Source organism: Psychromonas marina (assembly GCF_030161115.1).
Lineage (GTDB): Bacteria > Pseudomonadota > Gammaproteobacteria > Enterobacterales > Psychromonadaceae > Psychromonas > Psychromonas marina.
In genome coordinates, this window is record NZ_BSPQ01000018.1 from 57,672 (window position 1) to 100,652 (window position 42,981).

The 42,981-nt window shown below is 39.0% G+C and carries 43 protein-coding genes (1 of these 43 cut by a window edge); 15 read left to right on the top strand and 28 right to left on the bottom strand.

Features of this window, described 5'->3' with window-relative positions; all coding sequences use genetic code 11:
- On the bottom strand, window positions 1-56 hold the 5' end (the start) of the coding sequence (locus tag QQK09_RS16090; RefSeq protein ID WP_284205183.1) for an ABC transporter ATP-binding protein. Its footprint begins 1,528 nt before the window's first position; the window shows 56 of its 1,584 coding nt (coding positions 1-56); it begins with the start codon at window positions 54-56; its stop codon lies off the left edge, out of view.
- Window positions 57-175: 119 nt separating this feature from the next.
- The gene (locus QQK09_RS16095) at window positions 176-1,180 is read right to left on the bottom strand and encodes a BMP family lipoprotein (protein ID WP_284205184.1); all 1,005 of its coding nucleotides are present in this window, start codon (window positions 1,178-1,180) and stop codon (window positions 176-178) included.
- A 414-nt stretch (window positions 1,181-1,594) separates the two neighbouring features.
- Here QQK09_RS16095 and QQK09_RS16100 point away from each other — a divergent pair, with 414 nt between their 5' ends.
- The 3 genes from QQK09_RS16100 (at window position 1,595) to QQK09_RS16110 (ending at window position 3,941) form a co-directional block, all read left to right on the top strand.
- On the top strand, window positions 1,595-2,707 hold the full coding sequence (locus tag QQK09_RS16100) for an NADH:flavin oxidoreductase (RefSeq protein WP_284205185.1): 1,113 nt from the start codon (window positions 1,595-1,597) through the stop codon (window positions 2,705-2,707).
- 185 nt (window positions 2,708-2,892) lie between these two features.
- Complete coding sequence (locus QQK09_RS16105) at window positions 2,893-3,387, top strand: hypothetical protein (protein WP_284205186.1); 495 nt, start codon at window positions 2,893-2,895, stop codon at window positions 3,385-3,387.
- Between the two features lie 2 nt (window positions 3,388-3,389).
- Window positions 3,390-3,941, top strand: a complete 552-nt coding sequence (locus QQK09_RS16110) for a VTT domain-containing protein (protein ID WP_284205187.1) — start codon at window positions 3,390-3,392, stop codon at window positions 3,939-3,941.
- Window positions 3,942-3,989: 48 nt separating this feature from the next.
- Here the strand turns inward: QQK09_RS16110 and QQK09_RS16115 are convergent, their stop codons facing one another.
- The 5 genes from QQK09_RS16115 to QQK09_RS16135 all read right to left on the bottom strand — a co-directional run bounded on the left by QQK09_RS16115 (window position 3,990) and on the right by QQK09_RS16135 (window position 7,820).
- Window positions 3,990-4,409, bottom strand: a complete 420-nt coding sequence (locus QQK09_RS16115; RefSeq protein WP_284205188.1) for a BLUF domain-containing protein — start codon at window positions 4,407-4,409, stop codon at window positions 3,990-3,992.
- 60 nt (window positions 4,410-4,469) lie between these two features.
- Window positions 4,470-5,027, bottom strand: a complete 558-nt coding sequence (locus QQK09_RS16120; protein WP_284205189.1) for a prepilin-type N-terminal cleavage/methylation domain-containing protein — start codon at window positions 5,025-5,027, stop codon at window positions 4,470-4,472.
- Between the two features lie 100 nt (window positions 5,028-5,127).
- Window positions 5,128-5,994 (bottom strand): carboxylate/amino acid/amine transporter, encoded by an 867-nt coding sequence (locus QQK09_RS16125; RefSeq protein ID WP_284205190.1) that lies wholly within the window; start codon window positions 5,992-5,994, stop codon window positions 5,128-5,130.
- 98 nt (window positions 5,995-6,092) lie between these two features.
- Window positions 6,093-6,632, bottom strand: a complete 540-nt coding sequence (locus tag QQK09_RS16130) for a DinB family protein (RefSeq protein WP_284205191.1) — start codon at window positions 6,630-6,632, stop codon at window positions 6,093-6,095.
- A gap of 204 nt (window positions 6,633-6,836) precedes the next feature.
- On the bottom strand, window positions 6,837-7,820 hold the full coding sequence (locus tag QQK09_RS16135; protein WP_284205192.1) for an aldo/keto reductase: 984 nt from the start codon (window positions 7,818-7,820) through the stop codon (window positions 6,837-6,839).
- Between the two features lie 175 nt (window positions 7,821-7,995).
- On the opposite strand from QQK09_RS16135, the gene QQK09_RS16140 reads away from it, so the two are divergent.
- Together QQK09_RS16140 and QQK09_RS16145 are read left to right on the top strand one after the other, a co-directional pair.
- Complete coding sequence (locus QQK09_RS16140) at window positions 7,996-8,883, top strand: LysR family transcriptional regulator (RefSeq protein ID WP_284205193.1); 888 nt, start codon at window positions 7,996-7,998, stop codon at window positions 8,881-8,883.
- An 85-nt stretch (window positions 8,884-8,968) separates the two neighbouring features.
- Window positions 8,969-9,436: a pyrimidine dimer DNA glycosylase/endonuclease V gene (locus QQK09_RS16145; RefSeq protein WP_284205194.1), complete on the top strand. Its 468-nt coding sequence runs from the start codon at window positions 8,969-8,971 to the stop codon at window positions 9,434-9,436.
- Here QQK09_RS16145 and QQK09_RS16150 read toward each other — a convergent pair.
- Window positions 9,433-10,215 (bottom strand): HAD family hydrolase, encoded by a 783-nt coding sequence (locus tag QQK09_RS16150; RefSeq protein ID WP_284205195.1) that lies wholly within the window; start codon window positions 10,213-10,215, stop codon window positions 9,433-9,435. The genes QQK09_RS16145 and QQK09_RS16150 overlap by 4 nt on opposite strands.
- Window positions 10,216-10,568: 353 nt before the next feature.
- Between QQK09_RS16150 and QQK09_RS16155 the strand changes: the two genes are divergently transcribed.
- Window positions 10,569-12,047, top strand: a complete 1,479-nt coding sequence (locus QQK09_RS16155) for a peptide MFS transporter (RefSeq protein ID WP_284205196.1) — start codon at window positions 10,569-10,571, stop codon at window positions 12,045-12,047.
- Window positions 12,048-12,107: 60 nt separating this feature from the next.
- Here the strand turns inward: QQK09_RS16155 and QQK09_RS16160 are convergent, their stop codons facing one another.
- A complete protein-coding gene (locus QQK09_RS16160; RefSeq protein WP_284205197.1) occupies window positions 12,108-12,992 on the bottom strand; it encodes a LysR family transcriptional regulator in 885 nt (294 codons plus the stop codon).
- 148 nt (window positions 12,993-13,140) lie between these two features.
- On the opposite strand from QQK09_RS16160, the gene QQK09_RS16165 reads away from it, so the two are divergent.
- Window positions 13,141-13,803 (top strand): cation efflux transmembrane domain-containing protein, encoded by a 663-nt coding sequence (locus tag QQK09_RS16165; RefSeq protein ID WP_284205198.1) that lies wholly within the window; start codon window positions 13,141-13,143, stop codon window positions 13,801-13,803.
- A gap of 166 nt (window positions 13,804-13,969) precedes the next feature.
- Here QQK09_RS16165 and QQK09_RS16170 read toward each other — a convergent pair whose 3' ends face one another.
- The 7 genes from QQK09_RS16170 to QQK09_RS16200 form a co-directional block, all read right to left on the bottom strand.
- Entirely contained in the window at window positions 13,970-14,614 is a 645-nt protein-coding gene (locus QQK09_RS16170; protein ID WP_284205199.1) for a pyrimidine 5'-nucleotidase, read from the bottom strand.
- A 169-nt stretch (window positions 14,615-14,783) separates the two neighbouring features.
- Entirely contained in the window at window positions 14,784-16,262 is a 1,479-nt protein-coding gene (locus QQK09_RS16175; RefSeq protein WP_284205200.1) for an efflux transporter outer membrane subunit, read from the bottom strand.
- Window positions 16,252-19,326 (bottom strand): efflux RND transporter permease subunit, encoded by a 3,075-nt coding sequence (locus QQK09_RS16180; protein WP_284205201.1) that lies wholly within the window; start codon window positions 19,324-19,326, stop codon window positions 16,252-16,254. The genes QQK09_RS16175 and QQK09_RS16180 overlap by 11 nt, the downstream gene beginning before the upstream one ends.
- A 10-nt stretch (window positions 19,327-19,336) precedes the next feature.
- Window positions 19,337-20,410: an efflux RND transporter periplasmic adaptor subunit gene (locus tag QQK09_RS16185; protein WP_284205202.1), complete on the bottom strand. Its 1,074-nt coding sequence runs from the start codon at window positions 20,408-20,410 to the stop codon at window positions 19,337-19,339.
- 114 nt (window positions 20,411-20,524) lie between these two features.
- Window positions 20,525-21,409 (bottom strand): LysR family transcriptional regulator, encoded by an 885-nt coding sequence (locus tag QQK09_RS16190; protein WP_284205203.1) that lies wholly within the window; start codon window positions 21,407-21,409, stop codon window positions 20,525-20,527.
- Window positions 21,410-21,553: 144 nt separating this feature from the next.
- Window positions 21,554-22,780: a sodium/glutamate symporter gene (gltS, locus tag QQK09_RS16195; RefSeq protein ID WP_284205204.1), complete on the bottom strand. Its 1,227-nt coding sequence runs from the start codon at window positions 22,778-22,780 to the stop codon at window positions 21,554-21,556.
- Window positions 22,780-24,156 (bottom strand): patatin-like phospholipase family protein, encoded by a 1,377-nt coding sequence (locus QQK09_RS16200; RefSeq protein WP_284205205.1) that lies wholly within the window; start codon window positions 24,154-24,156, stop codon window positions 22,780-22,782. The genes gltS and QQK09_RS16200 overlap by 1 nt, the downstream gene beginning before the upstream one ends.
- 446 nt (window positions 24,157-24,602) lie before the next feature.
- On the opposite strand from QQK09_RS16200, the gene QQK09_RS16205 reads away from it, so the two are divergent.
- From QQK09_RS16205 to QQK09_RS16215, 3 genes are all read left to right on the top strand, one after another.
- Complete coding sequence (locus tag QQK09_RS16205; protein ID WP_284205206.1) at window positions 24,603-25,427, top strand: hypothetical protein; 825 nt, start codon at window positions 24,603-24,605, stop codon at window positions 25,425-25,427.
- Window positions 25,428-25,477: 50 nt separating this feature from the next.
- A complete protein-coding gene (locus QQK09_RS16210; protein WP_284205207.1) occupies window positions 25,478-26,386 on the top strand; it encodes a LysR family transcriptional regulator in 909 nt (302 codons plus the stop codon).
- A gap of 235 nt (window positions 26,387-26,621) precedes the next feature.
- Window positions 26,622-27,611 (top strand): sensor domain-containing diguanylate cyclase, encoded by a 990-nt coding sequence (locus tag QQK09_RS16215; RefSeq protein ID WP_284205208.1) that lies wholly within the window; start codon window positions 26,622-26,624, stop codon window positions 27,609-27,611.
- Between the two features lie 53 nt (window positions 27,612-27,664).
- On the opposite strand, the gene QQK09_RS16220 is transcribed toward QQK09_RS16215, so the two are convergent.
- Window positions 27,665-28,576, bottom strand: a complete 912-nt coding sequence (locus tag QQK09_RS16220; RefSeq protein ID WP_284205209.1) for a LysR family transcriptional regulator — start codon at window positions 28,574-28,576, stop codon at window positions 27,665-27,667.
- Between the two features lie 181 nt (window positions 28,577-28,757).
- Between QQK09_RS16220 and QQK09_RS16225 the strand changes: the two genes are divergently transcribed.
- On the top strand, window positions 28,758-30,758 hold the full coding sequence (locus QQK09_RS16225; RefSeq protein WP_284205210.1) for an alkyl sulfatase dimerization domain-containing protein: 2,001 nt from the start codon (window positions 28,758-28,760) through the stop codon (window positions 30,756-30,758).
- A gap of 156 nt (window positions 30,759-30,914) precedes the next feature.
- The gene (locus QQK09_RS16230; RefSeq protein WP_284205211.1) at window positions 30,915-31,412 is read left to right on the top strand and encodes a hypothetical protein; all 498 of its coding nucleotides are present in this window, start codon (window positions 30,915-30,917) and stop codon (window positions 31,410-31,412) included.
- A 289-nt stretch (window positions 31,413-31,701) separates the two neighbouring features.
- Here QQK09_RS16230 and QQK09_RS16235 read toward each other — a convergent pair whose 3' ends face one another.
- Entirely contained in the window at window positions 31,702-32,697 is a 996-nt protein-coding gene (locus QQK09_RS16235) for an alpha/beta hydrolase (RefSeq protein ID WP_284205212.1), read from the bottom strand.
- A 273-nt stretch (window positions 32,698-32,970) separates the two neighbouring features.
- Between QQK09_RS16235 and leuE the strand changes: the two genes are divergently transcribed.
- The gene (gene leuE, locus QQK09_RS16240) at window positions 32,971-33,648 is read left to right on the top strand and encodes a leucine efflux protein LeuE (protein WP_284205213.1); all 678 of its coding nucleotides are present in this window, start codon (window positions 32,971-32,973) and stop codon (window positions 33,646-33,648) included.
- Window positions 33,649-33,724: 76 nt separating this feature from the next.
- Here leuE and QQK09_RS16245 read toward each other — a convergent pair whose 3' ends face one another.
- Window positions 33,725-34,252, bottom strand: coding sequence for a prepilin-type N-terminal cleavage/methylation domain-containing protein (locus tag QQK09_RS16245; RefSeq protein WP_284205214.1), 528 nt, complete (start codon window positions 34,250-34,252; stop codon window positions 33,725-33,727).
- 315 nt (window positions 34,253-34,567) lie between these two features.
- Here QQK09_RS16245 and QQK09_RS16250 point away from each other — a divergent pair, with 315 nt between their 5' ends.
- Window positions 34,568-35,323 (top strand): substrate-binding periplasmic protein, encoded by a 756-nt coding sequence (locus tag QQK09_RS16250; RefSeq protein WP_284205215.1) that lies wholly within the window; start codon window positions 34,568-34,570, stop codon window positions 35,321-35,323.
- Window positions 35,324-35,461: 138 nt separating this feature from the next.
- On the opposite strand, the gene QQK09_RS16255 is transcribed toward QQK09_RS16250, so the two are convergent.
- The gene (locus QQK09_RS16255; protein ID WP_284205216.1) at window positions 35,462-35,770 is read right to left on the bottom strand and encodes a hypothetical protein; all 309 of its coding nucleotides are present in this window, start codon (window positions 35,768-35,770) and stop codon (window positions 35,462-35,464) included.
- 646 nt (window positions 35,771-36,416) lie between these two features.
- Between QQK09_RS16255 and QQK09_RS16260 the strand changes: the two genes are divergently transcribed.
- A complete protein-coding gene (locus tag QQK09_RS16260) occupies window positions 36,417-37,754 on the top strand; it encodes a hypothetical protein (protein WP_284205217.1) in 1,338 nt (445 codons plus the stop codon).
- Between the two features lie 193 nt (window positions 37,755-37,947).
- On the opposite strand, the gene QQK09_RS16265 is transcribed toward QQK09_RS16260, so the two are convergent.
- The 8 genes from QQK09_RS16265 to QQK09_RS16300 all read right to left on the bottom strand — a co-directional run bounded on the left by QQK09_RS16265 (window position 37,948) and on the right by QQK09_RS16300 (window position 42,871).
- Window positions 37,948-38,442 (bottom strand): P-loop nucleotide/nucleoside kinase family protein, encoded by a 495-nt coding sequence (locus QQK09_RS16265; protein WP_284205218.1) that lies wholly within the window; start codon window positions 38,440-38,442, stop codon window positions 37,948-37,950.
- A gap of 96 nt (window positions 38,443-38,538) precedes the next feature.
- Window positions 38,539-39,135, bottom strand: coding sequence for a sugar O-acetyltransferase (locus QQK09_RS16270; protein WP_284205219.1), 597 nt, complete (start codon window positions 39,133-39,135; stop codon window positions 38,539-38,541).
- A 76-nt stretch (window positions 39,136-39,211) separates the two neighbouring features.
- Window positions 39,212-39,619 (bottom strand): bleomycin resistance protein, encoded by a 408-nt coding sequence (locus tag QQK09_RS16275; RefSeq protein ID WP_284205220.1) that lies wholly within the window; start codon window positions 39,617-39,619, stop codon window positions 39,212-39,214.
- A gap of 107 nt (window positions 39,620-39,726) precedes the next feature.
- Entirely contained in the window at window positions 39,727-40,578 is an 852-nt protein-coding gene (hchA, locus tag QQK09_RS16280; protein ID WP_284205221.1) for a glyoxalase III HchA, read from the bottom strand.
- Between the two features lie 70 nt (window positions 40,579-40,648).
- Window positions 40,649-41,077 (bottom strand): bifunctional diaminohydroxyphosphoribosylaminopyrimidine deaminase/5-amino-6-(5-phosphoribosylamino)uracil reductase RibD, encoded by a 429-nt coding sequence (locus QQK09_RS16285; RefSeq protein WP_284205222.1) that lies wholly within the window; start codon window positions 41,075-41,077, stop codon window positions 40,649-40,651.
- Window positions 41,078-41,132: 55 nt separating this feature from the next.
- Window positions 41,133-41,648, bottom strand: coding sequence for a hypothetical protein (locus QQK09_RS16290; protein ID WP_284205223.1), 516 nt, complete (start codon window positions 41,646-41,648; stop codon window positions 41,133-41,135).
- A gap of 110 nt (window positions 41,649-41,758) precedes the next feature.
- Window positions 41,759-42,037, bottom strand: a complete 279-nt coding sequence (locus tag QQK09_RS16295) for a hypothetical protein (protein WP_284205224.1) — start codon at window positions 42,035-42,037, stop codon at window positions 41,759-41,761.
- 96 nt (window positions 42,038-42,133) lie between these two features.
- Entirely contained in the window at window positions 42,134-42,871 is a 738-nt protein-coding gene (locus QQK09_RS16300; protein ID WP_284205225.1) for an HNH endonuclease signature motif containing protein, read from the bottom strand.
- Between the last annotated feature and the right edge of the window lie 110 nt (window positions 42,872-42,981).

Sequence of the window (42,981 nt, forward strand, 5' to 3'; positions counted from 1 at the left end):
TTATCGATGCCGCATAGCTCTAAAGCTATCTGTTTTTCATTAGGAAGTCGGGACATAGATTACTGTTCTCTATTGCGCGGTCAGGGTGTTCAAACCTTAGCAATTAAAAAGTCTAACTAAAAAAGCCCCTTTACCGTAAAAGTAAAAGAGCTTTTCTATTATTGGCCGCTATTGATTAGTAGTTACACGTACTATCACTAGTGTAATCATGTACTTTTATCTCGCCAGCAATGATTTGAGCTTGGATGGCCGCAACTTTAGCTTCCATTTCAGGGGTTACTAAAGCACGGTTATTATCATCTAATGCCCAACCAACGGCAGACTCTTTCAAGCCAAGCACTTGAATGCCCGCTGTAAATTGGCCTTGTTCAGCAGCTTTAAAGGTTTCCACCGTTGCAACACCAACGCGCTTAACCATAGAGGTTAACATTGTCCCTGGATGAAGATGGTTTTGATTCGAGTCAACACCAATTGCAAATTTACCTTCATCAAATGCAGCTTGATAAACACCATTACCAGTACCACCAGCAGCAGCAAATACCACATCAGCACCTTTACTAAATTGGCTTTTTGCAAGTTCCGCGCCACGCGCAGGATCAGCCCATGCCGCATTCGTAGAACCGGTCATGTTTTGGTAGACTTCAGCATCTTTATTAATAAACTTAGCGCCTTGCTCATAACCACAAGCAAACTTACGAATCAGTGGAATATCCATACCACCAACAAACCCCACTTTATTAGTTTTAGATTTCATTGCCGCTAAGGCGCCGACTAGGAATGAGCCTTCATGCTCTTTAAAAAGGATAGATTTAACGTTCGGCAGGTCTACCACGCCATCAATAATAACAAATTGGCTATCAGGGTATTGTTTCGCTACTTTTTCTAAGGCACTACCATACATAAATCCAACAACAACGATTGGGCTAAAGCCTTTACGTGCTAAACGGTTTAATGCTTGCTCACGTTGAGCATCACTTGCAGGAACAAGTTCACGAACATCAACATCCGATTGCTCCATAAATTTAAGCGCACCGTTTTCATGCACTGCTTGGCCAAAAGATTTGTCGAATTTACCAGCAGAATCATAAGCAATGGCAGGTTTGAAGTCGGCAGCGTTCGCAACGAGTGAGCAAAGCGCCAATGAAACAGCTGTTGCTGTCATAGTTAATATTTTTTTCATAATCATCCTTAATATGCAATTTTTTATAATTTCGTCATCGTCGTTTTTTGGTTAGTGTTGGTATCATCGATTTTTCATAAAAATTAAAACCTTATTTCTAGCTGCAAAGAGGCACCTTGAAAATGAAATTTATGTCACCAACAGCAAAACCTTAAATTTACATAAACGACAGATTAAACAATCAACAAGCTAACAGATGGTAAGCGCTATTGCAATCCGTTGAATCGCATTACTTACAATTTTAATTACTTGATAGAATGCGAATATTTACTCTGTGTTCCGCAACTATTTTACAGAAAATCTTTTCTCCAATAATATCTATTGTCGTCATTCACTGTACTTTATATATACAAAGTCCAACCAACCTGCTCTATAATGCCGTTCAAAAATAACACTAATGAGATAGGATTGAATTTGAGCACTTTGTTTACACAAACCCGTATTGGCAATATGGTATTAAAAAATAGGTTTATTCGCAGTGCTACCTGGGAAAATATGGCGACAGAAGATGGCCATATGACCGACAAGCTATACGCTATTTACAAAGAACTTGCTCAAGGAGAGATCGGGCTTATTGTTACCGGCTATGCCAATATTGTGCAGGAAGAGAAACCTAATGCAGGCATGATGGGGATGTACAACGATTCCTTTATCGAAGGGTATCAAAAACTCACTAAGTTGGTACATGACAACGGCGCAAAAATAGCAATGCAACTTGCTTATGGTGGAACTAAAACAACTTATAACCTCGGTGAAAGGGTGATATACGCGCCCAGTGAAGTCTGCGAAATAGGCACACAGACATTAGGTAAAGCGATGACACTCGATGAGATAAATTATATCGTCGACGCTTTCGCACAGGCTAGCCTCAGAGCACAAAAATCTGGATTTGACTGCGTTGAAATACACGCTGCGCATAGTTATTTAATCAACCAGTTCTTAAGCCCTTATTATAATCAAAGACAAGACGAATACGGTGGTAGTTTAGAAAACCGCATGCGTTTCTTAATCGAGATATATGCTGCGGTTAGAGCCTTAGTTGGCGATGATTATCCAATACTGGTTAAATTAACTGCCTCTGATTTTTTTGAGGGAGGACTAACGTTTAGTGAAACGCGTATTATCTGTAAGAAATTAGAAGCGATTGGCGTTGATGCGATCATCATCTCTGGCAATATTCATGGTAAAGCCAATAATATGATTAGCGATTCATTTGACGGTCATTGCATTCAACCAGAGGGCTATTTTCGTGAATATGGAAAAGTGATTAGTGATGAACTTGAGCTACCGATCATCACCGTGGGTGGCTTAACGGATATTAACGCCATTGAAGAAATTGCAGATAATACCAATATTCAATATTTCGCTCTATCGAGACCTTTATTATCAGAACCGCATTTAATCAAGCGCTGGAAAGAGGGAGATCGCGCTCCTGCTGAATGTGAAACCTGCTCAAAGTGCCGTACTAAACGTGGTAATTTTTGTATTGTAAATAAACAGCGTAAAAAAATAATCGCCAATTTTTAAGTTGTTGTTTTAATAAAGAGACAGGGCAATGGACGATGCCCTTTCTCTGTTCTGCTATTTGGTTCAAAATACATCTCCGTTCAATAGCAACCTATCCCGCAGTTTTCTCTAAATACCCGCCAATTAATAGCCCTTTTAACCTTAAAGCGATAATATTCCTCAATAAATAATTATGAGGATTGTTAATGCAAATACAACATCGGCTAATGGCAATATGGGCCAACAAATATGTTAAAACCCTAATGAAAGTGATTCTCGCACTGCTTATCTCTCTTTCACTGACTCTCGTTTGTATCCTCTATACCCCTACTATTTTCAAATCCACGCTAAACAGTGGCCTGGATCTATTACCTAAAAACAAGTTCATCGATTATAAAGTACAAAACAAAACCGAGTTTGCCACAGAATGGCTTGAAGCCTCTGACGCCCTGAAAGATGATCAAGCAATGTTTGACCTATTACGAACAACACTGCCGAGTACCAGTAAAAAAGACACTTTTTTTGCGCATATGTTTGTGGTCCATGATTACCCTGCCCCCTGCTTCTTTACCATTTTTGGTAAACACAGAACGATTGATGTTACCTGGACGGTAAAGGGCATCCGCTGTAAAGGATCAAAACAATGTAATAACCCGCAATTCATCAGCCAATGCCCACCCCGTAAAATAAGGCACAAGTGAATATGCGAATACTAAAAATAGTTATTTGGATAACCCTTGTTGCTCTTGCTATTTTGGGGATGCGCTGGCTGACCAGTAACTATAGTGTGAGTGAACTACAAGATGCGATAGAAGCCTATTATTGGTATATTTTATCGGCTTACGCACTACTTATTTCAATAAGAGGATTACTGTTTATCCCGACTATGCCAGTGATTATTATGATGGCGAGCTCTATTGATTATTGGGTTATGTTCAGTGTCACTTTAGTGGCGACCTGTTGTTCTGCTTATTTGGTGTGTCTGGCTGTTGACCACCTCGATATGCACAAAAAAATACAGGCTTTACCGAGTAAAACATTAAAACGCGCACAGGAAAAAATCAACTCGTCGGGGATGGCTGCAATAACTGGCTGGGCTTTTTTCCCGCTCGTCTTTACCGATATTATCGTCTACATTGCACGCTTGTCTGGGATGTCCTACAAACAAATTTTATTAGGTATCGCAATTGGTGAGGGGTTACTAATTTTTATTATTATTGCGTTAACCGAATGGTTGATTGCACTTTTACAATAAAGCATTAAAAACATTAGCGAAGCAATGTTTCAAACACCCTATTGCAGTTTAAAATGAAGTGAAATTTTTCTTAAATTCAAGCAATAACTGATGGGCTCCGATGCCTGATAGTTGGTAAGGATTAAACGGCAATGATGTGGAAAATTTCAAGATCAATGGGTCAGTAAATTGTGAGGTTGGAATATACCCCATACACCAATCATTGAAGTCACGCACATCTATCGGTGTGTATTCAAGCATCACAACATTTGAGTGCCTCTCGTCAGTGAGAATTTTATTGTAAGTTTGGTTAATTGCATCTCGCGAACCTTCTAAGCATTGAATAAAGTATTCATCTTTGAAACAGAGCATGCCCGTAATGCCATTTTTAGTATTGTTTACCCGCCCTACCTTAAGGATATCTTCAAGTGAAGTTGTGCCAAATTTATCGGTGATCGTACTGACATAAATTAATCGCGTTAGAAACATATTACCCTCACTGGTTATAAATAATGTTGCTATTAAATATAATCAATGTTCCTAAAAAAGCTAACAGCCGTCAGTAATTGAGCCAGTGTGGTAAATTTCTTTGGATGCTTCATTTATATAAAATGCATAGCAACCATTGGAATTTAAGGTATAGCCGTTAGGCCAAATGTAGGACACTCTATCTAAACCACCATTTGAACTTAGAGGAAAGTTAGGAACCGTTACATACCCAGGCTTACCAACATACATATTACCTAGAATACAAAATTCAGGCTCATCACAAGCAACGGTTTCCCAGTTGCGCGTCCATGATGAAGGCACATCGATCTCCAACAAGGCGCGAAGGCTTCCAGCACTTGCATCGGGCATGCCAGCAGTTAATGAAATAGTTTGATCTAAGTATTCAACACTGCTCTCTGCGTTATCTATTTCAATGCGGGCGATAGCCAATGTCATCGCACTACTTAATGCCGCTTCAACACCTTGTACGCTAGCTGAAACGGCGCTACTACGAAGGTTTAAAAATTTTGGAGCAGCTATCGCAGCAAGAATACCCAAAATGATAATGACAATTACAAGCTCAATGAGCGTAAAGCCTTGCTGTTTTTTATGTACCATCAAACATTCCCTGTAAACTTATTCTTCAAAAATATTACTGCTGCAACTTATTATTGAGAGTCTTAATAATAAACATTTATTAAGTTGGCAACATCAAAAATCATTTTTTGGCAGCAACATTGCTCGCATTATTGATAAATTGATTCACCAATAATGCAGCGAAAATGATAGCGGCACCAATACCCAATCTGAGTAAATCAGCATCTTGATTCCAGATGATCACATTCACTAAAATACCCGCGGGAATAAGCAAGTTATTCATCACCGCCAACGTACCAACATCAACCAAGGTTGCCCCTTTATTCCAGGCAAAATAACCTATGCCAGATGCAATGGTGCCTAAATAGATCAGCACACCCCATTGGGTAGAGGTGGTAGGCAGTTTATTGCTGTCGCCAAATAAAAAATAACAGATAATAGCAACACAAAGTGCGCCAATAAAGAACCAACCAAAGACCACTTTATGATCCAACTTACTCTGTATCATTAGACGCTTATAGGCAACTTGACCCGTGGCAAAACAGATATTAGCCGCTTGTACTAATAATAAACCGATCACAAAGTCGCTATCAATGCGTTCATAGCGAATAGCCACTGCACCAAATACCGCCAGAATGGCAACAATAAAGAATTTTGAATTAAAACGTCGATCAAGTGCGTCATTAAATAGGGTTATATAAATAGGTGTCATGACGGTAAACAGTAACACTTCAGGGACTGATAGGTGTAAGAAAGAGTGATAATAAAAGCTATACATTAACCCTAGCTGCACAGCACCAATCAACATAAGTTTAACTGCCACTGCACGTGGGGTTTGTTTAAAACTCAAAAAAGGTAAAAACACCATCGTGGCTAACACAATACGTAACAAGACGCTAAACCATGCATCAACCTGACCCGCTAAATAAACACCAATTAAACTAAATGAAAATGCCCAAAGTAAGGTCACCGACAACAAATAAAACATATAAAATCAATCCGTTAATTTTTAAAGTCGATTAGTTTATCCTATAAATTCAGGCATTTCTGCCCTATCAGCGTAATAGCGGTGTTTATTCTGCGTATTTAAGGTTGCACATTTGGCTGTATAAACACTAAATCTGTAATTCCCACATCTAATCCTGACTGGCTCAGCAGCGTGGTTACCTGTCCGCGATGATGTGTCTGATGATTAAACAGGTGCATCAACAAATTAAATAGGGTTTTATTTGCGGCGACACCTTTACTATTTTGGTAGCTAATAGGTTGCAACAGTTGTTCATCGGTTAACAAGGTGGTTAGTTCTAATAGCGTTTCATCTAATAACTGGCGGCGATCTTTTAGATCATTAAAATTATTGGCAATAAACTGTTCCAGTGATGCAGCCATTTCTAGTGCCATGATTGGCGCAAAATCCGGAAAATCTTTTAACACCGGTGAAAAACGTTTTAGCCACAGGGTATCACCGACACAAAGGTGATTTAATGTCGCAAATATTGAACCAAAAAAAGCCCCTTTATCTTCATGTAATTGCTCTGGCGAAAGTGTCCCCACTATTTCATATACTTTTTGATTCATCCACTGGTTATAGTCCGCCATTAAATAGACATGATCTTTTAACTGCATAATGCTCTGCTCCTTATAAATTATTACTGTTATTTGAATGCACACCTTATTGAATTTTTATTATTTTAAAAGTAATAAATGCAAAATAATGGATTTTATCGTTAGCTACGCTTACTTTAGGAGTAAAGGAGATTTAGAAGTAAAGGGGAGTCATTTATTACACTCTGTCCTATTTGGCAAAGTGTAATAACGTTTTTTAAATGGCTATGGCATCTCTTGCCCGCGAGAAGAGGCATATAAATTATACCAATCTTCTCTGCTCAATGTCACTAATGGGGCTTGTGCACAGGCCTTAATTCTGTCGAGGTGCGTGCTGCCAATAACAGGTTGGATTTTCGCAGGGTGGCGCATTAACCATGCTAATACAATCGCTTCGCTGGCAACATTATATTTATACGCTAATTCTCTGACTAACTCTGCTGTTTGTTGAATATGCTGTGGATGATGCGATACATCTCGACCTGAAAATAAACCTTGAGAAAGGCTGCCCCATGACTGTAGTTGAATCCCCTTTTTACGACAGTACTCTAATGACCCTGCAGTAAAGTTAATATCACGCCCATCTGCATTGCCGGTCATTATCCCCTCTTCTAACCAATCTAATTTAGCCAAGCTAATCTCAATCTGATTGACAACAATTGGTGTATCGAGTGCCGACTGTAGGTAGGATATTTGATGCTGGTTCATATTAGACACACCAAAGTGACGCACTTTCCCGCTACTTTTCAGCACCGACAAGGTATCAGCAATCTCATCCAACTCCATCAGCGGATCAGGTCGATGCAGCATAAAAATATCTAGGTATTCAGTCTGTAAGCGTTCCAAGATATTATCAACTGAGCGACTCACCCACTGCGCAGAAAAATCATAACGCTTAGGCCCCTCATTATCAGCAAAACGGATACCACACTTCGATTGAATAATCATTTTCTCACGTAGTTCAGGGCGCTCTGCTAATACGTTTCCAAACGCTTTTTCAGCTTTACCCAAGGTATATATATCAGCATGGTCAAAGAGATTAATGCCCACTTCTAATGCGGTATCAACCACTTGGTGTGCTTGGTTAATATTTTCACGTGTCACTGGGTTATTATCCCACCCACCGCCAAGCCCCATACAACCGTATGCTAAGGTACTCATGTTTGGAAAATATTCATTTAATGGTATGTTGCATTGCTTTGTTTGCATATTTTTACTCAACCTAACTGTTATGTTTCGACGATTAATAATTGTTTAGTTTAATGGCTGAAAGACAAAACAAAAGAGCACAATAATGAATTCATTATTTGCTACAAAAAACAATAGAGCTTTATTTTAGCTATGAAGTACAATAAAGACAGCCATTTATGATCGGATGTCACCTATGCAGCAACATAAAAAAATTGAATGTTTAATGTTATTTGTAGAAATCGCTCAACAACTCAGTTTTACCAAAGCAGCACAAAACCTATCAATATCTAGAGGTTATTTGTCTGAGCAGATAAAAAAATTGGAACAAGAGCTAAAATGTCCGTTGTTAATACGCACGACACGTAGCGTACGTTTGACGCCCGAAGGAGAGAAAATACTCACCCAAGGAAAAAAAATAAAAGCAACAATGCTAGGTTTAGAACGCAATATTCATCAGCAGCATAACGGCCTCTCTGGTAGCTTAAGGATCACTGCGCCTAAAATGTTTACCGAACGATTTCTCTTAACTATCTGTGATGATTTTAGAACACACTATCCGCAAATAGATTTCATCATTGATTCGAGTTATATCAATTACGACTTAAATCAAGACGACTTTGATTTGGCCTTTCGTGCCACCTTAAACCCACCTCAAAATATGGTTGCCAAAGAATTATTTGCCTATCAACACTGTTTATGCGCTTCGCCTGAATATTTAGCACAATATGGTAGCCCTAAAAATATTAAAGCCCTGAATACCCACCATTGCTTATCAGCACAGGAGCCTCCGTGCTGGCCTTTGCAATCCGGTGATGCGACAGTGAACGGATGGTTAACGTTGAATGATCATTACTTACTCAAGCAGCAAGCACTTGCAGGAAAAGGGATCATTCGCGTTGCAGATTATTATGTTGAAAGAGAGCTACAACAGGAAACGCTACAAAAAGTATTAGAAAAGGAATATATTGATGGTCAGAGTATCTACTTGCTTTACCCACAACTGATCTACCCTTCCGAAAAACTAAAAACATTTATTCAATTTGTTCTGGAGAAGCTAAATACCAACAAGAAAAGCGATTAACTGACCACTTAAATTGATCTTATCCAAACTTATCTCGTATTTAATTGATAACTGTGATGACTTAATTAACAAAGGTGAGCAATTAATGAATATTTTTGTACTAGAGAACGAGATTAAACAATGTGCGCAATCTCATTGCGATCAGCATGTCGTTAAAATGATTTTAGAAAGTGTACAATTACTTTGTACAGCCTTGAATAAAAAAGGCTTTACCACCCCCTATAAATCAACCCATATCAATCATCCATCAGTATTGTGGGTTGAACAATCCTATGATAATTTTTTATGGCTTAAAGCGTTAACCATTGAGCTCAACATTGAATATAAGTATCGCTACCAAAAACAATCTGACCATAAATCGATCGCAGTACTTGAACAACTTAATGAATATCAATATCCAGCAATAGGATTAACGCCATTTCCTCAAGCGATGCCGGATCAATATAAAGTCAAAGGTGATCCGGTCAAGGCGTATAGAAACTTCTATCTCGGTGACAAAGCTAAATTTGCAAAATGGACTAAACGCAAACCACCGAGTTGGTTTACGGTTTAACTCATCCTTTGGATTAACTCAGCGACACTGTCATATACCTTTAAAGCAACTGCTTTGGCTTCTGGTCGTGCATTGTTTACCGCATAACCATTAAACCTTTCTAACATCGGGATATCATTAAGATCATCACCAATCACCGCGACAGCTTGTTCATCGATGCCTATATGTTTAACAACAACCTCCACTCCGCTGGCTTTGCTAATACCTTTAGGCACAATATTGATATAATTTAAATTCAAAAACACCTCTACTTGTGTGCCATACTTACTAAGAATCTCCTCCCTTAGCATTACCGCCATTTCAAAGTTATCACTCCAACACCCAATCAATAACACCTCGTTATCAAGTGCCGTTTCGATGCTCTTTGAGTATATCTTTGAATTTCTCTCAAAAATTTCTCGTGCAACATCATTAGTCAGACTAGCGGTTCTATTAGTCTGATTACAGCCATCAAAACCATTAGAGACAATCAATTCATCACCCATCGATAGTTTTAACATATCAACAAGATCCCTCGCTAACTTATCTTCGAACGTTTTTTTAAACAAAACATTATTAGCAGCATCCACAACTAAAGAGCCATTAAGCGCAACAAGATAGTCGTAATCGATATTTCTTACCTTTTTTTCATGCATCATGCTGGCAACATCACGACCAGTACTAATCGCAAACATATTGCCATTTTCTCTCCATGTATCTACCGCATTGAGGTTAATTTGTAAATCTTGCGCATCATGCCTATGGAAGGTTTTGTCGTAATCTGAAGCGATTAATTTCATGGTATTTTACACCTCTATTTTATTTTAAGTTTGATAGGTCAATATAATCTCACAAGCGCATGAATAAAACCATTAAGACAACGCCTAATTTATCGTCATAAATCCATCTTTAGTTAACCATAACAACTCATTAAGCCCATCATGATGAACAAAAATAACAACAAGGTTTTACCCTGCGGCGCACTTTGTAGGACTGAATCCTCACTTGAAGAGTTAGTGATTACAGCAACTCTTGCTAAATTCCACAGTACTTAATAGCAGTTAGCTAAATAGAAATAACTGCTTTTCCATCCCCCGCTACAAGTACAACCTAAGTATATGTAACGAAACATAAATATCGAGAGCTTGAATATATGTGGAACAAACTTAATAAGTCGATGATGCTCTGCCAAATGTTATTTGGCTTATCATTCTATGGTGTGCTGGTTAGCCTTACGCGATTTTTTTTAGAAGATTTAAACTACGGTGAATCCGACACCATGATGGTTGTTGGTGCTTTTGCAGCAATCGGGCCGCTGTTTGCAATAGCGGGTGGTTTTATCGCTGATAAGATACTCGGCGCTTACCGTTCACTCACTATCAGTTATGTTGCATTTGTAGCAGGCTATGCATTGCTCATTGCCGGTGCAACAACGATGCATGTTCCTACCGCAATGGCAGGTCTTGCATTAGCAAGTTATGGACGCGGTTTAATGTCCCCCTCTTATCCTAGCCTATACAAGCGCACATTTTCATCTCAAAAAGAGTTTGAAAAAGGTTACCCAATCAATTATTCCGTAAACAATATTGGCGCTTTTGCAGGACAATATTTTTTCCCGATACTGGTACTGTACATTGGATTTACTGGTGGGTTTATCCTGTCAGCAGTGATGGCTGCAGTGGCGTTATTTTTATTAGTGATACTACAAAAACCTTTTTCAGCACTTGGAAAATCGATCGATCAAAAAACAGTATCAGCAAAAAGTTGGTTTATTTTTGCGATTGTCTCTTTCATCATGGTTGCGCTGGTTTTTTTCATGTTCTCTAATATGGATATCGGTCAAAATATTGTTTATGCCATCGGCTTGCTTGCAATCGGCTACTTTATTTCCTTAATGTTCAAAGTAGATCCAGCTGAAAAGCTGAGAATGGGCACCATTTTAATAATGACATTTTTAACCACCTGCTTTTTTGTTTATTACGGTCAAATGATGACCTCGATGAACATCGTTGCACTCAACACGCTTAAGGGTAGCTTGTTTGGCTTTATCCCTCTGCAACCTGAAGCGGCAATGGCGATGAATCCACTGTGGTGTATGCTTGGAGGACCATTAGTTGCCCTTGCTTTTTCAACTCTCGAGAAAAAAGGGATCCATCTATCAACAGCGATTAAAGTATCAGCGGCTTTTGTACTGACAGCAATCGCATTTGGGATTTTAACCTTTTTCGTTTCTAACGTCGGGGCTGATGTGGCGATAAGACCTGAAGTCTTCCTTGCGGTACACTTTTTCCAAGCGCTTGCTGAAGTCATTGTCGGCTCAATGGTGGTTGCTTTTATATTATCCGTTGCACCTCAGCATATCGAAAACTTTTCAGTGAGTCTGTTTTCTGTGGCAATCGCACTCAGCGGTATTTTGGGTGCCGCATTATCAACACATATCGCCCTTGAAAAAGGACAAGTTTTAACACAACAGATAGCACAACACGTATATGGTGAATACTTCCAAATGTTAACTATCATGGCAGTAGTAATGATCGGCGTAGCACTGATTGCTGCTAAGTTGATCAGTATTATGTTGAATAAAGCTGAACAGTATGACGCGATCAGTAACAATGAACTCAAGGTTTCTTGATAACTGAAATAATGAATTAGCAGCAGGTATGCGCGATTATAATACCTGCTGCTAATAGCCTTATACGCTAACTGATAATAAATATTGCTCAACTTCCGCTGAAATCCACTTAATAATGACACTTTGCGCATTTTCAGTTTTAACCAATTCACCATAGGGTAACCAATGCATTGCACGGTTATACTTCACCACCCCCAATAAACCTGCAAGTAATGGCTCCTTGATTAACAACCAAGGGACATAAGACCAGCCTGCTTTATCAATCACTGCATCACGGATATGTTCGTAAAAGGTTAACGCGATGAAGTTACTTGAGAGTGATGGCGTGCTCGTTAAATTAGCTTTATCGATAAATGCCAAGGTGATCTGAGTATATAATTCAAGATCGGTATTATGTACCTTCTTGAGTTTATTCAATGGGTGCTCTGCATGTGCAACACACATCATTCTAATTTTCCCTAACTCTTGCTGTTGCGTCCTTTTGGCATCGTTGTAAGTGGGCAATAACCCATATGCAACATCAACCGTATTTTGCTCAACCATCGTCTCAAGTTCTGGGGATGGCGCAATATAAATTGATAAGTTAGTACTCGGAAAACGCTGGTTAAGCTTATAGAGTAAAGTTCGCCAAAATTGCTCCGGCAAGGCATCATCGCGAACAATACGAAGCGTCATATCAATATCTTCCAAATGCTGTGCACATTTTGTATGTATATCATTTTTCAATGCAACTAAACGCTGGCAATCATCGGCAATCGCTTCACCAATTGAGGTAGCAGAAATTCGATTACCGCTGCGATCAAACAATTTAACACCCAACTCATCTTCGAGCGCCGATAATGCCGAACTTAAAGTCGTTCGACTTTTACCCATCTGGCGTGCCGCCGCCGCAATAGACCCTGTATTTAGGGTACATAGCAGCATCTCAATTTGATTTATATTCATTACAGCCCCTATTATCGATTGAACACTATTTATGATACTCTAGCCAACACAATCTAGCGACGAATTAATCAACGCTGAGGGACTAGTGAAATAGCGTCATCTTGGTTATTCTATCCCCTCATTCATTTATAGTTAAAGAGTTTTACCAATGGTCACCCAGTCAGTACGCATCAAAAAAGAGCGTCATTTACTTCTATTTTCAAGCTTAATCGCATTACTTTTTGCTCTTACCGGAATAAGCCTAGGCTGGTGGATGGGATCATTAGTGATTTTATTCGACGGCGCTTATTCCTTTTTTAGTTTAGCGCTAACCTTAGTTTCACTGGCTGCTGCGGCTTATATAAATCGTCCAACTAATACAGCAAACCCCGCTTTTGTGGAAAATGCAGTGATTGCATTTAAAGGCGCAGTGATTACGTTAATGTGTCTATTCTCATTATATTCTGCGCTGGTTGCGCTGTTTTCTGGAGGCCAAGAGGTTGATGCTAATATCGCGTTAATATTTGCTGTCGTCAATGTCGTCGGTTGTACCCTGTCATACCTTGTCATGAAACGAGGTGCCGCTAAAATAAACTCACCACTGGTGGATGCAGAATCCAAACAGTGGGTGATGGATGCCATCATCAGCGGTGCTGTGTTGGTTGGCTTTTTATTAGCTAAAGGTTTAACGCTGACGGCGTATAGTGCTTATGCCGTGTATGCCGATCCTATTATGGTGGTCATTGCTTCACTGTATTTCGTGGCTATTCCAGTCAAGATGACCTTTACAGCGCTAAAACAGCTGCAAACGTTGCAGTTAAAAACCGTTTAATAAAATAGTTTTATAGCCATTACATTAAGGAATTTTGTGCAGGAAAAATAGCTTAATTCAAAGCGGAAGTTGACGTAAATTTTTGTTCTCTTTACGAAACTTACAACGCAGAAATAAGCTATTTTAACCAGAGGAATTGATCCGCTGTTTAGCCATATTGGTATCATTACTTTATTAACGATGCAACAAAACTAGGTAGGTCTTCGGTTTTATAACAGGCATCGTGTTTATCAATGTCACTTCGATTTACCAGAACAGTACGCATCCCTAATTTTTTTGCTGTCGCGATATTTGATACTTGATCGTCATAAAACGCAGCATCCGACGCTTCAAAACCAAAGTGTTGGCAAATCGTATTAAAGGCATGCGGATCCGGTTTCATTTTATAGCCGGTCTGCTCGACACTAAAAATACCATCAAAGCAGTCATATAAATCAATGTGTTTTAATACTCTTGTCGCATAAGGCAGTGGCGAGTTGGTAAAGACATAACGTGATTTTTTAAAGGCATGTAATGCGTCTTTCAGCTTGGTTGCTTTTTCAACGTTATCTAGATTAACCTGATGAGAGAACTCAGAAAATTTATTCAGGTCGACACTTGGATAATGCAGTTGAATACCTCTAATGGTACCGCCATAACGTTGATAATAATCGTCACACAGCGTATTAGAGTCTTCAATGGAAATACTTAGTTCATGGCTAATGAAATTACGCATTCTAGGTGCAATTTGCTCTAAGATGGCATTTTTAGGGTGGTATAGCGTATTGTCAAGATCAAATAGATGAACATCACGCGCTAATAATGGAGTCAAAGGAATGCCTCTTAAGTTATCGGTAAATGCGGATACTATCACCCTTTCTTACAAAAGCTCAATAGGGTCGCTTAGCCTACTGAACTCGGAATTTTAATCTAAGAAATAAAAAAGCACCGAACGTTTCACGTCCAGTGCTTTATATTCAATACTGCGTTTACTGCATCAATTACAGCTTCCAATCCCCCCCTAATGCTTTATGAACAGAGACAATCGATTGTGCAGTTTGTAGTTGAGCTGCAATGATGCGCTCCTTGATCATATTATGTTGGCGCTGTGCATCTAATACAGCCAGGTGATTAATTAATCCCGCTTTGTATAGAGAGCGTGCTTTATCCAATGCTTTTTCACTTTCATTGGCAGCTTCAGTCATTTTTTGCTGGTATTGCTGACTGTTGTCATAGGCATAAAGCACCGTTTCAACTTCACTAAATGCACCATTCACCGTATGTTGGTACCCTAGCATCGCATTCTTGGTTTTAGCTTCTTGAATATCCACTAAAGCTTCGCCACGCCCGCCATCAAAAATATTCCAATTCACGCCCACAGCACCTCCCCACGCGAGTGAATCACTGCTAAATAGATCACTCACATCACCCGCCACTAAACCGGGCCCGCCGGTTAAAAACACTTTAGGATAACGATTGGCAACAGCAACCCCTAGTTCTTTATCTAAAGCAGCGATTTCACGTTCAGCAATACGTATATCAGCACGACGTTTCAATAAGTCAGAGGGTAATCCGACCGGAATAAGTTCAGTGAGCTCTGGTATCGGTTGCGATTCACTTAATTGCATTTCCATCTGCTCATTAGACTCCGCTAATAAAATACCTAAACGTTGCTGGTGGATATGAGCAGCAATATTTAGCTGTGGCAATATAGCCTGCATCGAAATAAGCCCCGTACGCGCTTTCGCTAAATCCAATTCTGAGCCATAACCACTGTTAACCATTTTTTCGACTAATGCTAAGGTACGCTTTTGATCCTCTATTGTTTCATTCGCCAACGCATAACGTGCTTTGGCACCACGATATTGAATATAGTTATGGATAACATCTGCGGTGATCAATGTATTCAGTGCTTCCTGATAGATAACTACCTGTTCAACACGAATAGCAGCAGCATCTGATTGATTATCTAAACGACCAAATAAATCGAGTTCCCAAGAAATATTAGCGCCCGCAAAAAATCCATCATTTTGCTGATCCATCACGGTGACACTTTGCCCTAGCATCGGCTGCATACTACTGGGTACTGAAACCGGGGAAACAGCAGCGCCTAATAATGGATCATTCTCACTGATCTGATAATTATAATATCCCGCACCAAGGCTCACCGTGGGCACTTTAAACGACGCGACCATTTGTTGATAGGATTGCGCCATTTGAATTCGTTCCGATGCCATTTTTAACGGAATATTTTGTTGCTGTGCTTTTTCCACTAATGCATTTAAAACAGGATCATTAAAAGCCATCCACCAATTACTAACATCGGCAATAGACGTTTCACTAACGCCCTCGGTTAATGTGTACGCTTGACTTAATGTCATGTCAGGCACTTCGCTTTGTGGGGCTAAACTACAGCCGGTTAAGATCGAGGTCAGCATGATAGCTAAAGGCACCTTTTTAAAATAATGTTTAGCTTTCATGAGTAATCTCCTTAGATAGGTCTGCTGCAGCAAGCGCTTTATTGTCGCTATTTTGATAACTTAATTTGTATAACGCAGGCATCACCAGTAATGAAAGGAATGTCGCTGCAACTAGACCACCAATAATCGTAGCGGCCATCTGATCAAATAAAGGATCTGATAATAATGGAATCATGCCAAGTGCCGTGGTTAATGCCCCCATCGAAATAGCCATGGTGCGGTTTAAGGTTGCTTTTTTAATTGCATCTCCCAAATTCAAGCCTGATTTACGCTCTAGCTCAATTTGATCCATCAATACAATACCGTTTTTTATGATCATGCCCGATAACGCAATCGCACCAATTAATGCCATGTAACCAAAAGGTTTATCAAACAAGACTAAGCTGATACTTGCCCCTGTTGCAGCCAAAGGCACAGTAAACATAATAATCAGAGGTTGTTTAAAACCATTGAACATCGCCACTAAAATGATCGTCATTAAAATGATCGCTTTAGGTAAGTTCGAGAAGGTATCCATTAAAGAGATTCGTTCATCACGGTACTCACCGCCCCACTCAAAACGATATCCATCAGGGATAATAATGGCTTCAATATCATCAGCTAACTCTAAGCGGACTTCAGAAGCTGTGCGTCCAAACGTTGCCGCTTGCGCAGTAATTGCTGGTAAACGATCACGACGCCATAACATGCTATCTTCTTGCGTTAACTCAAATCCATCAATGACTTGCCCTAATGGCACACCATGTAAACCTAACATTGATTTCACCTGAATGTTTTCAAGTGAGCTCATATCTGAATGCTGTCTTTTAAGCGAAATAGGTAACATGCGATCATCTTCGCGCATAATACCAAGCGGTACCCCTTGAGTTGCACGTCGCATCGACATCGCAATATCTGCTCGGTTGACACCCGCTCTTCGGGCTTTGTCTTGATTAATGATAGGCGTTAGTACTTTACTAGTCTGGCGCCAATCGTTACGAGCATATTTCGTATTAGGATGAGCCGCAAAAACCAATTCAGCTTCACGTGATAAACGTTTTAGGACCTCGGGATCAGGTCCCATAAAGCGCGCTTCCAAAGTGAATTTATCTTTGGTTGCTAATTTTAAAGATCTAAATCGAGGCTCAGCCTGTGGAAATTGCATCGCTAACCATTTATCACCGCGCGTCACTAATGCTTCAATGGATTGATGATCTATCGTATTAACGACGATTTGCCCGTAACTTGGATCTAATGGCTCTGGTTCAACGGTAACCGAAAAACGAGGGGCACTCGCACCAATAAAACTGGCAATATTAATCACTTCAGGCTGCTCTAATAACCATGCTTCAATACGTTGCATATCAGCCTCAGTACGCTCTATTTGCGCACCATTTGGCAGCCAATAATCGACAAATACCATCGGTCTGTCTGAGCTAGGCATGAAGTTCACTGCGATTAAGTTTACAAACACAGCGGTGATTAACAGTAATGGCACTAATAAGGCTAATGTACGTTTAGGGAAATCAACCGTCCAATGTATTACATTCGTCAGGTAAGCCATTAATTTATTGGGTTTTGTTTGCTGTGTTTTTTTCGGTTTTATCCATAACCAACACAATAATGGCGTTAATGTCATGGCAACAAACCAAGACAATAATAACGAAGCACACATGATGTAAAATACTGAGATAGCAAATTCAGCAGCATCACTATTAGAAAACAGAATCGGACTCGTCCCTAACACTGCAATGATGGTTGCAAATAACAGCGGTGACACGGTTTCCTGTACGCTACTTCGCGCAGCTTCAAAACGCTCCATGCCTTTATTGATTTTACTGACAAACATATCGGTGATCACAATTGCATTGTCCACCAGCATACCCAACGCTAAAATAAAGGTCCCCAGTGAAACACGCTGTAAATCTATACCCGTTGCATACATGAAAATCAGCGTCAGTAAGATGGTGACAATTAAACTAGAGCCTACTATTGCCGCACTTTTAAGGCCCATGAATAACCACAAAACGAGCACAACAATAAGAATACTTTCAATGATATTGCCGACAAAATTATCAATTGATTTTTGCACTTCATAGGGCTGAAAAGCTACTGTGCCAATTTCTACACCAACGGGTAATTGTGCTTGATACTGTGCAAGGACCTCATTAATAGTGTCGCCTAAAGACACAACGTTAATACCATCTGATGGGCTAACGGCTAAGGTAACCGCGTCTAATCCATTGTAACGACTCATGGTTAATGCTGGTTTTTGATAGTCGACATAGACATCTGCAATGTCACCTAAGCGAATAAGTCCAGTACCTAAATGACTCACGCCACCTTTCAACATGAAGTTTTTAATATCTTCAACTGACTGAAACTCACTACGTTGGTTAATACGAATAGATTCATCTTGCGCACTAATAGTACCCGCATCAAAAATCATATTTTGCGTATTTAATTGGTTGATCACCTGAAGTGTGGATAATTGATAGTTGGCTAAGTGTTCGTCATTTAAGTCAATATTGACGGCTTGCTCGCGCACACCGTGAAGTTCAATTATTTTAATGCCTTTCACTGTTTTTAAACGGCGCTGTAACTCTTTCGCATATTCACGTAGTTTAATAGGGGCAACATCTTTCCCATAAACCGAAAAAAGCATCCCATATACTTCAGAGAATTCATCTTGAATAATACTAATTTGAGCAGAAGCCGGTAACGATAACTTAACATCATTCACCTTTCTTCTCAGCAAGTCCCATTGCTGTGGCACCTCGGCAGATCGTACCGACTCTTCAAGGTCGATGAAAATCATCGACATACCCGGTTTAGATAAAGAGCGTAACTCTTTTAACGCGCCCATTTGTTGTAGTTTTGTCTCAATAACATCGGTCACCTGCGCCTCTACTTCTTGCGCTGATGCGCCAGGGTAAAGTGTCACTACAACGGCACTTTTAACGGTAAACGTAGGGTCTTCTAACTTACCCAGTTTAAAATAAGAGAGACCACCCGCAACAATACAAAGGGTAATAAAAAACAAGAAAAAGGTACGTTGACGTATCGCAAATTCAGCTAAATTCATGGTGTCCGCCTTATCGAGTTACGAATAGTAGAGGGCCAACAGCATCACCTTGATTCATATAAGATGCGCCCGTTACAATGATTGCCTGTCCCTCTTCTAAGGCCCCCTTCACGCAAACTGATTGTGCTTGGTACTGTTCGATACTCACCGGTAATTGCTTAACTTTCCCCTCTTCAACGGTCAATAAAAACTGCCCCGCTTTATCACCAACAATGGCAGAGTAAGGTAAACAAAAACTATCTTTAGGTTGATTGATGTTGATACTAAGCGTGATAGACTTTCCAGGTAATATATTAGCGGGTGCACTTTGCAAATTGAAGGTGACGCTGTAGGTTTGTTTAATAAGATCTGGGTTTGTCGATTTCTCTACTAAAATTGCATCAATTTTAGCGTCGTTACCTTGCCAATTGACTGTGGCTTTTTGCGACTCACTAAATTGTGACATCATATTTTCTGGCACATCAATAACCGCTTCTAAGGCATCTAATTGATGTAATGTAAAAATACTGATACCTGGTAATATTTGCTCAAATTGTTCGTGGCGCTGCGTTGCAATCACACCATCGAATGGGGCTTTTAACTCAGTATATGCTAATGCATCGGTACCTTTCTCAATATTTTTTTGCATCACATCAAGCATCGCTTTACTGCGTTTGTAAGTACTGATTGCGCGATCTAAATTGATTTTTGCGATTGCATCATCATCGGTCGCTTGTTGTACTCTAGACAACTCTATTTTAGCAAGATCATACGCCGCTTCAGCCTCTTCATTGCGCGCATTTAATTCACTTAAGTGCACATTAAAATCATGAGGGTCTAAGTGCGCAAGTAATTGCCCTTTTTTAACCGCTTGGCCCTCTTTGACATAAATTTTCTCTATCACACCTGGCACACGAAAGGATAGGTCACTACTTTGAACTGATTGTATAACACCAGAAAACTGCTTTTTAGCGTAATAAGACTCAGAATGAAGCGATAACACTTCTACTGAGCGTAAGCTTTTTTCAGGCGGTATGACCTCTTGTGCGCATGCACTTAAAAAGCATAAAGATAGAGGAATAATATAAGGGGTTAATGTTTTCATAATTGTCTCCAATGGAATTTAGGAGACAGTTTATGCTTCTTTATTTAAGAGATATGTAGTTACAAAAGAGAAACACTGTCACGAAAAATATGACAATCTAAGTCACCAGTAGACTTACGATAATAACAGCATCTCTTTAGTTAAATAATCGATTAATAATCGACTTACTTGGCTAACCCCTTTTACCTCAGGATAGAGCAGCCACACATTTTCTTGTACAGATTGATAATGTGGTAATACATGTACTAATGAACCGTTATTGAGCGCTTCTCGCACTAATAATTCAGGCACAAAACTAATGCCACGGCCGCTAATCGCTGCTTGGCAAATTAATCCCATATTACCGCTGATTAAATGACAATTAACTCTTAATGTATTGTTCTTGCTAACTTTCCAGTAATTATCAACATCCCCACTTGGCCAGCGATAAGCATTTACTTTATGTTGGTCAATATCGGATAAAGCATTCAATACCGGGGCGTTTGCTAAATATTCAGGGCTGGCGACCATAATACGTTGCAACTCCAGCATTTTACGGGCGACAATATCAGAGTCGAGTGTTTCTCCGCCATGTAGTGCAATGTCTAGACCTTGCTGATGAATGTCTATAAAACCATTATTGATAGTACGTAAATCAAGGGAGATATCAGGGTACTTATCTTGAAAACCAAACAAGATATCTTGCAAAATATAATCAGCTTGGGGTAACAAACCAACCTTTACCGTACCTTTAGGTGAAGTTGCTACTTCCTGAAGGGCATTGTTGGCTTTTTCAAGTGAAGCGAGCGCATCAAGCAGTTCGTTGTAATAAACTTCACCATGTGGGGTTAAAGATATTTTACGTGTAGTACGAAAAAACAACTTACTGTCGAGTTCATTTTCTAATTCATTAATACGCCGACTCACGTTTGCACGAGGTAGCTCTAAGGCATGTGCTGCCGCACTAAAACTGCCTAGTTCCACCACCACGGTGAACAGTTTTAAATCTTCTATTTTCATTTTTCACACTCAGGGATAGTCAAAGTAAACAACTAATATTGTGATAATACAAGGCTATATAACCTTACTTTATCAAAATTTATAACGTCCTGATCGTTTATCTTTACTTTGAGCTTCTCTGAGTGAAAAACAAATTAAATAACGTTAATTAATCAAATTGATAAAATAAGGAATAATGGCAGCATTCGCTAAATCAATAAAAAAAGCGCAGACCAAGGGCACAATAATAAAAGCTTGGTGTGAGTTACCATATTTTTGTGCCACAGCAGACATATTCGCCATCGCGGTCGGTGTTGAACCTAAAGAGATACCACCAAACCCGGCACATATCACAGCAGCATCATAGTTTTTCCCCATTAAAGGAAATACAACAAATAACGCCACAGCAATTGCCACCACAAACTGTACGATTAATATGATAAAAATAGGACCGGCTAAATCCGCAAAAGTCCACAGCTTAATGCTCATTAATGACATTGCTAAAAATGAACCAAGCGCTAAATCAGCAATTAGAGCAATTGCGGGTTTTCGTGCAGGCCAAAGTGTACCGGTTATTCTAGGGTAAGAAGCTGGAATTAAATTCGAAATTAAAATACCCGCGAATAAACAGCTTACAAATAACGGTAATTCAAGCCCTAATTTTATAACCCCTTCATTGATAATCGCCCCCAAAATAATACACACATGAATTGCTAGCATGGCATCTAAAAAATCATAGGCAGTAATGCTTGGCTGCGGTTGATTTTTTTGTGTACCAACATCCATTTTTTCATTATTTAAAGGTTTTAATTTGTGTTTATTTATAAGGTATTTTGCAATTGGTCCGCCCATCATACTGGCGAGTATTAACCCAAAGGTCGCACTCGCCACCCCAATCTCCAAGGCACTCTCTAAGCTAAATGAATCAGCAATTTTTGGTGCCCATGCAATCGCAGTACCGTGCCCGCCTATCAATGAGACAGAGCCACTGAGTAAGCCAAATACCGGCGGTAATTCCAACGCCAAGGCCATACTGATACCGGTTAAGTTTTGCATGACCATATAAGCGATGGTAATACTCAGTAATAAAATCAGTGGTTTTCCACCTTTAAACAGGTCTGCAACGCTAGCATTAATACCGATAGTGGTAAAAAAATAGACCAGCAATAAATCACGCGTTGCAAGATCAAATGAGATATCGATATCAGCAAAAAAATGCACTAATGCAAATAAGATAGACACTAACACCCCACCTGATACAGGCTCAGGAATACTGAACTCTTTCAAAAAATAGAAAGCACTGGTCAAACGACGCCCTAAAAAAAGCGTGATAATACCGAGTGTGACGGCGAGAAAAGATTCAATGTGGAATACACCTTCTATATAGTTCATTATGACTCCGGGATGATTAATGTGGGTGATGGAATGTGGTGCTGATAAATATCAGCTAATTGTTTGTTATTGATCACCGCTTCATAACCATGTTCAATCAGTACATCAACTTGCTCAGGTTTAAGTGTGAAGTCAGTAGGGATGTTATTAACGAGCGTTTTTTGCTTGGCATTACTGAGATTAATATCAATGAAATAAGCGTTCTTTTCTGTAGAGGTTTGCTGCCAAGTATCGAGTTCTTTGACCACTAACGATTTCACTAAATCATTATAACGGTGCAGCTGTATATCCGTAGCTGCACCAATGATGTCCTGTGCATCGGGCGTCTGTTTATTAACATCTATGATCCAGTCCGGTTTAGTGGAGGCATCCACAGAGATAATGATTAAGGTATCAATGTGTTGTCCTAATAACGCAAAGACCTCTTCCTGACTTTTAACGACATCATAAATTGCCAATAAGCCAAGATTGTCGGTGACTCCCCCATCCACCAAGTGAATATAAGGACGATTTTCTTTATCAGCATAACTGCTCAAGCCATCATGGGTAGAGTTTAAATATATCGGCATATTGTCAGTGATCATGGGGTTATAATTTTTGTCACAATGCTGAAAGTTTTGCAGTACAACGGGGGGGAATATAACCGGCACCGCAGAGGATGCAGCCACAGCATTAGCAATAGAGTAATCATTTACATCGGAGCAAATAAGATCAAAATACTCCTGTAAAAAAGAGAAGCGTACCCCGCCCCCCAGATCTGTACTATTAATAATAATACGTGGTGATGCCTCGTGGATGTCAGCAAATGTTGCATCGTTAAATAAGGTTTCATTATAATAATAGGCTGCAGCCGCAGTACGAGTATGCTTTGAAAACATAAAGCGAGGACTGAGTAGGATATCTATTAAATTCCCTGAAACGTCTTTATATAAAAAATCAGATTCATATTGATCAAAAATAGCATCGTGATAAAGGCCATAATAAGCAGCCGTGAAGCTGCCTCCTGAAACAGAACTAATGGTATTTACCTGATTAATCAATGGATAAGTTTCGTTTCCATCTACTAAGGTATAATCTCTCATCCCTTTCAGTACACCATAAGAAAGCGCAGCTGCGCGCGTACCTCCTCCTGAAAAACTCAATAAAATCGCAGTGTTATCGTTTTTTAATTGTTGCGCCATCGAAGTTAAAGAGTAAGTATTTCCCTGGTGACCAATTTTTTCTATATTAGTAACCTGCGTAGTTGCACTACATCCAGCCAACCCAATAAGTAGCCCTAACCTTGGCAGGTAGGCATAGTGTTGTAATAGCTGATTCACTGACGGCATGGGTGTACGGTACGATCGGTCAATTATTTTTTTATTATAAAATGACAATAGTGCACTCCCCTTTATTCATTGAGCGTAATGCATCGCTAGCTGCAATAAACAAAAAGAGGAGTGTCATTTTTAGTGGTTTTTTCATCGTGTCTCCTTATTAATTTCAGCATTATATGTTGCTTAATTAAATCGGATAATGGGTGAACTATGAGTTTCAATGTCGCATTTATTGAGACAATGCAATCATTAGAAGAACAACAAGTTAATAACCGATCTTTAGTTGTCCACTCTTTAAATCGGAAATAGCCTCTAGCGCCATCAGATAAGCATCCTCAATGCCCCCTCGCCTTCAACCCAACTATTTATTTCTGAAAAATAGATCACACCAAACACAAGTCGATTAAAGACTTAATGAAAGTCGATCCAAGGGGTTAATCAAGTCGATTTTTAGGTTGATAATCGCCGCATCTAAACAAACTCTGACTTAAATAAAAGGCAATAACATGAGCAACATACAAAAAACAGCTTTATTAGCTTTCGCGGTGATACTTTCTGGAAACGTACTTGCGGAAGAGGTTCATGATGCAGACCCACGTAATACCGCATGGCGCGGAGGAATTGCAGCAGATGATGCTGGCGAAATAAAACTAGCAGCAGGTGGTGGTTTTAAAAACTTATACGGTAATGATAAGTATCAAACACAAACGATTATGATTGGAGAATATTACACTCAAACTGAAATGGCGCGTTTTCGTTTAGCTAATTTCGATGAGCGTTTTGGCGGCATATACGCAGATTTTTACCTAACAGATACCACTAATATGTATACCGCAGGTTACATGTTGCCATTAACAGCAGCAAATGGAAAAACCCTGTTCTTCCCGTCTGTAAACTACTCTTATATTGATTTTGATACAGACCAAATTGAACAAAATATTCAAGGAACGATCGTACCGAATGCACTTAACCAATATACAACAGGTACATCAAGCGGCCTAACCTCACAACAGATAAAACAAATATTAGGTGGCGATGATGCCCATATGGCCTCTGTAAATTTATACGGCCTACAACCATGGAATGAAACATTTTACACAGTATTCCAAGTATTTGGTGGTTCATCATACGGTGGTGTAGAGATGGAAATGATTGATATCATGCTATTACAAGGTACTAAAACAAAAATAGGTAATGCAATATTTAATATTTATTTGGAAGGTAAATACACAAAGGTTAAGATAAATGAACTTAACAATCCTACCGGTGGTTCAGACTACCTACGTGGTGAAGAAGTAAAAGTATCAGTGGGTTTTGATTGGCGTTTTTAGTACGTTAAAAGATGGTCGGTATTACCCGACCATCTTACAATAGGATAGATATGGATAATTTAGACATAAAATCACTAAAGGTACTGTTAAACCTTTATACCACTTGTAATACTTATCATACCGCTGAGCAAATGGATCTTTCACAGTCCTCAGTCGCACGTATACTTGCTAAATGTCGCCAAGCCTTGAATGATCCTTTGTTCATTCGCAGCGGTATTCAACTAGTTCCTACCGCTTATGCCGATACTTTAGCTGAAAAACTGCCTACTATCATTAACCAATATGAAGATGCAGTGACTAATCATAAAGACTTTAAAATAGGTGAATTAACTGGGCGCTATCAACTTTTTCTTAGTCACCCAGCACAGCTTGTTTATGGCGTAAAACTATTTGAGTTACTCAATAAAAGTGCCCCCAATGCTACCTGGTACATAAAAGGCTGGGAATCTACTTCAGTGGAGCAACTGTTAGATGGCAGTGCGTTAATAGGCGTCAATTATTATGCATCAAACTTCCCTAATTCAATTATTCAATATCCTGTATGCGATGATGACTTTCTTATTTTAGCCACTCATGACCACGCGCTTCATAAAAAACAAAACATTACCTTTCGAGATATCGCAGAATACCCTTTTATCTCTTTAACAATACCAAGTTGGGATGAAAGAAACCGCTATTTAGATAATGCCTTTCAATCAATTGAAAAGTCACCAAAAATAAGCCTACAAACGGACAGTATTCATTTAGGTATTCAAGTTGCACAAACCAGTAACATGCTATTAACGGCCTCTAAAAGAATGGCCAATGAATTTACAGCGGTGCTAAGCCCACTCAACTTTGAAATAGAAACGGCTCTCTTACCGACTGCACAAGTTGTTTGCTCTTTTTCTCGTAAGAACGCCAATAAACCGTTAGTAAAATGGTTGAAAAAACAAATATGCCAGTTAGCTTCCTCATAAAACGCATTACATTACGGATAGTTATTTATAGTTCAGTTGACAACTAATTCAACTCACCATGATGAGATGCAGTTATTTGTATTTATTGTGAATATGCCTTAACTCTCCATCACATTTTAAAGCAAATGATAGTCTTTCAGCACTTCCTCTACTATAGTTTTAACTAATAACCACTTTAAAAATACGTGATTAAAGTGATTTACGGCATTTAAAATATAAGTATCAGAGGTTTAATATGTTTGCGACCACAAAATTTGCGAAAATCGACTTCCTCGAAACACTTTCTCATATCGGTAGCTGCGTTTTTATAAAGGATGTACAGGGCTATTATACTTTTATCAATGATGCCGTCTGTGAGGTATTTGGTTTGACTCGCCATGCCATTATTGGAAAAACAGATGAAGCTTTTTTTGACTTAACCCTAAGCAAAGGTATTAGGCAAAATGATTTACTTGTTTTACAGGGACAAGCCATAACAGAAGTTGAAAAAAATGTATTTAAAGATGGTTCAGTTAAATATTACCAGAGTATCAAGTCACCAGTCTTTGCAACAAATGGCGAAATTGTAGGTTTAATCGGTATGTCCATCGATATAAGTTATAGCATGCAAAAACAGGATGAATTTGAATACTCTGCATTACACGATGTAGTCACCGGCTTGTATAATCGCCGCTTTTTAGAAACGAGATTGCCCTCAGAGGTGTCCTTACACCAAAGAAAAAAACAGCCACTTTCATTCATTATGATCGACATCGATAACTTTAAACATATTAATGACCAATATGGCCACGAAGTGGGTGATCGTGCTTTAGCAACGGTGAGTGCACTTATTAAAAAGATACTCCGTAAAGAGGATATTTGCTGTCGATTTGGTGGCGATGAGTTTTCTATTTTATTACCGTTTACCCCCCAAAAAGAGGCCTTTTTATTAGCAGAGAAAATAAGAAAACTAGTTAACCAAAGCGCACTGTTAAACGACAAAAATAAAGCACCTCAACTTACTATAAGCTTAGGTGTTGCTTGCTTATGCCCCAATATGCAAGCAGAATCCTTAAAAAAGTATGCAGATGATGCACTTCTAAGCGCTAAAAAACAGAATAAAAATACGACGTTGGTGAACTGTAATTACAAATCGAGTATTACTTCTTGTGACAACCATGAATGCAAGGCATCAATCTGCCCTGCTTATTCAAAAAATGAATCGCCTACAGATATAAATCAATAATCTCGCGTTACACATTTTTTAATAATCTAGCTCAACTAGCTAAGCCGTTTTAATTATTTGCTTAACCTCTCTTGTGACGCTTCAATTAACGCTTCCCTGAACCATTTATGACTCGGTTCTTGATTAAACTTCTTCAACCAAAGTAGATAATTGGATATTTTTTTATATTCAAAAGGAGGCGTAAATAATTGCAGTTTTAAGTGTGTTTTAAATTGAAGCGCCATCGATAATGGCACCACCGTAATATAATCAGATTGACTACATAATAACAGATTACTAAACATCGAACGTCCATGATAGGCTACCTTGCGCTGGCTAATATCAAAGTTCGTATGGTGTGCAAGGCTACGCTTTTTATCACGTGTTCGCTCAAGCACAGCATGGGTTTCAGCAAGATACTGAGACTCTGTTATCTGACCATTAATTCGTGGATGATTTTGTCTGCAAACAATTACAAAATCACCATCAAATAACTTCACTGATTCAATGTTAGGATGATTGGGAGGAAAAATATCGACCATGACATCGAATTTTTGAGTCAATAATCCATCGTAGACTTTCTCATCGTCTTCTGGCTGATCAAACACTTCTAGCGATATTTTTTTATATTTTTGATCGCTGAACAAGTTAAGTAAACTAGATTGCAGGTGCTCAGGTGCAGTCATCACAAAGCGTCGTTCAGAACTATCCACATCAAACGTGCCAAGATCCTGAAAAACAGTATTCAATTCTTGAATTGGATTTTTGATCTGTGAATACAGGCTAGACGCATAAGCGGTTTGCACGACACCACGACCACTTCGCACAAAGAGTTCTTGACCAATTTTGGCTTTTAATCGTCCTAATGATGTACTAATAGTAGATTGATTGGTACTCAAATGTTCAGCCGCTTTACTCAGGCTACCTTGCTCAATAACAGCAGCAAACACGGTCAATAAGTTTAAGTTAGGAATTTCATTACTCATCAATCATACACCTTTCAATATTACAACTCGATATCGGTCATACCATTATGTCACAACCTATCGTAAAAACGATACATTGAATTCGCTTTTGCATGTTTTTCTGCATTGATTTGACACTTATGATTACCATTAATAAATACATTAACGTTGTAAAAAAACAATAACTATTAAGGTAAACATCATGACCATTAGATTTAAAAAACTAGCGCTGCCCGTTACTATCGCAACGGCTATTTTTACATCCGGCTGTGGCTCTGAGCAACCCGTTACAGAAGTAAAAACTTTTCCAGTCATCGAAGCAACTTCTGCAATAGGCCAAGAACTGCAAACAAGCTCAGCACAGCAATATCAAAATATTAACCTCGATGCACGTTTTAAAAACGACATATTATTTGAACATGAATCAAACCTATTTTGGGGTAAAGGCGAACGTATTAAGGTCTTATCTAAAACAGGCCAAACACTGGCTTATACCGCTGAGTCTGATCACGTGCATCCAACTCTGACTAAGCATGGGCGTAAAATGGATCAAGCCATTATCCAAGTGGATGATAACGTATACCTCGGTTACGGTTTTGGTCTTGATACCCCGGTTATGATTGAAGGTGATGATGGTATTATCATCGTTGATCCAGGCGAATCAGTACAAATGGCTGAATCTGTACGTGAACAATTCCGTCAAATCACTGATAAACCCGTTAAAGCAATCATCTACTCACACAACCACATCGACCACATCTCTGGTGTGCGTGCTTGGGCAACGGATGAGCAAGTAGCTTCTGGTGAAATTAAAATCATCGCACAAGAGGGCCTTACAGCTGCGGTTGCTAACTGGTCGTCAAACCTTGGTACACTGTTTGGTCACCGTACTTCATATACTGGTGCTAAACACGTAGAAGAAGGCGAACACGGTACAGTCAATGACGGTTTAGGTCCACGCTTCATGCAAGGCGATATCTCGTTCATCGAACCTAATACGCTTATTGAAGCAAACGCAACATTAGACATTACGATTTCAGGCGTGCATATGCAGATCGTTAATGTTCCTTCTGAAACGAAAGATGAAATTATTGTTTACCTGCCAGAGCAAAAAATTCTGCATGCAGCAGAGGTCTTGCAAGGTGAAAACTTCCCTAACCTACACACCATTCGTGGTACTAAATTCCGTGATCCAGCAATGTGGTTCAAAGGTATTGATGTGATGCGTGAATTCGATACAGAGATAATGATTAACTCTCACGGCCGCCCTGTTGAAGGCAAAGAGGCGGTTGCGAATATATTAACGGCTTACCGTGATGCGATTCAATACACGCACGATCAAACGATCCGTTACATGAACAAAGGGTTAACACCTGATGAATTAGTAGAAGTCGTTAAACTGCCTAAGCACTTAGCAGAGCACCCTTGGTTAGGTGAACATTACGGTACGGTTGCACATGCCGTTCGTCAAATTTATGTTGGTTATAACGGCTTCTTTGAAGCGGATCCATGGCAGTTAGAGCCAATGGCGTATGAGCAACGTGCTAAAGCATTTGTTGAAATCATGGGCGGTCGCGACAATATCATGACTACCGCAAAAGCGGCTATCGAAGCAGAAAACTTTACCTTTGCAGCAGAAATACTATCTTACCCAATCACCATGAACAAAGATGATCTGGAAGCACGTCAACTTAAAGCTGATGCATATAAAACTTGGGCAGCGCAACAAGTGAATATTAACTGGCGTAACTGGGGGTTGAATGCTGCGGCTGAACTAGAAGGCACGCGTGATTTTTCTAACTTAATAAGTTTTGCATCCGTTGACGTATTAACTGCGTTACCAAGCAAACAAATTTTGGATATGATGACTTCTACGCTGATTGCTGAGAATACCTTAGATGTTCACATGACATTGGCTTACTACTTTGCTGATACCAACGAATCCTTTGCAATTGAAATTCGTAATGGTATTGCTCAGTTACACGAGCAAGCAGTTAACAATGCTGACGTGAAAATCAACACAACACGTGCAGTCCTTAACCAAATTTTAATGGCTGGTCCACAAGCACAACAAGTGATTGCTGAAAATATGCAGTCAGGTCAATTCATATTTGCCAACGGTAGTATCCAAGAGTTTGGTCAATTTATGGGTTACTTCGACAAACCGATGGCACCAAAAGATCTGATGCTAATCGTACGATAAAACCATTAAGCATGATAATCAACATTGATTATCATGCTTAATTTTCGCTTATTTTAATGTCACTCAAGTAACCTAGTCTTTCAATCTTTGTCTACAAAGACGTACGTTTGTTAAGCTTGTTTGCAAAATAAAACAACACCTAATTTGGAACCTATTATGAAATTTAGCTACTTATTATTAGCGCTCCCGATAGCGACAACGTATGGTTACGCTTGTGGTTTACATCAAACGGCAGGGTTCAATTTCATCACCGAGCCAGGCTCTTTAGCAGTCTTTGAAAATGTGATCGAAATGAGAAAAACCGATCCATTTGCAGCAATCGATCTGCAACAATTAGGACGCCCCTCCCCCTTTATTAATGCGCTTAACCAGCCCTACAACAATAAAATAGCCTTTACTATTTTTGAAGCCATTAAAGGACATTACAACGAAGTGGACCTAGCAGCACAAATTACAATTGAACCTCGCGAAACGGGTATTACTGAAAATGACTTATTACTCATAACGGATTCAGGTGTACTAGATGCATTAGGCTATCACCGCCTATCATGGCAACAAGCGAAAGCGCTCGGATTAGTAAAAATTAATGGAAAAACGATTGAATCAGAAAAATTAGATCAATGGTTTACTGTCATGTTTCCAGCAACTCGCTAAAATTAAAACCTCTCCTGGTCCGAATGTTGTAAACGTTGCAAAATAAAATCAACAAAAAAATTAATCTTCATCCAAATTTAACAAATCCTGACTACGCATGAACGATATACTCCCCTTTTAGGGCGGACAAAATCACCACTTTCTTTCCCCCTTATCATATCGATATCATTCAAAGAGAATTCAATAAATCGCTGGATATTCATAATGTCAGTAAGAGGTAACAAATTTTTCTGTTTCACTATTGATTGGCTGGATAACCTCTAATCACTATACCGCTAAACACGCAGCATTATTTCAACCGATAATGGTTAGACATCGGTACGCCATCCGACATTACAGACTCTCTACCCTCTATTTCATCCCTATCAATACTAGATAGTACTTGAATTATGTCTGATAAAATATGGCTATGATATCGATGGGAGCTATGTACCGATACTTGTTCGCCAGTGCGGTCTTTATAACCAGAAATAGCGGTTTTATTTGCGTATTGTTTGGCATCTACAGCAATCACATTGCTCGGTAAATTATTGTAATCATTCGCACCATGTCGACCTAATCGATTCCCACCAAAGCGTTTGATACTGGATGCCTTGAGTGCCCTATCATGCTTTGAATAATACACATGTACTCGTCTAGAAAAATCTGAAATATACTTGCCTTTACCATCAAGCTCGATATCTTTGGAACAAAGATCGGGTGCCAATAACACGGTTTCATCAAAAAGCATCCTGCCACTAGGAGAACCCAAGTTATCAGAAAGGTATTCCATGCCCTTTCTCAGCAGGTAATTTCCCATAGAGTGCGCGATACAAAATGTGGTCGAGAAACAGTCTCTTTCATTGCTGGTTGCCAACGTATTGAGATCAGTAAGGAATCGTGTGAATGCACCAATTGAGTCTCGCACTTCCTCTCTATCAGATAAATAGTTAAGTGTTTTCCCCGATGACGGCCATGAAAAACCAACAATAACGGGATAATGACCATACACCTTATACAGGCTTTGCTCTAAATCATAAATTTCATCAATGCTATCTTGATAGTCATTATTATAACCATGTACATAGATGCCCACTTTAGGTGTACTAACCTTGTCTTCCTCTTTAAGTCTTTTTAACTCATTGAGCAGTGCGACTTGAAAACCTTTTTTACCATATTTTTCAAACTTATCTTGTCCGCGTTTTTTATTGTTATAGGCATACTGGTAATCAAACTTTTTATTCGGTTTTTCTTCATCACCAAATTCACCCTTTATGATCCGTCTGTTGGTCACCATAAATAACATCTTGATTCTCCAATCTTATTATTGCTGAATTGACAGTGTACTCCGCATTAAGGGTTCAACATTGTGTAATGCGGGCAATACGCTAACACTAGTCTAAGCAAGCAGTAATGCAAAAGCGGTCAGCAGTGATGTTATTCGCATCGCCTTTTAATATCCTTTATAGTCAGGTGTATACGGTATTTATTTGCTTAATTAATCACGTATAGCGAAACATTGCTGATGAAGTTGAGCAAATGGATGGCAAGGAAGTGATTAATTGAAATAGAGGTCAGAATGGAAGTCTTAAATCTACACAACCTAGGTGTGCTCAATTATGTGACCTATTTTATCGGCACGTTACTGATTGTGTTATTGCCAGGTCCTAACTCCCTGTATGTACTGTCACTTTCAGCCCAACAAGGAGCTCGACTGGGTTGGTCTGCACTCGTGGGCATTTTAGTGGGTGACTCACTATTGATGTTAGCTACCGCGTTAGGGGCTGTTTCTATACTAATCACTTACCCTGCTGTGTTTATGATCATTAAATATGCGGGCGCGGCTTATCTTATCTATATCGGCTATAACCTGATTAAAGGTGCGATTAAGGCATGGCGAAAAGACGATCATCAGGATTTACAAAACACGATCACAGAAAACAAAACAACGGCAGCTAAAGCCTTTAAAAAATCGTTATTAGTAAGCCTATTAAATCCCAAAGCGATCCTATTTTTTCTGTCCTTCTTTGCTCAATTTGTTGACCCAAGTTACCCCCAACCCGCTGTACCGTTTTTAATATTGGCACTTACCCTGCAAATGCTAAGTTTTACTTATTTAGTACTATTGGTTTATGCAGGGCAACGATTAGCAGCGGGTTTTAGGAAACGTAAAAAAATGAGTTCAATTTCTGCAGGCAGTGTGGGGGTGGGATTTGTTGGGTTTGCGATTAAACTAGCATTAGCAAGTGCTAGTTAGCGATTATTAATTTGTTTAACTCAACAGCATTCTTGGAGTCATGTGATTATAAATAACAATTACATGATTCCAACAATCACTTACCACAGCCAAAAGTCTCTATCAAAATGGTAGCAGAATCCTTATCTATCCAAACCCCACCCACCTTTTCAGATGCGGTCGTATAGGTGACATAACAGTTTTCTGCGGTACTGGTATAATTAGCCGGCATAAAGTGAAAGGCATTGCTTTGTACTACCCCATACCATTCAGCATCACGCCCCGATTGACAGATATTGCTATCTATATCAAGCGTCAGCCAATATTGAAGCTGGCTTGTAAATTTCGGACAATTATTGGCAACACGCGGGTAACCTGCACGAATAGAAATATCTCCGCCATTAACTGTAAGTATATTGTTTCCCTTATCTAAGTTGTCAATTGATGCCTTTGCATGTACTAAACCGGCGCTCTCATATAATGCACCTTTTAAGCCTTCTACAATTGCAGTTTCAGCATCTCCACGTAAATTGAAAAACTTGGGAACAGCGACCGCGGCCAATATGCCTAGCACAACAATTACAATGACCAATTCAATCAGTGTAAAACCGCGTTTATTGAACATGATGCCCCCTTAAAAAAGTAAAAAAGTAAAAAAGTAAAAATTATAACTTACCCACCTACAATACAACAACTCACAATCAACAATAAGTGGATGTAACAGGTACATTCATATACAGAACTCGTATTTTTACGTTGTATATTGCAATCATGCATCACAAAAAGGCAACGATTACCCAACAAAAACAGTCACTCATTACTAACCCCTTCAATTTATTGGCGTAAATTCTGTCATTCGCTAATATCTAAAGGTTAACGTTTCTGTTATTTATTTTTCAAGATAAGTAATCGCATCCGTCAAAAAATCGGAGCACACAAAATGATGAAGTCTTTTTTACTACTATTGTTTATCTTTAGCATCTCCTTAACCGTCAAGGCAAATCAAACTATTCGCTTAACAACAGGAGAATGGTCGCCTTATCTCTCTGAAGATTTAAAACATTATGGTTTTGTTTCACACATCGTAACGGAAGCGTTTGCCTTAGAAGGTATTAAAGTTGAATACATTTTTCGTCCTTGGAAAAGAGCTTATAAAGATGCACTCGTCGGAAAGTATCATGGGTCAATTGTATGGACTAAAAACCCTGAGCGTGAACAGTATTTCTATTACAGTGATCTCGTTGTGGCAGGGCAATCTGTTTTTTTTCATTTAAAAAGTTTTTCATTTGACTGGCAAAACCCAGAAGATTTAGTCGGATTGAATATTGGTGGAACCTTAGGTTACAAATATAGTCTTTTAGAAGAATTGGAAGCACAGGGTAAGATAAACATTCATCGTGTAGCAACTGATGAACAAAGTTATGGCATGTTGTTACTTAAACGCATTGATATTTTTCAACAAGATTTAGATGCGGGCTATGAATGGCTTCAAGATAATTTAATGGAGCAAGATATTGCTCAATTCACTCACCACCCTAAACCCATAATAAACGATAACTACCACCTTATATTGTCTAAAGAGGTCGATGATAATCAACATTTAATGACATTGTTTAACCGAGGCTTAAAACGCTTAAAAAAGAGCGGGAAATATCAACAATATATTTCAGAGTCCCGTCAAGGACACTATAAATAACTTTAACAAACACGAAGTTGGCTGGTATAGGTTAAGCGGCATACATTAAAAAAAACGCAGTTCAAACCAATAACACGCTATTATTTAATGACAGTCCAAGTGATTTTCCTCAGCACTTAATACGAGTATGAAAAGAGGTTAACCTCTTTTCTCTATCGGATAAATATTACAAAACAGCTCTTTTTCGTACTGTAACTCCAATCGTTCACGCCATGGTTTCGCCGATCTAATAGGGATTAAGAAAAAGGTTCCTCGGCTGGTATCCGTAACAAATGCAATACCATGTTGCATCAACTCATAATGAATATCATGAATAAAACTTAATGTGAAACTCTGCCTTCCAGTGAGGTGATTAATATCTTTTCGATTTAACGTCACACCATTATTTTCGTCTGCAAAGCGTTCTATTAACCACCCTGAAAATTCTTTTGCACTAACCATTGTCATTTAAAATTCCTTATCGTAACCCAACAAGTAAATAGGTCATCATCAAAGTAAAGCAGACCTACAACGGGTAAAGCAGCACTTCTGAGCAAGTGTTAAAACACTTTCTTGATAATATTGCTAGCTTATGTGGGGGCGTATAAGTCACTATTTCTTGATATATGAATCTCTTATGATTATTTAAAATAGTGAATAAGCTTGTATGACTCTAGTCAATAGCGCGCTAGTTCTCCAGTAAAATGCACAAAAAGGTAGATAAAAATATACCTGATTACCCACCATGCTCAGGCACAAAGTGATTTCAAATAAGGCAATAAAAATATCTGTATGTGCATGCAACGCGTGGATACGCGGGATGCCCTTTCACCTTAGCAACATTAAAAGATGTTTATTTTTTCCCTTAACATAACTTACTTTGAGGCAGTGTATTTTATTTAATTCCTTAAAAATCAGAACTAAAGAGTTGGCTTTATTGAAATTTTCTAATGTATGTGCGGCTTCACATAACAAGCACAATGGGAAAAAAAGACAATAAACAAACCATATCTCATACTTATTTCGGTTGGAAATTATTCAATACTAGCGATTGTTAATTAAAAGTAACTAACAAGTAATCAGCAAGTAACTAAACAATCACAAGAGGTTAATCATGAATAGCATTGAAAAAACACTACTACTTCTCGGTACAACCGCAGTATTAACTGGCTGCCTTAGCGGCGAATACCCAGATGATAAAGTACCTACTCCAGAAATACCAGGTCCAGAAGTGCCAGGTCCAGAAGTACCAGGCGCTAAAATCACCCTTGATTTTGAAGGCGATACAGGCAGTTATACATTAGTCGGTGACGCTGGTGGTTCAGCAACGGTAGAACAAGGCCCACTCGATGCTGAAAACGAAGCACTAAAAGTATTTGTTACTGCAGGATACGCTGCCGGTGTAGCAATGCCAATCACCATTCCTGAAGGCAAAACATTAGCTGATTATATCGAAATGTCATTTAAGGTTTATTATACTGCCGAAGGCGATGCTGATATTGATAACAAAAGAATCCAGATACTCGCTTCTTCAGGCGATTTAGCCGACTCAGTAACGCTTATTCAATATGATGGTACTTGGGCTGCAGATGCAACAGAAGGCCATTTAGGTGTCATGGACAATGCTAAAGCAGATAAAATGGCATCAACCGCTTTCCAGACTTATACCTTCGATTTAACCGATGGTAATGTGGCTGATTTAGTAGAAGGCAGTGGTAGTACATTAGCCGCAGCAGCAAAAGCGTTAGCAGGTGATATTAATCTTATTGTTGGTTTCCCGCACTCAGCTTCTACTTATTATATCGACGACGTTGAATTAGTCGCAGCAGCGTCTGATGAAGAAACTACTACTCCTGATGAAGAACCTACTACTCCTGATACAGATGTTTCTATTGTTGTGGATTTTGAAGGTGATACTACTACAGCTTCATTAGTAGGCGAAGGTTCGGTGGCGTTAGCTGCAGATCCAACCGATTCGACAAAAAAATCATTAAAAGCAACTGTGACATCAGGATATGGTGACGGCGTAACAATACCTGTAACTATTCCAACAGGAAAAACATTAGCTGATTATTCAGCAGTTACCTTTGATGTATTTTATACTGCGGAAGGCGATGCTGATATCGATAACAAAAGATTACAGTTATATGCTCACGCTGATACACCTACTGCAATAACAATGATTCCATGGGATGGAACATGGGCTGCTGATTCAACAAATGAACATTTAGGCGCAATGGATAATGCAAAAGCGGATAAGACTGCATCAACAGATTTTCAGACTTATACGTTCAATTTAGGTGATGGAATGGTCTCTGACTTAGCCGAGAACACTGCTACATTAGCAGCGGAAACCAAAGCGTTAACAGGTGATATTAATCTTGTGGTGGCTTTCCCACATAGCGGATCTGTTTATTATATCGACAACGTAACATTAGTCATCGCTGAATAAACAAGTTAGTTAATCATTGGAATTAAGTTAAAAGCCACCTTTCTTAGCAGGTGGCTTTTTTTGTTTCTAGAATGCCACCATAATCTTACTCCACAGCAAAACTATCAGCATATTTAGCCTGAGTACCTCTATTACTTTACACCCGAGAGGGTCATAGACATAAGCGCTATCGTGGTCGAATTTTTAATGCTGATTAGGTATTAACTTTAAGCCCATTCTTTAATTCTGCTTTATCAGGTACCTCAAACCTTGGTTCCATAAAATCAAACATCATATCTGTCACTTCAAAAGCGTAAACAGTAGGATCTTTTTCTGCATTGCGTTTATCGACCCTCAGCTTTCTAATGTTTTTTTCTGCATTCAAATAATGTACTTCAGGGGTAATGCCTAACTCTCTGGCGCGATCAGTAAAGATATCTCTTTGTGCTTTAGTGGTAAAACCAAGATCTAATATGACGTTTCCATCAATCGCTAAAATTTGCTCGCTAACCTGCCAAATTTGATCGGAGCAGCGGTTAACTCTTTCCATCATCCATGTAAAATCGAGTGTTTCCATATCCTGTGCAAACAGCGTTTGCATCCACGGATCAATAGAAAACTTAATCGCAGCGAGTTCATTAGCGAGTGATAATGAATAAGTGGTTTTACCTACCCCAGTAGGACCACAAACTAAAATTAATCTTGCCATATTGATAACCTTTGGATGATGTAACGCTTTAATAAATTAACTATTGTGGTGATTTTTGTAAAGGAAAATGTAGCTGCTTAGTTGCTCTGCTTGGAACTATTCAAAACGACGGTTTTTAAAGTAAAATGCTTTGTCGTGATCATTAATAGGCCTAAGTACTCGGCATGGGTTTCCTAGCGCAACAACATTAGCGGGGATATCTTTCGTCACGATGCTGCCAGCACCAATCACACTGTTTTCACCAATACATACACCGGGCAAAACCACGCTACTTGCGCCTATCCAAACATTTGCTCCAATCGTTATTGGAATATTAAACTGCGTCGCCTGCTGACGAATCTCTGGGTCTATCGGGTGCCCTGCTGTGGCTAACGTAACATTAGGGCCTAGCATGACGTTATCACCAATGTATATGTGAGTATCATCAACCAAGGTCAGGTTGAAGTTTGCATAAACATTATTACCTAAGTGAGTATGGATACCCCAATTCGCCTGTAACGGCGGCTCTATATAGCAGTTCTCACCAACCTCAGCAAAAATTTTACCCATGAGCTCTTGACGTTTGCCCTCTTCTCGCGGCCTCGTGTGGTTAAAGTCGTATAGGTTTTCCAGACATTGAGTTTGTTCTGCAACCAGATTTTCATCATCGTAACAGTAGACTTTTTGGCTGTGCATTTTCGATTTTATATCCATGTTCACCTGCTGTTTAAAAAATACTAAATTACTACCTGCTGCTCAGACTCGTACAGTTGAACGTTTTATTAGGTGCCTAATTATCACAACAGAACCTGAACAGATAACCATCGGGATCTTGCACAATAAATTGTTTCTGGACGGCAACTTCATCAGCACATTGATATTCTTTTGTTTCCATTTCAAGGTAAATGGAATCTGGCACGGCTGCTTTTACGCGAGCATACAAAGCATCTATTTCATTCACGTCCCATTGAAAGTTAACCCCTCTACCAAATGGTTTTTCCATTTTATCCGTTAACCAGCGACGCCCCATTCCATTGATACCCTCAGCCATAATATCAACACCATCAAGCGTAAAATAAGCAAATTGGTCTTCCACTCTTTCATATTTAATTTTAAAACCAAATACTTCAACGTAGAATTTTTTAGTTACCTCAATATCTGCACAATAAAGCTCAGGTACTAATTTAAGATTGGACATACGACCCCTTTACAATTGGCTGTTCAACGCCGTAATAAGCGAACAAAAATGGTTGGTTATAATCACGAATCGATAACCAACTGTTTTTATTGTGATTAAACCTGTTGTTATATACGTGCTGAAATTAGCGTCTCTGCGGCCAATTTGCCAAGTGCATCAGCGGCTAATGGGCTTGCGCCTGTAATTAGCAAACGGTCTCGACACACTGTTTTGTCAGCCTTATTATTCGCTAAGTTCACGCCCAGCTCTTTCAGTTTTTCACTTAGCCCCCACGGCATTTTACCTGGAAGATAGCCAATAAGTGGAGATTGTGCATCGACAGAATCAGGGAACACGGCCATTTTATAGCCCTGATATAAGAAGTCATTACCCTTGATAAGCGTAGATAAAAAGGCAGCTGGACCATGACAAATTGAAATAATAAATACACCATTGTCATGTGCCCAATTCAAGACAGCCCCTACGACATCATCTTCAGGCAGTCCGAGCATTGCTCCATGGCCTCCGGGAATAAACACCGCGGCATAGTCTTCAACATTCAATCCGTCTGCTAGTAATGCCTTCAGACTCATCGGCTTTTCAAAACGGTCTTTGTACTGCGTATAAATGTTATTAACATGCTCGTCTTGTTTAGGGAACGCCCACATTTCTATTACAGCAGGCTTGCCATTCGGGGTCGAAATATCAAACTCATAGCCCGCCTCTTTGAGGTGTAACATTGGGACTAAGGTTTCTACTGGCTGGTTGCCAGTAGAGAACAACTTCCCATTTTGCATTTTCATATTCTTTTGCTCAGTAGCTAAAACCAAAATCTTCCGCTTTGAGCCTTCAATAGCGTTATATGGGATTTTTTTGTAATCAGTCTTATCGGAAGTTGCAAGTTTCAAAGCAACCTTAGAAGGAGAGTATGAACCGTCCGACTCTAACTTTGGCGCTAAGCCTAGTAGTTTTTTTAACATATATCACTTCCTTTAAATATGTTGAGAACAAGATATTAGACCAAAGTACCAACGCCTTGTATAAGTCGGTTTACGAGTGACCTAAATACAGGTTTATAAATTCATTAACTTCTTTAGCACCAATACCCACCTCAACTTGTAAACCATTATCTCTTAGAATTTCAATCCCTTTCCCGTTGTTCCTACGGTCTGGATCTAGCGTTGCCACAATGACTTTATTGATATTTGTATCTGCAATCATCTTCGCACATGATGGGGTTCTTCCTTCAAAAGAACATGGTTCAAGAGTTACATAAGCCGTAACATTATCTAACAAACCAGAATAATTTTTTATAGCTTCCAATTCAGCGTGGTTACCGCCAATTGACTGCGTAAACCCTTCTGAAATAACCCTACCATCTTTTACTAAAACACACCCAACCGGAGGGTTAGGAATACATTTGGGTAATGCTTTCTTTGATATTTCAAGTGCTTGAAGCATGAATTTAATATCCGACATTAACAACACTCCCAAGGGTTATAATGTGTAGCAAAACGAAACATGACCCGCTGTTTTAGCTGCCTTTAAATGCCTTTTTATATTTCAAGATCAGGTGGCTAATTAGGGAAGTTAAAATACAAAGAGCGAAGAAAATAAAATCTTGAGTTTCAAAATTAACATTACCTTTCCTTAAATTTACAATATCTTTGTATGACACAACCTTTAGTCCATTTTTTTCTATTTGATAAAAATTGATACTAAAATCAAAATTCTTATGCATCCATATAGTAACTTGATCCCCAACTAATAATTTTTTTGTTAAACCACTAGTGATTTCATTTTTTCCTAAGCAAGTTGTATACCTGTCACTTTTGCTAGATCTCATCACAGATAGTGAATAACAATTTTTTTTCTGGTTATTGATATGTTCAATGTGTAGAACATTACCAGTGAACTTTTCTAGACTTTCAAACTCTGGTAATGGAATCCAATGAGAGTATCCCAAAAAAATTGCAACAAAAGCAGGAAAAGCTAACCCAGCTGCCCTAAGTCTTTTCAATAGCTCAAATTTAGATGTTTCATTCGACATCACTTTGCCTTTTTTAGCTTAGACTTCGTTTTAAAATACCAGCGCCGCATTAAGCGGGTTAAAATGTAGCGAAACGTAACCCACTGTTTTAGTTGCGTTTAAGCAACTTATTATAACTCGTTTGAACCCGATACAAGTTTATTATATTGATTATTAGCCATCATCCACAAAACAAAACCAAAAGCCAAACCCGAAACAGGGTAGATAACTAACGCTGTCGATATTTGATCTATAAATGATGAGGAAGAAATATATGTTTGAATCAGCGTAACTAATAATGCCGTTGATATTCCCCACCCTAAAACACCATATACAATTACAAAGTGCCATTTACCTTTAGCAATTAACTTTTGAAGCCTTGCTATTTTTGTTGCTTTCAGATTACTCATATCTACCCTTAGAGTTATAACGCCGCACTAAGCGGAATAAAATAGTGGGTTAAAATGTGTAGCGAAGCGGAACCAAACCAACTGTTTTAGTTTCGTTTAAATGCCTTGTATGGCATTTATACCTAGTAGTAACTTTGCATCTTCTAACGAAGTTGGTTCGGTGCGATCTCTGATAACCTTATGGATCGCACGATGGCAAGTAGCACATAATAAAGCAAGGTCCTTGAAGCTATTCTTTGTTTTACCTGTATTATTTAAAGGATTTAAATGATGAACTTCAAAAGTAGATTCTCGGTAATCGGGGTGAATATACTCGACTTGTGTAACACATAGCTCACACGAAAGTTCGCCATTTTTTTTACATTTTTTGAGGAACTTATTTCGTAGTGCGACACTGCGTTCACGCTTAGCGTGAATACGATATGTTACGCTTCCCTCATCATGTTCAGAGTTACTCTTATATAAAGCTGGTGCTTCGGAAATTATTTCTAAGCCATTTTTGATGTCTGTAGCTAATTTTTTAACTAAAATAGTGTCGTGACCTAGCTCTTTCCAAACAGCTTTGTCTGTTTTAGAAGTATTATTTAACCCCTTCCCAGTAGCGACAGCCCTAAGATTCTGTAACTTAAACGCTACCCCATCAGGGTTTCTAAATGTGTTATTTTTGGCGAAATTATCGTGAAATGGAAAAGACCGTAACAAAGTAGATAGGTCTTGAACTCTAGAGTCATTTCCCGACGGAGTTTTATCTAAAGAATTTAAATATAACTCCAAAGCTAAAATAGTTTCATCTCTAGTCCAGTGTGGATTACCGTGCCCTTTAGTTACTGCCATATAGTAAGACTCTCTCAACATTTTTAATTAAATATGATGCCTAGACATAATGACTCCCACTAAGGTGCTAGCCTCTACCGTGGGTTAGTTTTTCAACCAGAGCCATAATA

Coding starts and splice junctions, on each gene's coding strand:
- QQK09_RS16190 (WP_284205203.1), bottom strand. CDS start 21,409: ATGAAAATAGAAGATTTAAAACTGTTCACCGTGGTGGTGGAACTAGGC.
- QQK09_RS16130 (WP_284205191.1), bottom strand. CDS start 6,632: ATGCAGTTAAAAGATCATGTCTATTTAATGGCGGACTATAACCAGTGG.
- QQK09_RS16275 (WP_284205220.1), bottom strand. CDS start 39,619: ATGTCCAATCTTAAATTAGTACCTGAGCTTTATTGTGCAGATATTGAG.
- QQK09_RS16260 (WP_284205217.1), top strand. CDS start 36,417: ATGAATAGCATTGAAAAAACACTACTACTTCTCGGTACAACCGCAGTA.
- QQK09_RS16300 (WP_284205225.1), bottom strand. CDS start 42,871: ATGGCAGTAACTAAAGGGCACGGTAATCCACACTGGACTAGAGATGAA.
- QQK09_RS16105 (WP_284205186.1), top strand. CDS start 2,893: ATGCAAATACAACATCGGCTAATGGCAATATGGGCCAACAAATATGTT.
- QQK09_RS16095 (WP_284205184.1), bottom strand. CDS start 1,180: ATGAAAAAAATATTAACTATGACAGCAACAGCTGTTTCATTGGCGCTT.
- QQK09_RS16250 (WP_284205215.1), top strand. CDS start 34,568: ATGATGAAGTCTTTTTTACTACTATTGTTTATCTTTAGCATCTCCTTA.
- QQK09_RS16145 (WP_284205194.1), top strand. CDS start 8,969: ATGAATATTTTTGTACTAGAGAACGAGATTAAACAATGTGCGCAATCT.
- QQK09_RS16185 (WP_284205202.1), bottom strand. CDS start 20,410: ATGAAAACATTAACCCCTTATATTATTCCTCTATCTTTATGCTTTTTA.
- QQK09_RS16140 (WP_284205193.1), top strand. CDS start 7,996: ATGCAGCAACATAAAAAAATTGAATGTTTAATGTTATTTGTAGAAATC.
- QQK09_RS16230 (WP_284205211.1), top strand. CDS start 30,915: ATGAAATTTAGCTACTTATTATTAGCGCTCCCGATAGCGACAACGTAT.
- QQK09_RS16290 (WP_284205223.1), bottom strand. CDS start 41,648: ATGTCGAATGAAACATCTAAATTTGAGCTATTGAAAAGACTTAGGGCA.
- QQK09_RS16270 (WP_284205219.1), bottom strand. CDS start 39,135: ATGGATATAAAATCGAAAATGCACAGCCAAAAAGTCTACTGTTACGAT.
- hchA (WP_284205221.1), bottom strand. CDS start 40,578: ATGTTAAAAAAACTACTAGGCTTAGCGCCAAAGTTAGAGTCGGACGGT.
- QQK09_RS16225 (WP_284205210.1), top strand. CDS start 28,758: ATGACCATTAGATTTAAAAAACTAGCGCTGCCCGTTACTATCGCAACG.
- QQK09_RS16125 (WP_284205190.1), bottom strand. CDS start 5,994: ATGTTTTATTTGTTGTCGGTGACCTTACTTTGGGCATTTTCATTTAGT.
- QQK09_RS16245 (WP_284205214.1), bottom strand. CDS start 34,252: ATGTTCAATAAACGCGGTTTTACACTGATTGAATTGGTCATTGTAATT.
- QQK09_RS16165 (WP_284205198.1), top strand. CDS start 13,141: ATGGTCACCCAGTCAGTACGCATCAAAAAAGAGCGTCATTTACTTCTA.
- QQK09_RS16215 (WP_284205208.1), top strand. CDS start 26,622: ATGTTTGCGACCACAAAATTTGCGAAAATCGACTTCCTCGAAACACTT.
- QQK09_RS16285 (WP_284205222.1), bottom strand. CDS start 41,077: ATGTCGGATATTAAATTCATGCTTCAAGCACTTGAAATATCAAAGAAA.
- QQK09_RS16295 (WP_284205224.1), bottom strand. CDS start 42,037: ATGAGTAATCTGAAAGCAACAAAAATAGCAAGGCTTCAAAAGTTAATT.
- QQK09_RS16210 (WP_284205207.1), top strand. CDS start 25,478: ATGGATAATTTAGACATAAAATCACTAAAGGTACTGTTAAACCTTTAT.
- gltS (WP_284205204.1), bottom strand. CDS start 22,780: ATGAACTATATAGAAGGTGTATTCCACATTGAATCTTTTCTCGCCGTC.
- QQK09_RS16135 (WP_284205192.1), bottom strand. CDS start 7,820: ATGCAAACAAAGCAATGCAACATACCATTAAATGAATATTTTCCAAAC.
- QQK09_RS16115 (WP_284205188.1), bottom strand. CDS start 4,409: ATGTTTCTAACGCGATTAATTTATGTCAGTACGATCACCGATAAATTT.
- QQK09_RS16160 (WP_284205197.1), bottom strand. CDS start 12,992: ATGAATATAAATCAAATTGAGATGCTGCTATGTACCCTAAATACAGGG.
- QQK09_RS16155 (WP_284205196.1), top strand. CDS start 10,569: ATGTGGAACAAACTTAATAAGTCGATGATGCTCTGCCAAATGTTATTT.
- QQK09_RS16235 (WP_284205212.1), bottom strand. CDS start 32,697: ATGTTATTTATGGTGACCAACAGACGGATCATAAAGGGTGAATTTGGT.
- QQK09_RS16220 (WP_284205209.1), bottom strand. CDS start 28,576: ATGAGTAATGAAATTCCTAACTTAAACTTATTGACCGTGTTTGCTGCT.
- leuE (WP_284205213.1), top strand. CDS start 32,971: ATGGAAGTCTTAAATCTACACAACCTAGGTGTGCTCAATTATGTGACC.
- QQK09_RS16205 (WP_284205206.1), top strand. CDS start 24,603: ATGAGCAACATACAAAAAACAGCTTTATTAGCTTTCGCGGTGATACTT.
- QQK09_RS16150 (WP_284205195.1), bottom strand. CDS start 10,215: ATGAAATTAATCGCTTCAGATTACGACAAAACCTTCCATAGGCATGAT.
- QQK09_RS16110 (WP_284205187.1), top strand. CDS start 3,390: ATGCGAATACTAAAAATAGTTATTTGGATAACCCTTGTTGCTCTTGCT.
- QQK09_RS16265 (WP_284205218.1), bottom strand. CDS start 38,442: ATGGCAAGATTAATTTTAGTTTGTGGTCCTACTGGGGTAGGTAAAACC.
- QQK09_RS16180 (WP_284205201.1), bottom strand. CDS start 19,326: ATGAATTTAGCTGAATTTGCGATACGTCAACGTACCTTTTTCTTGTTT.
- QQK09_RS16175 (WP_284205200.1), bottom strand. CDS start 16,262: ATGAAAGCTAAACATTATTTTAAAAAGGTGCCTTTAGCTATCATGCTG.
- QQK09_RS16120 (WP_284205189.1), bottom strand. CDS start 5,027: ATGGTACATAAAAAACAGCAAGGCTTTACGCTCATTGAGCTTGTAATT.
- QQK09_RS16255 (WP_284205216.1), bottom strand. CDS start 35,770: ATGACAATGGTTAGTGCAAAAGAATTTTCAGGGTGGTTAATAGAACGC.